General features: G+C 61.1%; 56 protein-coding genes (1 of these 56 only partly in view). 17 read left to right on the plus strand and 39 right to left on the minus strand.

Annotation, left to right across the window (positions count from 1 at the left end):
- The 4 genes from tnpB to EGM97_RS19205 form a co-directional block, all read right to left on the minus strand.
- Window positions 1–104: IS66 family insertion sequence element accessory protein TnpB (gene tnpB / locus EGM97_RS19190; protein WP_477788838.1), on the minus strand; the 104-nt coding region annotated here is incomplete at its 3' end.
- Between the two features lie 53 nt (window positions 105–157).
- The gene (locus EGM97_RS19195; RefSeq protein WP_238964426.1) at window positions 158–457 is read right to left on the minus strand and encodes a hypothetical protein; all 300 of its coding nucleotides are present in this window, start codon (window positions 455–457) and stop codon (window positions 158–160) included.
- A gap of 102 nt (window positions 458–559) precedes the next feature.
- Window positions 560–1483: an Abi family protein gene (locus tag EGM97_RS19200; protein ID WP_238964427.1), complete on the minus strand. Its 924-nt coding sequence runs from the start codon at window positions 1481–1483 to the stop codon at window positions 560–562.
- A 205-nt stretch (window positions 1484–1688) separates the two neighbouring features.
- Window positions 1689–1982, minus strand: coding sequence for a DUF3077 domain-containing protein (locus tag EGM97_RS19205; RefSeq protein WP_238964428.1), 294 nt, complete (start codon window positions 1980–1982; stop codon window positions 1689–1691).
- Window positions 1983–2508: 526 nt separating this feature from the next.
- On the opposite strand from EGM97_RS19205, the gene EGM97_RS19210 reads away from it, so the two are divergent.
- The 3 genes from EGM97_RS19210 (at window position 2509) to EGM97_RS19220 (ending at window position 6439) form a co-directional block, all read left to right on the plus strand.
- A complete protein-coding gene (locus EGM97_RS19210; protein ID WP_238964429.1) occupies window positions 2509–2745 on the plus strand; it encodes a DUF6124 family protein in 237 nt (78 codons plus the stop codon).
- Between the two features lie 615 nt (window positions 2746–3360).
- Complete coding sequence (locus EGM97_RS19215; RefSeq protein WP_238964430.1) at window positions 3361–5400, plus strand: oxidoreductase; 2040 nt, start codon at window positions 3361–3363, stop codon at window positions 5398–5400.
- 130 nt (window positions 5401–5530) lie between these two features.
- Window positions 5531–6439 carry a 1-aminocyclopropane-1-carboxylate deaminase/D-cysteine desulfhydrase gene (locus EGM97_RS19220; RefSeq protein ID WP_238964431.1) on the plus strand — a complete coding sequence of 303 codons (909 nt, stop codon included), beginning with the start codon at window positions 5531–5533 and terminating at the stop codon, window positions 6437–6439.
- Window positions 6440–6446: 7 nt separating this feature from the next.
- Here the strand turns inward: EGM97_RS19220 and EGM97_RS19225 are convergent, their stop codons facing one another.
- A complete protein-coding gene (locus tag EGM97_RS19225; protein WP_238964432.1) occupies window positions 6447–6995 on the minus strand; it encodes a cytochrome b in 549 nt (182 codons plus the stop codon).
- A gap of 147 nt (window positions 6996–7142) precedes the next feature.
- The gene (locus tag EGM97_RS19230) at window positions 7143–8549 is read right to left on the minus strand and encodes a type VI secretion system Vgr family protein (RefSeq protein WP_238964433.1); all 1407 of its coding nucleotides are present in this window, start codon (window positions 8547–8549) and stop codon (window positions 7143–7145) included.
- Window positions 8550–8767: 218 nt separating this feature from the next.
- Between EGM97_RS19230 and EGM97_RS19235 the strand changes: the two genes are divergently transcribed.
- The gene (locus tag EGM97_RS19235) at window positions 8768–9472 is read left to right on the plus strand and encodes a YebC/PmpR family DNA-binding transcriptional regulator (RefSeq protein WP_053154671.1); all 705 of its coding nucleotides are present in this window, start codon (window positions 8768–8770) and stop codon (window positions 9470–9472) included.
- 174 nt (window positions 9473–9646) lie between these two features.
- On the opposite strand, the gene EGM97_RS19240 is transcribed toward EGM97_RS19235, so the two are convergent.
- From EGM97_RS19240 to EGM97_RS19275, 8 genes are all read right to left on the minus strand, one after another.
- On the minus strand, window positions 9647–10981 hold the full coding sequence (locus EGM97_RS19240) for a leucine-rich repeat-containing protein kinase family protein (RefSeq protein WP_238964434.1): 1335 nt from the start codon (window positions 10979–10981) through the stop codon (window positions 9647–9649).
- Between the two features lie 98 nt (window positions 10982–11079).
- Window positions 11080–12126 carry an ABC transporter substrate-binding protein gene (locus EGM97_RS19245; protein ID WP_238964435.1) on the minus strand — a complete coding sequence of 349 codons (1047 nt, stop codon included), beginning with the start codon at window positions 12124–12126 and terminating at the stop codon, window positions 11080–11082.
- 18 nt (window positions 12127–12144) lie between these two features.
- The gene (locus tag EGM97_RS19250) at window positions 12145–13260 is read right to left on the minus strand and encodes an NAD(P)/FAD-dependent oxidoreductase (protein ID WP_238964436.1); all 1116 of its coding nucleotides are present in this window, start codon (window positions 13258–13260) and stop codon (window positions 12145–12147) included.
- Window positions 13257–14612 carry an FAD/NAD(P)-dependent oxidoreductase gene (locus EGM97_RS19255; RefSeq protein ID WP_238964437.1) on the minus strand — a complete coding sequence of 452 codons (1356 nt, stop codon included), beginning with the start codon at window positions 14610–14612 and terminating at the stop codon, window positions 13257–13259. Before EGM97_RS19255 ends, EGM97_RS19250 begins: the two co-directional genes overlap by 4 nt.
- The gene (locus EGM97_RS19260) at window positions 14609–14899 is read right to left on the minus strand and encodes a (2Fe-2S)-binding protein (RefSeq protein WP_238964438.1); all 291 of its coding nucleotides are present in this window, start codon (window positions 14897–14899) and stop codon (window positions 14609–14611) included. The genes EGM97_RS19255 and EGM97_RS19260 overlap by 4 nt, the downstream gene beginning before the upstream one ends.
- A gap of 7 nt (window positions 14900–14906) precedes the next feature.
- Window positions 14907–15701, minus strand: coding sequence for an ABC transporter permease (locus EGM97_RS19265; protein WP_053154653.1), 795 nt, complete (start codon window positions 15699–15701; stop codon window positions 14907–14909).
- A 6-nt stretch (window positions 15702–15707) separates the two neighbouring features.
- On the minus strand, window positions 15708–16577 hold the full coding sequence (locus tag EGM97_RS19270) for an ABC transporter permease (protein WP_238964439.1): 870 nt from the start codon (window positions 16575–16577) through the stop codon (window positions 15708–15710).
- Window positions 16574–17599: an ABC transporter ATP-binding protein gene (locus EGM97_RS19275; protein WP_238964440.1), complete on the minus strand. Its 1026-nt coding sequence runs from the start codon at window positions 17597–17599 to the stop codon at window positions 16574–16576. The genes EGM97_RS19270 and EGM97_RS19275 overlap by 4 nt, the downstream gene beginning before the upstream one ends.
- Before the next feature lie 244 nt (window positions 17600–17843).
- On the opposite strand from EGM97_RS19275, the gene EGM97_RS19280 reads away from it, so the two are divergent.
- Window positions 17844–18680: an IclR family transcriptional regulator gene (locus tag EGM97_RS19280; RefSeq protein WP_238964441.1), complete on the plus strand. Its 837-nt coding sequence runs from the start codon at window positions 17844–17846 to the stop codon at window positions 18678–18680.
- Window positions 18681–18809: 129 nt separating this feature from the next.
- Here the strand turns inward: EGM97_RS19280 and EGM97_RS19285 are convergent, their stop codons facing one another.
- A complete protein-coding gene (locus EGM97_RS19285; RefSeq protein ID WP_238964442.1) occupies window positions 18810–19562 on the minus strand; it encodes an anti-sigma factor family protein in 753 nt (250 codons plus the stop codon).
- On the minus strand, window positions 19559–20065 hold the full coding sequence (locus EGM97_RS19290; protein ID WP_238964443.1) for a sigma-70 family RNA polymerase sigma factor: 507 nt from the start codon (window positions 20063–20065) through the stop codon (window positions 19559–19561). Before EGM97_RS19290 ends, EGM97_RS19285 begins: the two co-directional genes overlap by 4 nt.
- 164 nt (window positions 20066–20229) lie before the next feature.
- On the opposite strand from EGM97_RS19290, the gene EGM97_RS19295 reads away from it, so the two are divergent.
- Together EGM97_RS19295 and EGM97_RS19300 are read left to right on the plus strand one after the other, a co-directional pair.
- Window positions 20230–21312 carry a catalase family peroxidase gene (locus EGM97_RS19295; RefSeq protein WP_238964444.1) on the plus strand — a complete coding sequence of 361 codons (1083 nt, stop codon included), beginning with the start codon at window positions 20230–20232 and terminating at the stop codon, window positions 21310–21312.
- Window positions 21309–21851, plus strand: a complete 543-nt coding sequence (locus EGM97_RS19300) for a cytochrome b (protein ID WP_238964445.1) — start codon at window positions 21309–21311, stop codon at window positions 21849–21851. The genes EGM97_RS19295 and EGM97_RS19300 overlap by 4 nt, the downstream gene beginning before the upstream one ends.
- Window positions 21852–21937: 86 nt before the next feature.
- Here the strand turns inward: EGM97_RS19300 and EGM97_RS19305 are convergent, their stop codons facing one another.
- On the minus strand, window positions 21938–23089 hold the full coding sequence (locus EGM97_RS19305; RefSeq protein WP_238964446.1) for a M14 family metallopeptidase: 1152 nt from the start codon (window positions 23087–23089) through the stop codon (window positions 21938–21940).
- A 486-nt stretch (window positions 23090–23575) separates the two neighbouring features.
- A complete protein-coding gene (locus EGM97_RS19310; RefSeq protein WP_238964447.1) occupies window positions 23576–23920 on the minus strand; it encodes a DUF6124 family protein in 345 nt (114 codons plus the stop codon).
- A 128-nt stretch (window positions 23921–24048) separates the two neighbouring features.
- Between EGM97_RS19310 and EGM97_RS19315 the strand changes: the two genes are divergently transcribed.
- A complete protein-coding gene (locus EGM97_RS19315) occupies window positions 24049–24696 on the plus strand; it encodes a LexA family protein (protein ID WP_238964448.1) in 648 nt (215 codons plus the stop codon).
- 29 nt (window positions 24697–24725) lie between these two features.
- Here EGM97_RS19315 and EGM97_RS19320 read toward each other — a convergent pair whose 3' ends face one another.
- The 4 genes from EGM97_RS19320 to EGM97_RS19335 are packed head-to-tail and all read right to left on the minus strand — an operon-like array spanning window position 24726 to window position 30301.
- Window positions 24726–26675, minus strand: coding sequence for an acetyl/propionyl/methylcrotonyl-CoA carboxylase subunit alpha (locus EGM97_RS19320; protein WP_238964449.1), 1950 nt, complete (start codon window positions 26673–26675; stop codon window positions 24726–24728).
- Window positions 26675–27505: a gamma-carboxygeranoyl-CoA hydratase gene (locus tag EGM97_RS19325; protein WP_238964450.1), complete on the minus strand. Its 831-nt coding sequence runs from the start codon at window positions 27503–27505 to the stop codon at window positions 26675–26677. Before EGM97_RS19325 ends, EGM97_RS19320 begins: the two co-directional genes overlap by 1 nt.
- 13 nt (window positions 27506–27518) lie before the next feature.
- Window positions 27519–29126, minus strand: a complete 1608-nt coding sequence (locus EGM97_RS19330) for a carboxyl transferase domain-containing protein (RefSeq protein ID WP_238964451.1) — start codon at window positions 29124–29126, stop codon at window positions 27519–27521.
- An 11-nt stretch (window positions 29127–29137) separates the two neighbouring features.
- Window positions 29138–30301: an isovaleryl-CoA dehydrogenase gene (locus tag EGM97_RS19335; RefSeq protein ID WP_238964452.1), complete on the minus strand. Its 1164-nt coding sequence runs from the start codon at window positions 30299–30301 to the stop codon at window positions 29138–29140.
- A gap of 216 nt (window positions 30302–30517) precedes the next feature.
- Here EGM97_RS19335 and EGM97_RS19340 point away from each other — a divergent pair, with 216 nt between their 5' ends.
- Entirely contained in the window at window positions 30518–32215 is a 1698-nt protein-coding gene (locus tag EGM97_RS19340) for an AMP-binding protein (RefSeq protein ID WP_238964453.1), read from the plus strand.
- Between the two features lie 645 nt (window positions 32216–32860).
- Here the strand turns inward: EGM97_RS19340 and EGM97_RS19345 are convergent.
- The 3 genes from EGM97_RS19345 to EGM97_RS19355 all read right to left on the minus strand — a co-directional run bounded on the left by EGM97_RS19345 (window position 32861) and on the right by EGM97_RS19355 (window position 35356).
- On the minus strand, window positions 32861–33760 hold the full coding sequence (locus EGM97_RS19345; protein ID WP_238964454.1) for a hydroxymethylglutaryl-CoA lyase: 900 nt from the start codon (window positions 33758–33760) through the stop codon (window positions 32861–32863).
- A 141-nt stretch (window positions 33761–33901) separates the two neighbouring features.
- Window positions 33902–34303, minus strand: a complete 402-nt coding sequence (locus EGM97_RS19350) for a MerR family transcriptional regulator (RefSeq protein ID WP_053154595.1) — start codon at window positions 34301–34303, stop codon at window positions 33902–33904.
- 123 nt (window positions 34304–34426) lie between these two features.
- Complete coding sequence (locus EGM97_RS19355) at window positions 34427–35356, minus strand: LysR family transcriptional regulator (protein WP_238964455.1); 930 nt, start codon at window positions 35354–35356, stop codon at window positions 34427–34429.
- Between the two features lie 174 nt (window positions 35357–35530).
- On the opposite strand from EGM97_RS19355, the gene EGM97_RS19360 reads away from it, so the two are divergent.
- On the plus strand, window positions 35531–36760 hold the full coding sequence (locus EGM97_RS19360) for an acyl-CoA dehydrogenase (RefSeq protein WP_238964456.1): 1230 nt from the start codon (window positions 35531–35533) through the stop codon (window positions 36758–36760).
- A 153-nt stretch (window positions 36761–36913) separates the two neighbouring features.
- On the opposite strand, the gene EGM97_RS19365 is transcribed toward EGM97_RS19360, so the two are convergent.
- From EGM97_RS19365 to EGM97_RS19415, 11 genes are all read right to left on the minus strand, one after another.
- Window positions 36914–37783, minus strand: coding sequence for an isocitrate lyase/PEP mutase family protein (locus EGM97_RS19365; RefSeq protein ID WP_238964457.1), 870 nt, complete (start codon window positions 37781–37783; stop codon window positions 36914–36916).
- A 183-nt stretch (window positions 37784–37966) separates the two neighbouring features.
- Window positions 37967–38149 carry a hypothetical protein gene (locus EGM97_RS19370; RefSeq protein ID WP_238964458.1) on the minus strand — a complete coding sequence of 61 codons (183 nt, stop codon included), beginning with the start codon at window positions 38147–38149 and terminating at the stop codon, window positions 37967–37969.
- Between the two features lie 15 nt (window positions 38150–38164).
- Window positions 38165–38824, minus strand: a complete 660-nt coding sequence (locus EGM97_RS19375; protein ID WP_238964459.1) for a transposase — start codon at window positions 38822–38824, stop codon at window positions 38165–38167.
- Window positions 38821–39594, minus strand: coding sequence for a hypothetical protein (locus EGM97_RS19380; protein WP_238964460.1), 774 nt, complete (start codon window positions 39592–39594; stop codon window positions 38821–38823). Before EGM97_RS19380 ends, EGM97_RS19375 begins: the two co-directional genes overlap by 4 nt.
- Before the next feature lie 257 nt (window positions 39595–39851).
- Window positions 39852–40886 (minus strand): arginine N-succinyltransferase, encoded by a 1035-nt coding sequence (gene astA, locus EGM97_RS19385; protein WP_238964461.1) that lies wholly within the window; start codon window positions 40884–40886, stop codon window positions 39852–39854.
- Between the two features lie 61 nt (window positions 40887–40947).
- Window positions 40948–41964 carry an arginine N-succinyltransferase gene (locus tag EGM97_RS19390; RefSeq protein WP_238964462.1) on the minus strand — a complete coding sequence of 339 codons (1017 nt, stop codon included), beginning with the start codon at window positions 41962–41964 and terminating at the stop codon, window positions 40948–40950.
- 126 nt (window positions 41965–42090) lie between these two features.
- Entirely contained in the window at window positions 42091–43440 is a 1350-nt protein-coding gene (locus EGM97_RS19395; protein WP_238964463.1) for an APC family permease, read from the minus strand.
- Between the two features lie 56 nt (window positions 43441–43496).
- Window positions 43497–44249, minus strand: a complete 753-nt coding sequence (locus EGM97_RS19400; RefSeq protein ID WP_238964464.1) for an N-formylglutamate amidohydrolase — start codon at window positions 44247–44249, stop codon at window positions 43497–43499.
- Complete coding sequence (locus EGM97_RS19405; protein ID WP_238964465.1) at window positions 44233–45585, minus strand: type I glutamate--ammonia ligase; 1353 nt, start codon at window positions 45583–45585, stop codon at window positions 44233–44235. The genes EGM97_RS19400 and EGM97_RS19405 overlap by 17 nt, the downstream gene beginning before the upstream one ends.
- Window positions 45582–46226: a cysteine hydrolase family protein gene (locus EGM97_RS19410; protein WP_238964466.1), complete on the minus strand. Its 645-nt coding sequence runs from the start codon at window positions 46224–46226 to the stop codon at window positions 45582–45584. The genes EGM97_RS19405 and EGM97_RS19410 overlap by 4 nt, the downstream gene beginning before the upstream one ends.
- A 2-nt stretch (window positions 46227–46228) precedes the next feature.
- Window positions 46229–47086 carry a MurR/RpiR family transcriptional regulator gene (locus EGM97_RS19415; protein WP_238964467.1) on the minus strand — a complete coding sequence of 286 codons (858 nt, stop codon included), beginning with the start codon at window positions 47084–47086 and terminating at the stop codon, window positions 46229–46231.
- Window positions 47087–47385: 299 nt separating this feature from the next.
- Here EGM97_RS19415 and EGM97_RS19420 point away from each other — a divergent pair, with 299 nt between their 5' ends.
- Both EGM97_RS19420 and cobF read left to right on the plus strand, forming a co-directional pair.
- Complete coding sequence (locus EGM97_RS19420) at window positions 47386–47964, plus strand: histidine phosphatase family protein (RefSeq protein ID WP_238964468.1); 579 nt, start codon at window positions 47386–47388, stop codon at window positions 47962–47964.
- Window positions 47961–48716 carry a precorrin-6A synthase (deacetylating) gene (gene cobF, locus EGM97_RS19425; protein WP_238964469.1) on the plus strand — a complete coding sequence of 252 codons (756 nt, stop codon included), beginning with the start codon at window positions 47961–47963 and terminating at the stop codon, window positions 48714–48716. The genes EGM97_RS19420 and cobF overlap by 4 nt, the downstream gene beginning before the upstream one ends.
- Window positions 48717–48720: 4 nt before the next feature.
- Here the strand turns inward: cobF and ftrA are convergent, their stop codons facing one another.
- The gene (gene ftrA / locus EGM97_RS19430; RefSeq protein ID WP_238964470.1) at window positions 48721–49695 is read right to left on the minus strand and encodes a transcriptional regulator FtrA; all 975 of its coding nucleotides are present in this window, start codon (window positions 49693–49695) and stop codon (window positions 48721–48723) included.
- 101 nt (window positions 49696–49796) lie between these two features.
- Here ftrA and EGM97_RS19435 point away from each other — a divergent pair, with 101 nt between their 5' ends.
- The 4 genes from EGM97_RS19435 to EGM97_RS19450 all read left to right on the plus strand — a co-directional run bounded on the left by EGM97_RS19435 (window position 49797) and on the right by EGM97_RS19450 (window position 53272).
- Window positions 49797–50231 carry a rhodanese-like domain-containing protein gene (locus EGM97_RS19435; protein ID WP_238964471.1) on the plus strand — a complete coding sequence of 145 codons (435 nt, stop codon included), beginning with the start codon at window positions 49797–49799 and terminating at the stop codon, window positions 50229–50231.
- A gap of 264 nt (window positions 50232–50495) precedes the next feature.
- Window positions 50496–51275, plus strand: a complete 780-nt coding sequence (locus EGM97_RS19440; protein ID WP_238964472.1) for an ABC transporter substrate-binding protein — start codon at window positions 50496–50498, stop codon at window positions 51273–51275.
- Window positions 51276–51378: 103 nt separating this feature from the next.
- Entirely contained in the window at window positions 51379–52491 is a 1113-nt protein-coding gene (locus tag EGM97_RS19445) for a succinylglutamate desuccinylase/aspartoacylase family protein (RefSeq protein WP_238964473.1), read from the plus strand.
- Between the two features lie 64 nt (window positions 52492–52555).
- The gene (locus EGM97_RS19450; protein WP_238964474.1) at window positions 52556–53272 is read left to right on the plus strand and encodes an alpha/beta hydrolase; all 717 of its coding nucleotides are present in this window, start codon (window positions 52556–52558) and stop codon (window positions 53270–53272) included.
- A 154-nt stretch (window positions 53273–53426) separates the two neighbouring features.
- On the opposite strand, the gene EGM97_RS19455 is transcribed toward EGM97_RS19450, so the two are convergent.
- Window positions 53427–54029 (minus strand): DcrB/PsbP domain-containing protein, encoded by a 603-nt coding sequence (locus tag EGM97_RS19455; protein ID WP_238964475.1) that lies wholly within the window; start codon window positions 54027–54029, stop codon window positions 53427–53429.
- 87 nt (window positions 54030–54116) lie between these two features.
- Window positions 54117–54401, minus strand: a complete 285-nt coding sequence (locus EGM97_RS19460; RefSeq protein WP_238964476.1) for a hypothetical protein — start codon at window positions 54399–54401, stop codon at window positions 54117–54119.
- Window positions 54402–54560: 159 nt separating this feature from the next.
- Here EGM97_RS19460 and selD point away from each other — a divergent pair, with 159 nt between their 5' ends.
- Window positions 54561–55209, plus strand: the 5' portion of a protein-coding gene (gene selD / locus EGM97_RS19465) for a selenide, water dikinase SelD (RefSeq protein WP_238964477.1). Its footprint extends 386 nt past the window's final position; 649 of the gene's 1035 nt are visible here — the first part of the coding sequence; it begins with the start codon at window positions 54561–54563; the stop codon falls past the right edge of the window.

Consider the following 55209-nt stretch of genomic DNA (forward strand, 5'->3'; position numbering starts at 1 on the left):
CCGACTACCAGTGCCTGTAGCTGCTCAGGATTGAGTTCCATCTGGTCACCATGACGATTGCTCGGCCAGGAAAACTTCCCTTGATGCAGACGACGTGCCGCCAACCAAATGTACTGGGCACCGTATTGGCGAACGCAGATGCCGGCGATGTAGATCGTCAGCGGTGAGCAACATCGCAGAGTGCGTCAGCCACCGGCTTTGAGAGGATCTGCTTACCGTTCTTCCAGTTGATCATCACTTGAAGCCCGCTCGGGTCGATGTTGATCACTGCTGCGTGGTTGGTGTTGACCAGGGCGCGCATGCTGCGCTCTAACTGGACTCGCCGGTTGCATGGTTTGCGCTTACTCAAACTGACCGCGACGGAAGCTGGATCCGCGGAAATGAGCGTGAGCAAATTTTTCAGGCACTGCTGCCGTACATGCAAATCTATGATCGGCAGTTGCTCATCGAGCGACATAGTCGCTACCTGTAATCACCCGCGCAGGTGTCAGCCTGCGCTTTTCCCTAAGCCCCCAAGCACAGTCGGTTCCAAACAACCGTCCTCACGGCATAAGGATGGTCATATCCCGAACAGCCCCCGAGGGAACCCGGTTTCATCAGAAAAGCCCAACGCCGCCAAGGGGCAGCCAGGTAAGGTGGGTTTAGCGTCGATAACGTCGGCCACCTGATGGATCCATTTCGAGTTGACGCCGATGTTTTTGATCAGATACCAGAGTACCGCGATCAGACCATAAAGACGGCTCGTCGCATTCGAGTCCAGGCCGAGCCTCTGAAAGTAGGGGTCGTTTGGCACGGTGGGTACAGGATTGGCTGAAACCTGGTTCCAGATGCGGCTATGGTGCGCACACCGGTTGCGCAGGGTGCTGATCTCCTGGAGCCATTCTTTAAGAATTCTTGCATTAGTGAGACCGAACCGTTTGCAGATTCTGTTCCGATGGCTGTCTTTGAGTATCTCGTAGTACTTCGATGCTATTCCAAAGTCCCATGCTTCGACGATCACCCAAAAGGGCATTGCTTTACGCTGCTGTCGATGCCACTCGATGCTATCCTCGCGGCTACGAGCTATTTGCTCTTCTTGACGCTTTGACCAGTCGTTCCAAATGTTGCGTGACTTACCCTGTTTGGTCGTGAAGGTCCTGGTTTGCGAAGGATTGATGTAGCGGATGTCCTGATAGGCCAGTGGGTCGTGATAACCCACCTCGTGAGCAATTGTCGAGCGTAAGTGCACCTCAACGCGCTCAATGGCATCAAGCATCAGTTGGCGCAATTTTTTGTCGAACAGATAGAGTTCAATAACGGAATCGAAATGAGTGCCAGGGATAAACGCGTTTTGACGTCGTGGTTTTTTACCTGTGCCGCATAGCACCACGTCGCCCTTGGCATTACGAAGAAATTCACGGCACGGATACCAGAATCCGCTCAAGCGGTAGTAGCCAATCTGACTGAGTTTACGTTCGGCGCGCGGTACGTCGAGGATCTGCATACCACGGCTGGTGAGCAGAGCGCATAGATCTCTGTAGGATCGAAACGGCTTTGGCGGAGCTAATGGCTGCGACATCCTTTGTCCAGAAAAAAGAAGGCCCAAACATAATGCTGGACTGAGCCAGCACCAGAGGTTCGGGCGCTATTGGGTTAATTATCTGCGCTCATCACCGCGCAGTCAACGCGGCGTGTGTTCCTGTAGACCGTCATGGTTTCACCCCATACAGGTCCAGCCCGGGTTTGGGCGTAACGGCCATTACCACGTCATCAATGACCGCCTTGCCCATCACCGTGAAATAATGCGCAGCCCAGGCGTGTCGGTCGGTATTGCGTATGAACGCTGCGTCTTCGGCAAACGCCTTCGCCAGAAATAGCAGGTCTGACGCCATTGCCAGTGCCTCGTAGACGGGTACGCCAGCGCTGACATGAAACAGCGGATGACCTGAGCAAGAGACGAAGGGCGTCAGGCCGATGGTCTTTTCTTCCGTGTGTTCAGTCATTGATCACCTCCAATGATGGAGGTGCAGTGAGATTCAGATTCTGAATCGAGGGGATCGGAGGACGAGAATCTGTATGGGGTGACTGTTCGCATTGTCTAGCTCCTTGACCGTTAGGAACTGCCACTTCTCGTTACCAAGCGAATGGGTGGCAGCTGCGCGCAGGTTGGTAAACCGGGAGTCAAGGAAACCGGCACGCCCGAGAGCGTCCCACGCACAGCCGCCATAACAATGTTGCAGGCGTAACGAACTCGCCATTGAGAATGGCGCTGTTGCGTAACTCATCGGGTTACCAATCCCGGTCGCTGAATTTGCAGCGACCTGAAGAAAATATCCCGGTGAAGAGCTGGCCATCAAGGGAGCTACGATTAAAAAAACACCGTAAAAGGCACCTCCTACGCAACTATTGGAGTTTGCCTACAACCCCGGAAAAGGTCATCCATTTTATCCGGCGGGTCGAGTCCTCCAGCCATACACACCCAGTAACCCCGAGCCCTAGTCCCGAGGCTACGTCACCTCCGATCGGGCGATGGATTTCTATCTGAAACCGAAAGGAACCGACGCCAAAACCGACCGGCCACCGGGCCAGCTCTTCACCGTCATCGACGGCATCGACACTGAAAGTCTGCTCGCCAACCTCAGCGAAAGCCTCGCCTCGGTCAACGCAATGATGCAGTGTCCTTTTACCCACTGCACACGTCACCCACGACGGGCTATCTTCACGGCATGCGGCTCATCGAACTCAACGACTGCACCCGCAGAATAAGCTCATCCATGTTGCCCACGAGCGTTGAACCGCTACGCGCTACAAGCTCGTCTGACCTGCGTGCAGTAGCTGTAGTGGTCAAAATAATCAGAACCCGCTTCGGCGGGTTTTTTAATGTTTGGAGAAAACTCATGTCCGGTAAGTCACTTGACACCCCAGCGCTGACTTTGGCTGCAAAGATCGGGGCTCTCACTGGGGCACTTTACAAGGAGAGTCGGGACGCAAAAAAGCGAAGCGAAGAAAGTTGGAAAGCCTTTCAATAGTCTGGCAAAAAGTGTCGGTACAGCAATTGGCAGCATTCCAGCTGTTCTACGGCGCTGGTTGTACACTCGGCGAGCGTGGCCAAAGAGATCGCAAACCAGTCCGCCCTGGCGGGGTTGAAGGCCGCCCCGCAACGCCGATGTTCGCGATTTGCAAACCTTCACACTCGTCTCTGCGCACGGCCCCTCGCTCCCACCGCGAGACTGGTAGAAAAGCCCTGCACATTTGGATCATTAACTTGTCAGTTATGGTCATTGAGCGGTCGCCCCCGGCCTTTTAGGCTGTTGGGCATGACTGACGGAGGCCGCAGAGCTTTCGCATTTTTTCCGTGATTTGCTCGTTGTGGAGTGACCAATGACCGCCTCTCATTACCCGCACCTGCTGGCCCCGTTGGATCTGGGTTTCACCACGCTGCGCAACCGCACCCTGATGGGGTCGATGCACACGGGCCTTGAGGAGAAGCCTGGCGGCTTCGAGCGCATGGCGGCGTATTTTGCCGAGCGTGCCCGGGGCGGCGTGGGGCTGATGGTCACCGGCGGGATTGCGCCGAACGACGAGGGCGGGGTCTATTCCGGCGCAGCCAAGCTGACCACGGAGGAAGAGGCGCTCAAGCACAACATCGTGACCCGGGCCGTGCACGAGGCCGGAGGCAAGATCTGCATGCAGATCCTCCATGCCGGACGTTATGCCTACAGCCCCAGGCAGGTGGCGCCAAGCGCGATCCAGGCGCCGATCAACCCGTTCAAGCCCAAGGAGCTGGACGAAGCGGGCATCGAGAAGCAGATCAGCGACTTCGTCACTTGTTCGGTATTGGCCCGCCAGGCGGAATACGACGGTGTCGAGATCATGGGCTCGGAAGGTTATTTCATTAACCAGTTCCTCGCGGCCCACACCAACCATCGCACCGACCGTTGGGGCGGCAGCTATGAAAACCGCATGCGCCTGCCCGTGGAGATCGTGCGCCGGGTGCGCGAAGCGGTTGGTCCGGATTTCATCATTATCTTTCGCTTGTCGATGCTGGATCTGGTGGAAGGCGGCAGTACCTGGGAAGAGATCGTCCAATTGGCCAAGGCCATCGAGCAGGCCGGGGCGACGATCATCAACACCGGTATCGGCTGGCATGAAGCAAGGATCCCGACCATCGCCACCAAGGTTCCGCGTGCAGCGTTCAGCAAGGTCACGGCCAAGCTGCGCGGCTCGGTGAGCATTCCGCTGATCACCACCAACCGCATCAATACGCCGGAAGTCGCCGAGCGGATCCTGGCCGAAGGTGACGCCGACATGGTGTCCATGGCTCGGCCGTTCCTGGCGGACCCGGAGTTCGTCAACAAGGCAGCCGCCGGGCGGGCAGATGAGATCAATACCTGCATCGGCTGCAACCAGGCCTGCCTCGACCATACCTTCGGCGGCAAGCTGACCAGTTGCCTGGTGAACCCACGGGCGTGTCATGAAACCGAGCTCAACTACCTGCCGGTGACCCAGGTGAAGAAAATCGCCGTGGTCGGTGCCGGCCCGGCCGGGCTGTCTGCCGCGACCGTGGCGGCCGAGCGCGGTCATCAGGTGACGCTGTTCGATTCGGCCAGTGAGATCGGTGGGCAGTTCAATATCGCCAAGCGGGTGCCGGGCAAGGAAGAGTTCTACGAGACGTTGCGCTACTTTAACCGCAAACTGCAGACCACCAACGTCGAAGTGTGCCTCAACACCCGTGTGGATGTGGCGCAACTGGTGGCAGGGGGTTACGACGAGATCATTCTCGCCACCGGTATCGCGCCACGGGTTCCGGCGATTCCGGGGGTGGAACATGCCAAGGTCCTGAGCTATCTGGACGTGATCCTGGAGCGCAAGCCGGTGGGCCGCACTGTTGCGGTGATCGGGGCGGGCGGTATCGGCTTTGACGTGTCGGAGTTCCTGGTTCACCAGGGCGTTGCCACCAGTCAGGATCGCGAAGCCTTCTGGAAAGAGTGGGGGATCGACACCCGACTGGAGGCGCGTGGCGGTGTGGCCGGGGTCAAGGCCGAGCCCCATGCGCCGGCGCGTCAGGTATTTCTGTTGCAGCGCAAGACTTCCAAGGTCGGTGATGGGCTGGGCAAGACCACTGGCTGGATTCACCGCACGGGGCTGAAGAACAAACAGGTGCAGATGCTCAACAGCGTTCAGTACCTGAAGATCGACGACGAAGGCCTGCATGTCCGCATCGGCGAAACCGGCGAGCCGCAGGTATTGGCGGTGGACAACATCGTGATCTGCGCCGGCCAGGATCCGCTGCGTGAACTCCAGGAAGGCCTGGAAGCGGCGGGCCAGACCGTCCACCTTATTGGCGGCGCCGACGTAGCGGCGGAGCTGGATGCCAAGCGGGCGATCAACCAGGGTTCGCGGTTGGCGGCGCAGTTGTAAGGTCAGACTTTTCACCGATTCTTGTGGGAGCGGGCGAGCCCGTTCCCACAAATGCAGTTGGGGGCCTGGATCCTGCGGTCACCGCGACCAAACTGATAAGATGCGGCTTCTTCCCGCAAGGCTTGTCGCAATGCTCCTTCCTGCCCTCGACTGGCACCCGCAACCCAAACTCGAACCGCTTCCTCTGGACTGGCTCAGCCGTGCTGGTGTCGAGGTTGCGGTGTTGCGCCTGGACCGGATCGATCCGCTGATCAGCGGCAACAAATGGTTCAAGTTGCGCCATCATCTGCGTATCGCGCATGAGGCTGGAGCCGGCGGGCTCATGAGCCTGGGCGGTGCTTATTCCAATCATCTGCATGCCCTGGCTGCGGCGGGCAAGCGTTTCGGGTTCCCAACGGTCGGGCTGTTGCGAGGACATCCTCGGGAGACGCCGACCGTACTCGACCTGCAAGCATTCGGCATGACCCTGCACTGGTTGGGTTACGGTGGATACAGAGAGCGGCACGCTGCGGATTTCTGGCGACCCTGGCAGGTGCGCTATCCGCATTTGCATCCAGTGCCCGAGGGTGGTTCGGGGTTACCCGGCGCGCAAGGTTGCATGGCCTGGGTGGCCAGCGCCCGTGCACAGCTGGCGGCCTTGGGATGGGCGGATTATCACGGCTGGTGGTTGCCCTGCGGCACGGGAACGTCGTTAGCGGGGTTGGTGCTGGCGGAAGCGGGGGAGCGACCGGTCCATGGCGTACTCGCGGTGCCCGAGGATCACGGTGTGGCGTCGCAGGTCGCAAGCATCCTGCGGGAAGCCGGCCTTGCCAATCCGCGTTATAACCTGCTCGACGGCAGTCGTGACGGGTTCGCCCGGATCGACGCCGAGCTCAGCGCTTTCATCAGGGCGACCGATACCATCGAGTTGGAGCCGCTGTACACCGGCAAGGCGCTGATGATGCTCAAGGCGCGGGTCGAAGCCGGGCAGTTCGCACCCGGCACCCGCCTGATTTTCGTCCATACCGGCGGCATGCAAGGCCGCCGGGGATTCGAGTGACGGGCTGTCAGCCGCGTTTGGGCATCATGCGCAGCAGCGTGTTATCGCGCACCACGTAGTGGTGATACAACCCCGCCAGGGCATGCAGGCCGATCAGCCAATAGCCGAGGGTGCCACCCAGTACGTGCCAGCTCTCGAGCCGCTTGGCGAAATCCTTGTCCTGGTCGACGAGCAATGGCAGGTCGAATCCATAGAACATCACTTGATGCCCTTCAGCGCTGGTGATAAGCCAACCCAGCAGTGGCATGGCGATCATGAACAGGTACAGCGCCCAGTGCATCAGGCGCGCCAGAACGGTCTGCCAGGCAGGCGATGCCGGAAATATCGCCGGTGCCTTGCCTATGCTGCGGGCGAACAGGCGTAGCCAGACCAGCAGGAACACCGTCAGGCCCAGCATGAAATGCGCTTCCTTGATCAGCGTTCGACCGCCACTGCCCTTGGGAAAAATTCCGCGTAATTCGATGCAGGCATAAACCACCGCCAGCAGCACCAGCATCAGCCAGTGCAGGGCGACCGTGACGGTACTGTATCGGCTCTCGGAGCTTTTCCAGGGCATTGCAATATCTCCAACTGTCAGGGTAGAGCACCGTCTTGAGCGGCGTTGTATCTACTGTAAGCCCGTTTCGCTGGGTTTGCTTGTGCCAGATCAGGTTTGCCGGCTCGGCGCAGGTGGGATCCTGAGCGAGCCAGCCCCTTCGTCGTGTCAGGCTGTGGTGTCGGGAGGGTTCAAGAGCCAGTCGAACAGTAGCCTTGCGTCCCGGTTGCCTGGCGCGGGTTTACGTGGCGCGACGACTTGGCCACTGCCGGTGTCGATGGCGCCAGGACATAGCACTGGCCGGTCGGGGTCGCCATCGAGGAAGCTCACCAGCACTTCGCTGCCGGCTATCAGGGGACTGTTGCCATTGGACATCGGACGCGACACGGGCAGGGCGACGCCTTCCTGGTCCGGGCTCCACAGGCTGACCTGGATCCGCCCACGCTCGTCGGGCGTGGCTGGCTGGCTCGGCGCGCCGAGTACGTAGGCAATGTGATAACCGGGAACGCAGGGCTTGGGGTGGTCCAGGGCAGGCCTGAACACCGTAGACCAGGGAATGGCCGAGAAACGGCTTCGGTAGTCCCGAACCGGCGGTGAGAACGATGGATTCGCCTCGAGAATGGATGGTTGCTGCCCGCGATGCTCGACCTCGGTAACAAGCCATTGATCGTTGAAGGTGGAAATCGCGTGCCCTGTGATTTGCACAACCTGACCGCTGCGCAGGACGGGCAGGGCTGTGTGGCCGCGGACTTCCCGTTGTCGGCAGCGCAACCGCTCCAGGTTCCGGCGCCCGACCTGGCGGGCATGAGCCTGCGCTGGATTGCCCCGCGCTGGCTCGCGATCGGCATCGTTGAAGGCATGATTCGCCGCGCTGGCGGTGGCGTGGGTCGTTGCCCGGTCGCTGAAGCGGGGAGGCAGGAAGGGCGTTGAGTGCTGGTAATGCTGGTAGAGCCGCTCGATCGCCGGTTGGCGGTTGGCGTCGGCACGCAGGGAAAGTTCGCCCGGTCGCGTGGGAAAGCTTTTCGGATCCTCTGCGAATACCAAGACATGACCGTAAGGCGTCTGTTCGAAGTGGTAATGAATGCCTTCTTCCTCGCACAGCCGTTGCAGCAACTCCAGGTCGCTTTCCTCGTACTGGATGCAGAACGGACGACACGGGTAATGCCCATGAGGCAATTCGAAGCGGTAACTGTGGGTGGGTAGTGCGTGGTCTTCCAGCAGGCATTGGAGGATCTGGACGACACTGAGCCGCTGGAAAACCCGTCGTTGCGGGCCCTGTTCCAGCAGCTGCAGAAAAGGAACCAGTGTCAGGCGATAGCCGATACGGTGCGGGGCATGGGCGCTGAGGCTGACGTCGTACACGATTCCGTGCACACCCGTCGTGCGGTCCATGCACAGGAATGCCGGTTGCCCCAGTAATGCGTCGGGGCTGATGGGGGGCGCCAGGCCGATCAGTTCGAGGTCGAAGCGATACGGCTGGTTGAGCGCTTCCCGACCGCTGAACCGCAGCACTTGCAGGCGCAAGTCGCTTTGCGTGAGCGTCAGGCTGAAGGGGCTTTCCATGTCATTGCGCATTGCAGTGCTTACTTGAGAAGAGAAAGCCACGAGAGTACGAAACCATTGGGCAAAACGGGTGAGGCGAGTCGCTATTTCAGAAACCCCCTACAACGCGTTGCGAAAATGTCGATTTTCCAGGGTGCATTTTTTGGTCGATCAGTCGGTTTAGGCCGTATAAACTTGCGCCACAGCGTCGGCCAGCAGATGTCTCGGCGCGTCAGACAAGAGAGTGAGTAATGGGCGCACAGTGGAAGGTTAAACACAAAGAAGCGGCTGCCAACGCCAAGGGCAAGATCTTCGGCAAACTGGTGAAGGAAATCAGCATTGCCGCACGAAACGGCGCTGATGTTGCCACCAACGCGCACCTGCGGCTGGTAGTCGAGCAGGCCAAGAAGGCTTCCATGCCCCGCGAGACCCTGGAGCGTGCCATCAAGAAAGGCTCCGGACAGCTCGGCGAAACCGTGCAATACCACCGCGTCACCTACGAAGGTTTCGCGCCTCACCAGGTGCCGCTGATCGTCGAGTGCGTGACCGACAACATCAACCGCACCGTGGCCGAGATCCGCGTTGCGTTCCGCAAGGGCCAGTTGGGCGCTTCGGGTTCGGTGTCGTGGGACTTCAACCATGTGGGCATGATCGAGGCCACGCCGGACAGCCCTGACGCCGATCCGGAAATGGCCGCCATCGAAGCGGGCGCCCAGGATTTCGAGCCGGGCGAAGAGGGCGCGACCCTGTTCATTACCGATCCTACCGATCTCGACGCCGTGCAGAAGGCCCTGCCGGAGCAGGGCTTCACGGTGCTGTCCGCCAAGCTGGGCTACCAGCCGAAGAACCCGGTCAGCGGTCTGTCCGACGAGCAGATGGCTGAAGTCGAAGCGTTCCTGGAAGGTCTCGACAACCACGATGACGTGCAGGATATGTTCGTCGGGTTGGCCGGTTAAAACAAAAGTCAGTTCCTGTGTTCCTGGAACACACTCCCCCTGTGGCGAGGGGATTTATCCCCGCTGGGGCGCGAAGCGGCCCTGAACCCCGACTTGTGGTGCGTCAGGCGGTTTGCATGGGGCTGCTTCGCAGCCCAACGGGGATAAATCCCCTCGCCACCAGGATGGGTGAGCTCAGTGGGTATGGGAGTGACCAATATGCTTGAGTTCGCTTAGCAAGCCCTCAATCTCATCGAACCCCGGCCGAGCCAGCACTTGCGGCTGACAGCAGCGCGCCTGCAACTCCCTCAGCGTTCCAGGCTCCACAAAACCGGGTTCGACGCGCTCCAGCAATTCCCCCAGCAGAATTCCATACGCCCGTACTTCGATACGTTGCAGTGCCCTGGTCTGTACGCTGTCCGAAGTGGTATGGAATGACGCTGCGCCGAAATCCCCCAGCAGGCAATCGCCCTGGTCATTGAACAGAATGTTGTGTCCGTACAGATCACCATGGGTGATGCCTTGGCGATGCAGATGCGCCGCCACCGAGGCGATGCCGTGGGCGATGCGCAACGCTACGGGCAGACCCAGGCGCAGTTCATCGGCATACACGTCACGGGTGCAGGATTCCAGGCTCGGCAGTCCGGCCAGGTTGCGATAACGGGGTTCGACCAGCGCCATGACCAGCCCGGCCTGCTCCTCGGGATGCCCGACGATCTGGCCCAACACCTCGATCAGGTTCGGATGCCGGCCCGCCGTGATGCAGGCATGCATTTCATGCAGCGGTGAGCCATCACTGGTCATCTCGCCCTTGTAGAGCTTCACCGCAACGTTCCGGGCCGCCTGGCCCGGGGGCTGCCATTGCGCCTGATGAATCACCCCCGAGGCGCCTTCGCCCAGCCGTTGCTGCATCGTCAACTGTGACCAATCGATGGGCGTCGTGCTGTTCGGTGCGGCGGCTTCGGCCTGGGTTTCCAGCGGGTTCCCGGCGTAGGCCAGCCAACTGAGGCTGGGCAGGTCAAGCAGCCATTGCGGCAGTTCGGTCAGTCGATTGGCGGCGATGCGCAGCAGCTCAAGTCGGTGGCATTGGGCCAGGCTCTCCGGCAATTGCTGCAGGCGGTTGCCGGCCAGCATCAGTTTTTGCAGATAAGGGCGATGACCCAGTTCGTCCGGTAGCTGGCTGATGCGATTGTCCGTGAGGATCAGCCAGCGCAGCAGCGGCGGCAGGGCCGCGCCCGTCACCCGTTCGATGCGGTTGGCCTTGAAGCCGACCATGGTCAAGGCGGCGCAGCGCCCCAGGCATTCGGGCAGTTCGGTGAAACGGTTGTCCGAGCAGAACAGGATGCGTAGCCGGCTCAACCGATACAGGTCGTCGGGTAGCGTATCGAGCTGATTGCCACTGAGGTCGAGGATTTCGAGGGAGTCCGCCAGATCGAAGATTTCCCGAGGGAACTGCGTCAGGCCGCAGGCCAGTTTCAACCGGGTAGTGCCCGATAATTGGCCGGCGCGAAGTGCGTCTAGGGTGTCCATGGTGGGGGTCACTGTCATCAAGTGAAGTCTGATGCCAGCTAGTTTGTTACAAAACCCTGTGGCGAGGTGATAATTCCCTCGCCACAGGGCTAACCCGGTTAGCGCTCGATACTGCGGTTCCACCGTGCGTTCCATGCCGGGCGCTGTTCATTGACCTGGTCCCAGTCCACGGCAATCGCTGTGGTGAGGTATTGCTTCATCGCTTCGACCTGGCCACGGGTCTTGTCGGTGGTCGGGGTGTTGGGGTTGGATGGGATCTGGTCGCCTTCTTCCAGGGCAATGGCCTGGGCCTCTGGGGTCAACAGGAACGCGGCGAGTTTCTGCGCCAGTTCAGGCTCGGTGTTGCGGGCGATGGCGCATTCGGCAACGTTGAGCACCACGGCGCCTTCCTTCGGTTGCGCGTACTCCACCGGCATGCCCTTGAGTTTCAGCGCGGTGACCTGGGTCGGTGTCAGCGGAAACAACGCCGCTTCGTCGGTTTGCAGCATTTCCGAGATCTTCGCCGAGCTGGGGATGTATTCCAGCACGTTGCGTCCGACGGTGTCCGGCCAGGCCTTGAAGCCCGGTTCGACGTTGGTCTCGTTGCCCCCCTGGATCCGGTTGAACATCAGGAAGCCATGCAGGCCGAATGTGGACGAGGCCATCGACTGGAACACCAGTTTGTCCTTGAAGCGCGGGTCGGCCATGTCCATCCACGAGGTGGGTGCGCTCCAGCCTTTTTCCTTGAACAGCCGCGTGTTGTAGGCCAGTCCGGTCACGCCGAGGCTGACCGCGACGGCCTCGTCCTTGATGCGACCCTTGGCCGGAATCTGCGCCAGAGTCGGGTTGTCCTGAAGCTTGTCGCACAGCCCCATGGCGATGGCGCGGTACATGATGCCGTCATCCAGGAACATGACGTGCATCTGCGGGTTGTCCTTGCTGGCCTGGACTTTGGCCAGGATGTCGGCGGAGGTGCCGGGCACGATCACCACTTTTACGTTGTTGGCTTTCTCGAAGGCCGGCAAAACCTTGTCGGCGTAGAGCCGCTCCATGGTCCCACCGTTCATGCCCAGGTAAAGCGTCGGCTCGGCGTGTGCCTGGCCGATGCCGAGCAAGACGCTCAAGCAGGAAAAACCCAGAAGTGCAGTGCGTTTGACGTTATTCATTGGCGCGACCTTCCTCTATCAAGCAACGGAGATGGAGTGAAACCGGGTGATGGAAAACGCATCCAGCGGCGTGTTCGAGGCGCCGCAGCAGATGATTTCGGTGAGTGCCTGGCCCACCGCAGGGCCGATCTGGAAGCCGGCGCCGGCGAAGCCGAACGCGTGCAACAGACCGGGTTGGGTGCCGCTGTGGCCGATCACCGGCTGGCGATCAGGCAGGTAGCCTTCGGTGCCGCTCCAGGTACGAATCGCCTGGGCGCCCTCCAGAAATGGATAGAGCTCGACCGCCTGGCGCAGAATCTCGAGCACGGCGTTCTGGCCGGGACGGGCGCGTGCTTCGTCCAGCGCGAAACCCTGGCCGCCCCCCAGCACGCAATTGCCGCGAGCGACCTGGCGGGAGTAGATTCCGCCGCCTTCCACGCCGGTACTGGCATCCATCACCAATGGCAGCGGTTCGGTGACCAGCATGGCCGGGTGGCCGGCATACAGCGGCACGGTTTCGCCGAATTGCGCGGCAAAATGGCTGGCCCAGGCGCCGGCGCAATTCAGCAGCCAGGGCGCGCGAAACGTCAGGCCGGTTTCGGTACGCACGACAAAGCGCTGACCATCGTGTTCAACGGTGCTCACGGGGCATTGTTCGTGGACCTGGGCACCGTGCCTGCGAGCGGCCTGAGCGAATGCCGGGGACACCAGGCGTGGGTTGGCGTGGCCGTCATCCGGGCACAGCGAAGCCCCCACCGCGACGGCGCCCACCCAGGGGAAACGGGTGTGCAGCTCGTCGTGATCCAGTAGTTGCAGGTCGAGGCCGAAGCCCTGGCTGCTGGCGGCATAGTCCTGCAGCGCTCGCAGGTCATCGGCGCTGCGGGCCAGTTTCAGATGACCGCTGCGCTGATATTCGCCGTCGATGCCGATCAGTTGTGGCAACTGGCTCCAGATTTCATGGGCCCGCTGCGACAGTGGCAGTTGAGACAAGGGCCGTCCCTGGCGCCGCACGCCGCCATAGTTCACGCCGCTGGAGTGAGAGCCGCAGAAATCCCGCTCCAACAGCGCTACCCGGCGCCCGGCCTTGCTCAGGAATAACGCCGCTGAAGCACCGACAATGCCGCCGCCGATGATCACCACGTCCACTTCGATCATGGCTCGACCTCCAGGCCAAAGGGCAGGGGCTTGACCGGTGCCTGGGCTCGCAAGCGACCGATCCCGCAGACCGGGCGTGCGCTTTCGCGGGCAATGATTTCCGCGGCTGCTGCGCCGCACATTCTGCCCTGGCAACGCCCCATGCCGACCCGGCAATGGGCCTTGACCCGGTTGATCTCCCAATGGCCTTCGTTCACCACCCGGCGGATGTCGCCGACGCTGACTTCTTCGCAGCGGCAGATCACCAGATCGTCAGTGGTGTCGCCGGCCCAATGTTTCGGAAAGGTGAAGGCCTGCTCCAGGCCCTGGCGGAAACGACCGATGCGTTGCAGGGAGCGCTCAAGCTGAGCGCAACGTTCGGGGTCGACGCGGTATCCGAGGTCTGCGAGCAAGGCCAGGGCGGCCCGCTCGCCGGCCTTTTCCGCTGCATCGGCGCCCATGATCCCGGCGCCGTCGCCCGCCAGGTAGACGCCGGGCACACTGCTGCGACCGGCGGCGTCCCGCCGGGGCAGCCAGGCCCGGTTGAGGGGCTGCCAGGTGAATTCGCAGCCCAGCAGGTCGGCCAGTTGGGTTTCGCTGCGCAAACCATGGGCGAAGGCCACCGCATCGCAATCGAGAAAGTGCTCGCCTTTCGCGTTGCGCCATTTCAGCCCATGCACCCGGCGCTCGCCTTCGATCCGCGACAGGTTCGCGCCTTGATGCACGGCGATGCCGCGAGCGGCCAGCCAGCCTCGGTAGTAGAGGCCCTTGGCGAGCGTGGCCGGTTGCGCCAGCAGGCCGGGCAGTGCGCGGACCTGGGCACTCAGCGGGGCACTGTCGAGCACCGCGACCACATCGGCGCCGGCCTTGGCATATTGATACGCCACCAGATACATCAGGGGGCCGCTGCCGGCGAAAACCACTCGTTCGCCGATGGCGCAGCCCTGGTACTTCAGGGCAATCTGCGCCGCGCCCAGGCTGTACACCCCCGGCAAAGTCCAACCCGGCACAGGCAGGATCCGGTCGGTGGCGCCCGTCGCGACGATGACTGCGGCGTACTCGAGCCGGGCGGCACGCCCCTGATGCAAGGTATCCAGCAAGCCAGCCTCGGCATTCCACACCAGGGTGTCGGGACGGTAGTCGAGTTGTCCGCGCAGTGCATCGGCGGTCTGGTGGAGGGCAGTGGCCTTGTGCGCTTCGAAGCCATACAGGCGGGTCGGTGAGCGTTTGAAGTTGGCCGGTTGGCGCCGATAGATCTGCCCACCGGCGCGGGCGGCTTCATCCAGTAGCACGGGAAACACGCCGTGGGCGACCAGGGTCTCGGCAGCACGGATCCCGGCCGGGCCGGCACCGATGATGGCGATCGGTTTCATACCTGCCGCCCCGGCTCGCGAGTGATCTGCTGCCCGGCTTCCAGGAAGGTCGAGCAGGCGCGTACGCGGCGGCCGTCGCCCAGGCGGACCCAGCAATCCTGGCACGCGCCCATCAGGCAGAAACCGGCCCGGGGTTCGGCGCTGAAATCGCTGCCGCGCAGGTGTTCCTCGCAGGTCAGCACCGCGGTCAGCAAGGTGTCCCCCAGCAGGCCGGTAACCGGTGTGCCGTCGAGGGTAAAGTCGAGCACCGGGCGGTCGCCTTCGGCCAGTCGTTTCAGCAGAGCCATGGCGCCCTCATTGTTTGCCTACCAGGACCCGATCCAGGCCATAGACCCGGTCGAGCAGAATCATGGTCAGCGCCGTCAGGGCAATGACCAGCGCCGACACCGCGGCCATCATCGGATCGATGGATTCGGTGGCGTAGACGTACATGCGCACCGGCAGGGTCTGCGTGGCCGGTGACGTGACAAAGATCGACAGCGTGACTTCATCGAAGCTGTTGATGAACGCCAGCAGCCAGCCCCCGGCTACCCCCGGCAGGATCATCGGCAGGGTGATCTGCCGGAACAGCGTGAAGCGCCCGGCTCCCAGCGATTGCGCGGCCTGTTCGGCGCTGCGGTCCAGGCCGATGGCCGAAGCCAGCACCAGGCGCAGCACGTAGGGTGTAATGACCAGCACATGGGCGAAGATCAGCCAGGTGAAGTTGCCGTTGACGCCCATCAGCGCGAACAGCCGCAACAACGCCACGCCCAGCACCAGGTGAGGGATGATGATCGGCGAGAGGAACAGGCCGTTGAAGAAATCCCGACCCGGGAATTCGAGGCGCGTGATGGCCAGCGCCGCCGGCACCGCGATCAACGTCGCCAGCGAGGCCGCGCAGAACGCCAGGGCCAGGCTGTTGTAGAACGCATCGACGAAGTCCGCGCGCTCGAACACGGCACGGAACCAGCGCAGGGAGAAATCCGTGGTCGGCAGACTCAGGGTGTTTTCCGGCGTGAAGGCGACGAGGCAGACCACCACCAGCGGCGCCAGCATGAACACCACCACCAGGGCATGGAACAACAGGGCGAACGGACCGTTCCTGGACATCATCAATTACCCCAGTGACTTCTTGTAGCGGCCTTCGATCATGCGGTTCCACGACAGCATGATCAGCAGATTGAGCAGCAGCAACGCGATGGCAATGGCCGCGCCCATGGGCCAGTTGAGTTCCGACAGGTACTGGTCGTAGATCAGCGTGGCGACCATTTTCAGGCGACGTCCGCCCAGCAGGCCGGGGATGGCGAAGGAGCTGGCGGCCAGGCCGAACACGATCAGGGTGCCGGACAGCACGCCGGGCATGATCTGCGGCAACACGACCTTGCGGATCACCGTGAACTGACTGGCACCGAGGGACAGCGCGGCCTGTTCGGCGGCCGGGTCGAGTTTTTGCAACGAGGTCCAGACCGGAATGATCATGAACGGCAGCATCACATGGACCAGGGCGATGACCACCGCGAACGACGTGTAGAGCAGCTTCATCGGCGCGCCGCCAAAGGCCTGCAGGGTTTGGTTGACCAGACCGTCTGCACCCAGTAACAGGCTCCAGCCGAAGGCGCGCACCACCACTGAAATCAGCAGCGGGGTCAGGATCAGGATCAGGAAAATCGAGCGCCACGGTGCCCCCATGCGACTGAGGATGTAGGCCTCGGGCACGCCGATCAGCACGCACAGCAACGTGGTCAGGGCGCTGATCCAGAAGGTGCGCAGAAAGATCTCGTAGAAATACGGATCGCCCAACAGGCTGATGTAGTGATCGAAGGTGTAGGCGCCGCTGTCGATGCCCGAGCCATAGTCGAAGACGTTGAACGACAGCACCAGCGTCAGGCCCAGCGGGATGACCAGCAAGCCCAGGTAAAGCGCCAGGGCCGGTGCGGACATCAGGTAGCCTGGGCGGCCCCGGCGCAGTTTATCCAGCCATTTCATGCCGGTACCTCGTCCACGCTCAGCACCCGCAGCAGGGCCGGGTCCCAGTCCAGGCCTACAGCCGTGCCTTCGGTCAGGGGGGCGGAGCCGTCGTTGCGGCGTACGACACAGAGCTCGCCCAGATCGGTGGACACGCCGTACAGCCACTGGCTGCCGAGGAAGAAACGGCTGACGAGGGTGCCTTGCAGGCGCCCGGTACCGGCGGGGCACAGGTCGATTTTTTCCGGCCGCAGACTCAGGGTCAGGTCGCCCGTGCCTGGGCTGCAAGCCTGGACGACGCCCGCGCTGTCACGTTCGCCCGGCAGCAGGTTGGCTTTGCCGACGAAGCCGGAGATGAACTCCGTGCGGGGGTGTTCGTAGAGGGTGTATGGCGCGTCGATCTGGGTGATGCGCCCGGCCTGCATCACCACGACCCGGTCACTGATGGACAACGCTTCGGACTGGTCGTGGGTGACCATCAACGTGGTAATGCCAACTTCCCGCTGGATGCGGCGGATTTCGAATTGCATCTCTTCGCGCAGGTTGGCGTCCAGATTGGACAGCGGTTCGTCGAGCAACAACACCGGTGGCTCGATCACCAACGCCCGGGCCAGTGCCACACGTTGGCGCTGGCCGCCGGAGAGTTCCCGTGGGTAGCGCTCGGCGTGCCGGTCCAGGCGCACCAGTTTCAACACCCGATCCACCCGAGGTTGCAGCTCGGCGTTGGGCACTTTGCGCATGCGCAGGCCGAAGGCCACATTGTCCCGGACGGACATATGGGGAAACAGCGCGTAGCTCTGGAACACCACGCCCAGGCCGCGACTGGCAGGCTTGGCGTGGGTGATGTCCCGGCCATCGAGCAGGATGCGACCGCTGCTGACTTCGACGAAGCCGGCGATCATTTGCAGGGTGGTGGTTTTGCCGCAGCCGGAAGGGCCCAGCAGCGAGACGAATTCGCCTTTTTCCACCGAAAGGTTGGTGGCGACCACGGCGTCGATGTCGCCGTAGCGTTTGCTCAAGTCTTGAAGTTGCACGAAAGCCATGACGCGCTCCACCTGAGATTGTTATGCGTCGCCAGCCGGCGCGCTTTTTTGTATGGGCAGATACGAAAGGATGTTGCGGGGTGCGTTGGCGCTCGACCTCGGGTCGGCTGCCGCTGTTGTTCGAATCGCCCCTGTATGGACGCAGAGTAGGACGAAGACTAGGATGGGCTCAATGGACTATTTCACTGAAGCGATGATTATTTTCAGTTTTATTCGGTGAGCAAATTTTTATACGAGAAAGTTGATGAAAGATTCCATTGATCGGAATGATGATAAGGGCGAAGTGGGCGTCGGTGCGGTATCCAGGCTGTTTGCCGTGTTGCGCACCCTGGGGGACACCGCCGAGGGCGGCGAGCGGGTAACGCAACTGGCCCAGCGCATCGGTCTTTCCCAGCCGACCACCCATCGTATGTTGCGCAGTTTGATGGACGAGGGCATGGTCGAGCAGGATGCGCGCAGCAAGCGTTATCGCCTGAGCCTGGACTTCTTCGCCCTGGCCGCCCGCGCCGGCAACACCGGTAACCTGCGCGAACTGGCGCGGCCGGCCATGTTGCGGCTGTCGGCCTCACTCGGGGACTCGTTGTTCCTGCTGGCCCGCAGTGGTTTTGATGCGATCTGCCTGGACCGTAGCGAAGGGCCTTTCCCGATCCGCACCTTCACCGGTGACATTGGTGGCCGGGTGGCGTTGGGTGTGGGCCAGGGCAGCCTGGCGATCCTGGCGTTCCTGCCGGAAGAAGAGCGCGACACCGTCATTACCTACAACCTGCCGCGGCTCAAGGATTTTCATCTGTACGACGAGGTCTTCCTGCGTTCGGAAGTCGAGAACGTCCGCACCCTGGGTTACGCCGGACGCAATACGGGCGTGTTGCAGGGGATGGCGGGAGTGGCCGTGCCGATCCTCGACCGCGAAGGCCGGGCCGTAGCGGCCTTGAGCGTGGCCACGATCAGCGATCGGCTGGGGCCGGATCGCCTGCCGACCGTGGTGGAAATGCTCAAGCGCGAGGCGAACCTGATCGGGCCACGGATCAACCCGTTCGATCCGGTGTTGCGCCGGCCGTCGCAGGTGTTCGGGCAGGGGTGAGTACATCAAACATCCGCAGATCCCTTGTGGGAGCGGGCTTGCTCGCGAATGCGGTGGTGAAGTCAACATTGATGTTGAATGTCAGGTCGCTTTCGCGAGCAAGCCCGCTCCCACAGGCATCTGTGGTGGTCAGAAGTTCAGTGTCTGCCTGAGCTTCTGCGCCGCCGGCAGGTCGCTGGGAATGACCATCGCATAGTTGTAGCCCGGTCCGGACCAGTACTCGGCCTGCAACTCGCCGTCGCGACGACTGCCCCGGGGCAGCAGGAAATTCCTGGGGCCCGGAGGTCGTACATAAAAGCTGATCTTCTGGCCGCTCGGGTCCTGATAGACCACCATGGCCGCCGCCCCTTGCTCGGTGCTGAGCAACCGTCCACTGACCGGTTTGAAACCCGCGCCCGACAAATCCGGCAGCCGATTGATCTGGTTGAAGTAGCGGTCGAGCCAATCCTGCATGCTGTGTTCATCGCCGGTCTGGTAGTCGGCCGGCAGGATGCCTTGCTGGGCAAATAGACGGTAGGCCTGCATGGCATCCGCCATGGGAGCCGCAGCGCTGAGAAGCGTCATTTCCCGGGCATGCCAGCCACCGAGCCCGCCCACGCTGACGGCCAGCAACAAGACAGCCGCACTGGCCAGATAACGGCGGGCACGGTGCTTCAGGCGCAGGCGAATCATGGCTGGATCGAGGTCCGGATTCGCCGGTTGCTGCAGGGCTCCGCTCAAGGCTGTGCGCAAGCGCTGCGCATCCTGCTGCCAGGCCCGGACCTTGGCGGCGACTTCGGGGTGATTGGCGAGGTACGTGTCCACCAGGTGCTGGTCGGCTTCGCTCAGTTGTCGATCGATGTAGGCGTGCAGGTCGTTTTCGCTGGGGGGCATGCTGATCATTTGAGTATCCGCAGGGCAGGGCGGGTGATTTCGCCTTCGCTGAGTTGGCGCAAGGCTTGGCGGGCGCGGGACAGGCGCGACATCACGGTGCCGGTCGGCACGTCGAGAATGTCCGCGACTTGCTGGTAGCTCAAGCCTTCCACCGACACCCACAGCAGCAGGGCGCGTTGCTCGGTGGTGAGCTGATCGAACGCCTGGAGCGACGATTGGGCGATCACGCTGCGCTCGGCCGAAGGCTGGGTGTCGTCGCGACCGGTGAAAAACTCCAGCATGCGCGCATAACGCCGGGAGCGGCGATGAGCGTCGAGGAATTGCCGATAAAGAATGGAAAACAACCAGGCGCGCAAATCGCCCTCGGGACGTTTGTCCTTCCATTTCGACAGCGCTCGTTCCAGGCAAGTCTGCACCAGGTCGTCGGCGTTGCTGGGGTTATGCGTCAGCGACACGGCAAAGCGCCGTAGCCGGGGGATGAGCACGCGCAACTGGTCATCGAGTTCGTTCATGGGAGGCTTCTGTGAGGCAGTCAGTGCACCGAGACTGGAGAGACGACCCGCGAACAAGATTATTCCAGAGCAGGAAAAATAAATACGAGGCGTGGGAATAAACCTGTCGTGCCTTCGTCTGACGGGTCCTTTCCTTAAATGGCCTTGGGCCTTGGAGCTTCGTCATGGTTGACCCTTCCGCTTCACCGAGCCGGCCGCCGTTGAGCCCCGCAGCCCTGGCGCTGCGCCTGAGCGGCATTGCCGTCATTGTGGCCGCGCTGGGCGGGGCGTTTGCCTACGTCAACGGCTCTCTTGACCCCCAGCGACTGACGCCCAATGCGCTGGTCAATGTGCTGGAAAAGAACAACGGTGTTCACCCCGGCTTTCGACGCAACCATTCAAAAGGGGTCTGCGTTGCCGGTTATTTCGAAAGCAGCGGTGAGGCACGAGCCTATTCCCGCGCCCAGGTGTTCACGGAGTCGCGCACGCCGGTAGTCGGGCGTTTCGCCTTGCCCAGTGGGAATCCTTACGCACCGGACGGCAGCGTGCCGATCCGCAGTCTTGCGCTGCGTTTCACCCAGGCCAACGGCCAACAATGGCGTACCGGCATGAACAGCATGCCGGTGTTCCCGGTGGGTACGCCTGAGGCGTTTTACCAGTTCCAACAGGCTCAGTTGCCCGACCCGGCCACGGGTAAACCCAATCCGGCGGCGGTGCCGGCTTTTTTTGCCGCGCATCCGGAAGCCATGCCGTTCCTGCAATGGATCAAGACGGCCAGGCCGTCGGCCAGTTATGCCACTGAAACCTATAACGGTATCAACGCGTTTTATCTGGTCAATCAGGCAGGGCAACGCCAGGCGGTGCGCTGGGGCGTGGTGCCCTTGAGCCAGGATGCGGCGGATGCAACGCCACCCCAGGGGGCCGACTTCCTCGAACAGGATCTGGCCAAGCGCCTCGCTGCCGGACCGTTGCGCTGGCGGTTGAACATCACTTTGGCCAACCCAGGGGATCCAGTAAACGACGCCAGCAAGGTTTGGCCCGCCGATCGCAAGGTGCTCAATGCCGGCACGCTGGTACTGGAACGCACCCAGGCGCAGGACAACGGTGAATGCCGCGACATCAACTACGACCCGCTGATCCTGCCCAGCGGTATCGAAGGTTCCGAAGACCCGCTGCTGGTCGCACGGTCCGCCGCCTATGCCAGTTCCTACTTGCGGCGTACCAGTGAAGTGAACCCATTGCCCGCCAACCAGGAGTCCCGCCCATGAACGCCCCCCATCACTTCGCGCCGCTGGCCCGGTTGCTCCACTGGCTGATGGCCCTGATGATCATCGCCATGCTGTTCATTGGCGCGGGCATGGTGGCTTCGGTGTCCGAGCGTCATGAGTGGCTGCTGCAACTGCACAAGCCTTTGGGTGTGGCGATCCTGCTGTTGGTGATCGTGCGCCTGGTGGTGCGGTTCACGACTCGGCAGCCGCCGCTTCCAGCCGATCTGCCGGGCTGGCAGGCGTTGGCGGCCAAAGCGTCGCATGTCCTGCTGTACGCCTTGATGCTGGTGTTGCCGTTGTTGGGTTGGGGAATGATTTCAGCGGCCGGGGACCCGGTGATGCTCAGCGACTCGCTGCAACTGCCTTCGATTCTACCGGCGGACGCACCGACCTTCGCGCTGCTGCGCAAGGCCCACGGTTACCTGGCGTATCTGCTGTTCCTGACCGTGCTGGTGCATCTGACGGCGGCGCTGTTTCACGGTTGGGTAAGACGGGATGAGGTGTTGGACAGTATGTTGCGGGGTAGAGATCGGACTTGAGATAGCTGAAGATTTTGTGGCGAGGGATTTATTCCCGCTGGGTTGCCCAGCAACCCAACCCCCTCGCCACAAGGCGTGTGCTTGCCTCAGCGCAACTCGTCGACCATGTCCGCCATGGTACTCAACACGTCCTTGCCCAGTTGCATCGAGCGCTTGCCGGACCAGCCTGTGTGCGGGTTCGGGTGGTCGTTGTGGTCTTTGAAAGGCATTTCCAGGGTCAGGGAAAGGCAGTCGTATTTCTGACCGACCGCATTACAGGCCAGTGTCATGTTGGCCTGGCCCGGTTCGTCCCGGGTGTAGCCATAGGTGGTCTGGAAGTCTTTGGTCTGGTGTTTGAGGTGGCTGCGGAAGCGTTCTTCGAGTTTCGCAATGCGCGGTGTGTAGCCCGGATTGCCTTCGCAGCCGGCCGTGAATACGTGGGGAATTTCCTCGTCGCCATGGACGTCCAGAAACAGATCGACGCCGTACTTTTCCATTTGCTGTTGTACGAAAAGTACCTCGGGGCTGATTTCCTGGCTGGCGTTCTGCCACGCGCGGTTGAGGTCCTGGCCCATGGCATTGGTGCGCAGGTGGCCATGGAACGCACCGTCCGGGTTCATGTTCGGTACCAGGTACAGGTCGGCCTTGGCCAACAGACGGTTCAGTTGGGCGTCGTCCTTGTCCTGGAGGCGTTCGATCACGCCTTCCATGAACCACTCGGCCATGTGCTCGCCAGGATGCTGCTGGGCGATGATCCAGATCTTGCGTTGGCCTTCTGCACCGCTGCCTTTGCGCAGCAATTGAATGTCGCGCCCTTCGGCGCTTTTACCGATGGCCAGGCGTTCGGTTCCGGCCTTGTGTTGTGCCTGCTCGATCAGCCAGTCGTGCCGGCCACGGCTGTAGGGTTCGAAATAGGCGAACCAGGCGTGAGGCTGTTCGGCTTCGAGGTGGAAACGCAGGGCATCGCCTTCGAACTGAGTAGGGATGCGGAACCAGTTGACGTGATCGTAGGATGCGACGGTCTGATAACCCGTCCACGCCTTGTTGTAGGACGATTGACTGGCATTGAGCAGTCTGAAGGAATATTCCTGACCAACGTGAAGACCGCTGGCCTTGAAGTGGAACCATTGGAAATGGGCGCTGCGGGTGTCGGGTCTGATTTTCAGCAACGACTGCAACGGGTTGCTGATGTCCACGACCTCGATGTTGCCGCTGTCGAAATTGGCAGTGATATCAAAAGAGGATTTAGCCACGGTCACGATTCCCGAAAAGGATTTTTATGGCCGTTACTTTACACGCTGGAAAAGAAAAATCGGGACGATTTGCATCATGCGTGAAGGGGGCGTCCTCCCTGGACGCAAAAGCAGCTTAGAGAGTCTGCAATTGATTCTCAAGTGCTGCCTGTCGATAGTTTTCACCGCGATGGAAGGTGATGTTTGTCAACGGGTTTTCATTTGCTATCATCGCCGCCATCCAATCAGCCACATCCAAAAGACTTCATTAGCCTGAAGCCATAAGCCGAAAATCGGCAAAAAAAAAGACCCGGCAAAAGCCGGGTCAAAAACCGTGATTAGCCTGATGAGGAGATATTCCAGAAGTCCGACCTAAGGTCTTCTGGTCTATCGACTGATCTCGCGACCAGCTGATGCAATAATAATCATTATCATTTGCAAGTCAAATGATTTTATTGCGTTCATTGGAAAAATTTTTCCTGCCGGTCGTGTTCGCAACGCCACTCCCAATGGCTACGCCTGACGGGCAGGGTAGCTATCCAGCGACCGGTCAAGCATCGCCTTGACCAGATCGATCATGTGCACCACTGAAAATGCCAGGTCACGGCTCGAACCCTCCAGCCGATTGGCTGACTCGTGGGCGGTGGCGGCTGCGCAGCGCAGCAGGTCGCACGCGTGAACCAGGGCTTCTTCTCCGCTGATGTTGCGGTTCACGTCGAAAAAACGGTGCTCTTGAGTCTCTGAAACACCCGGTTTCAAGTAGTAATCCAGGGCCCGCTGGGCGGCCGGGCAATCCTGTAGCGAAGGGAAGGCGCTGTCGAAAGAGCTGATAGGCTCGTTTTTGTTGGCTGTGTCCATGGTATCGAGGTTCTCCGTGAGGGGCTTGGATCCTCGGTTCAGGATAGTACCAATCGTAATTGTGACGGCGATTTAAATACTACAATATGTGTTTTGATGGTGAGGATCATCCACGTATCGTGCCGCTCATGGATAAATGGATAGAGTTGGTCAAGGCCAAGATGAAGGAGCTGCGCGTCACGCAAGTGGTGCTCGCAGAACGTTTGGGAATGTCTCAGGGCGGGGTCGGCCATTGGCTGACCAAGCGCCGGCAACCCAGTGTCGAAGACATGAACCGGGTCCTGCAGGAATTGGGCATGGAGTTCCTCGAAGTGGCGATGGTGATCCGCGAGCCGGACACATCGACCGAAGAGGGCATGGCCCTGGCGCAAAAGTACAACCCGTACTTCCGCTACCCGGTGAGCGACTGGCAGGAGGTTGGCGCCGTCCGCGAAGGTGGTCCTGGTGATTACGGCCAGGCACGCTTCGAGCTGACGGACTACCACGCGCAAGGAGACGCGTTCTGGCTGGTCGTGGTGGGGGATGCGATGACGGCCCCGACCGGGTTGAGCATCCCCGAGGGGATGTCGATCCTGGTGGACCCGGCCATCGAGGCGGTGCCCGGCAAGCTGGTGGTTGCCCAGTTACCGGGTTGCAGCGATGCGACCTTTCGCAAACTGATCGAAGAAAGCGGGCAGCTTTACCTGGTCCCGCTCAATCCGACTTACCCGAAAAACCTGTACACCGAGCAGTGCCACATCATCGGTGTCGTCGTGCAAGCCACTATCCGGTTCTGATCATATCGGCCCCTGGGACGGGCCGATATCTACTCCTCGAACGCCACCAGCGTACTGCCTTCGCTGACCATTTCGCCTTCCTGGCAATACAACGTTTTGATCACGCCGTCCTTGGGCGCGCGGATGCTGTGTTCCATCTTCATGGCTTCCAGCACCACCAGTTGAGTACCTGCTTCCACTGCCTGGCCGGGACTCACCAGCACCCTGACGATGCTGCCGTTCATGGGCGCGCTCAGGCCCCCCTGGTGGCTATGGCTGGCTTCGGCGGCGGCCAGCGGATCGTACAGGTCGACGCGGTGCAGATCGCCGTTCCATTGCAGATACAGGCTATCGCCCTGGCGGATGACGCGATGGCAGCGGCGCAGGCCGTGATGCTCGATGATCAGTTGCTCACCACGCAGCTCCGCAGCCGCAGCCTGGAGGTCCAGTGTCACGGCTCGGTCCTGGCCGTCGCAGCTCAAATGCAGGGTGGTTTCCCCTGGCAGGCCCAGGCGCAGTCCGGTGGGTTGGGACCAGGGCGAGCCGGTATCGTCGGATCGCTGGCGTGGCGTCAGGCTCAAGGCGAACCCTTGGGCTGCGGCGAACCAGAATGCGTCGTCCAGTTCACCAGATTCCGGCAGCAATTGCGTCTGGTGACGTGGGATAAATCCGGTGTCCAGTTCGGCCGCCGCGAAGGCCGGATGAGCCAGGATGCGCCGCAGGAAGCCGATATTGGTTTTCAAGCCCCCGATGGCAAATTCGTCGAGCATGCTCAACAACCGCAACCGTGCCTGTTCACGGTCTTCACCCCAGGCGATCAGTTTGCCGAGCATCGGGTCGTAGAAAGGTGAAATTTCGTCGCCTTCCTCCACTCCGCTGTCGACGCGGCGACCGGGGCCTGCCTGGGATTCACGGTACAAGGCCAGCCGCCCCGTAGCGGGCAGAAAGTCATGGGCCGGATCTTCGGCATACAGCCGCACTTCGATGGCGTGGCCTAGCAGGGGGACCTGCTCCTGGGTGATGGGCAGCGGCTCCCCCTGGGCGACGCGGATCTGCCAGGCGACCAGGTCCAGGCCGGTGATGGCTTCGGTGACCGGGTGCTCGACCTGCAACCGGGTGTTCATTTCCATGAAGAAAAACTCGCCTCGCGAATCCAGCAGGAATTCCACCGTGCCGGCGCCGACGTAGCCGATCGCCTGGGCTGCACGCACGGCGGCTTCGCCCATCGCCTTGCGCAATTGCGGGGTCAGGCCGGGGGCGGGGGCTTCTTCCACCACCTTCTGATGACGGCGCTGGATCGAACAGTCCCGTTCGTTGAGGTACAGGCAGTTGCCATGCCGATCGGCAAATACCTGGATTTCCACATGACGCGGCTTGAGCAGGTACTTTTCCACCAGCATCCGTGAGTCGCCGAACGACGATTGCGCTTCACGTTGCGCCGAGGCGAGGGCTTCGGCCAACTGGCTGACGTCTTCGACGACTTTCATGCCTTTGCCGCCACCACCGGCCGTGGCCTTGAGCAGGACCGGGTAGCCGATGCGCTCGGCCGCATCACGAAAGGTATCCAGGTCCTGGGCTTCGGCATGGTAACCGGGCACCAGGGGCACCCCGGCGGTTTCCATCAGGGCCTTGGCCGCGGATTTACTGCCCATGGCGTCGATGGCCGACGCCGGCGGGCCGAGAAAGATCAGCCCGGCGTTTTCAATCGCCCTGGCAAACCCGGCATTCTCTGAAAGAAAGCCGTAGCCCGGATGAATAGCCTGGGCGCCGCTGGCGTGGGCCGCTGCAATCAGTTTGTCGATCTGCAGGTAGCTGTCGGCGGCCTTACTGCCGCCCAGGTCGATGCGTATATCGGCTTCGCGGCTGTGGCGCGCGTCGCGGTCGATGGCGCTGTGCACCGCCACGGTGGTCAGACCCATGGCCTTGGCGGTACGCATCACGCGGCAGGCGATTTCACCGCGATTGGCCACCAGCAATGTGGTGAGGACAGGGGCGGTCATCAACGCGACTCCTTATGTTTCGACGCGGCAGGGGGCGTATCGGCTTGCCAGTTCGGCGCCCGTTTTTGCAGGAAGGCCCGCAGGCCTTCCTGGCCCTCGGGACTGACACGGATGCGAGCAATGGCATTTTCCGTATACCGCCGCAACGCCGGGGTAAGGGCACCGCTGCCGACTTCGCGCAGCAGTTCCTTGCTGGCGCGCATGGCCGCCGGGCTGTTGAGCAGCAGGTTGTCGATCCATCGTTCGACTTGGGCCTCCAGCGTCTCGGGCGGGTAGCTTTCCGACAATAAACCGAGTTCTTTCGCACGCTGGCCGCTGAAACGCTCTGCGGTAAGGGCATAACGACGGGCTGCCCGTTCGCCGATGGCCTGTACCACAAACGGACTGATGACCGCCGGGGCCAGGCCAATGCGCACTTCCGACAGGCAAAATTGCGCATCATCGGCGCCAATAGCCATGTCGCAGGCGCTGATCAACCCCAGGGCGCCGCCGAACGCCGCACCCTGGACGACCGCCAGCGTAGGAATTTTCAGCTTGGCCAGGTTGTACATCAACTCCGCCAATTCCCGGGCATCGTCGAGGTTGGTGTGGTAGTCGAGTTCGGCCGACTGTTGCATCCAGGCCAGGTCGGCGCCGGCGCTGAAATGTTTGCCACGTCCCCGGATCAACAGGAAACGCAGGTTCGGATCACTGCCGATATGGTCGAGGGCAAGGATCAGCTCGCGGATCATTTCGGCGTTGAACGCGTTGTTTTTCGACTCGCGACTCAGCCACAGGGTGGCGACGCCGCGTGGGTCGGTGAGCAGTTCGAGGGTGTTGAAGTTATCCATGGACATTTCCCGGTTACATCCGGAACACGCCGAAGCGGCTCGGTTCAATGGGGGCGTTAAGTGACGCGGACAGGGCCAGGCCCAGTACGTCGCGGGTCTGGGCCGGATCGATGACGCCGTCGTCCCACAATCTGGCGCTGGAATAGTAGGGATGACCCTGTTCTTCGTACTGGTCGAGGATCGGTTGCTTGATCTCGGCTTCCTGCTCGGCGCTGAACGGGTGACCGCTGCGTTCGGCCTGCTCGCGCTTGACCTGCACCAGCACCCCGGCGGCCTGCTCGGCCCCCATCACGCCAATGCGTGCGTTCGGCCACATCCACAAGAAGCGGGGATCATAGGCCCGCCCGCACATGCCATAGTTACCCGCACCAAAACTGCCACCGATGATGACGGTGAATTTAGGCACCTGGGCGCATGCCACCGCAGTGACCAATTTCGCGCCGTGCTTGGCAATGCCACCGGCCTCGTATTTTTGCCCCACCATGAACCCAGTGATGTTCTGCAGGAACAGTAGCGGGATGCCGCGCTGGCAGGCGAGCTCGATGAAGTGCGCGCCTTTTTGCGCCGCCTCGGCAAACAGGATGCCGTTGTTGGCGAGAATCGCCACCGGGTAGCCGTGCAGATGGGCAAAGCCGCACACCAGTGTGGTTCCGAACAGCGCCTTGAACTCGTCGAACACCGAACCGTCTACGAGGCGCGCAATGACTTCCCGCACGTCGAAAGGTTGTTTGGCATCGGCCGGCACCACGCCGTACAGCTCGTCGGCCGAATACAGCGGGGCGATCGGCGTGCGGGCCTGCACGTCACCGAGTTTGCGCCAGTTGAGATTGGCGATGCTGCGGCGGGCCAACGCCAGGGCGTGCTCGTCGTTGTCGGCGTAATGGTCGGCCACGCCGGAAGTCCTGCAATGCACATCGGCACCACCCAGGTCCTCGGCGCTGACCACTTCACCGGTGGCGGCTTTGACCAACGGCGGGCCGGCCAGAAAGATGGTGGCCTGCTGGCGAACCATGATCGCTTCGTCGGCCATCGCCGGTACATACGCGCCACCGGCGGTGCACGAGCCCATGACCACCGCAAGCTGCGGGATACCCTGGGCGCTCATGTTGGCCTGGTTGAAGAAAATCCTTCCGAAGTGCTCGCGGTCCGGAAAGACTTCGTCCTGACGGGGCAGGTTGGCGCCACCGGAGTCCACCAGGTAAATGCAGGGCAGGCGATTCTGCTGGGCGATGGCCTGGGCCCGCAGGTGTTTCTTCACCGTCAGTGGGTAGTAGGAACCGCCTTTGACCGTCGCATCGTTGGCGACAATCATGCACTCGACGCCTTCCACGCGACCGATCCCGGCGATGACGCCGGCGGCAGGGACGTCTTCGCCATAAACCTGATGGGCGGCCAGCGGGCTGATCTCCAGAAAGGGCGAGCCCGGATCCAGCAGCCGGTTGATGCGTTCGCGAGGCAGCAGCTTGCCCCGTGAGGTATGGCGTTCCTGGGCCTTGGCGCCACCCCCTTGCCGGATTTGACCGAGCAAGGTGCGCAGGGCCTCGACCTGGCCGAGCATGGCATCGCGGTTGGCGATGAACTCCGGCGAGCGGGGGTTGAGCTGAGTGTGCAGCGTGGCCATGGTCAGCTCCGTTAGCGGGTTTCGTTGAACAGTTCGCGGCCGATCAGCATCCGACGAATCTCACTGGTGCCCGCGCCGATTTCGTACAGCTTGGCGTCACGCAGCAGTCGTCCGGCGGGGAATTCATTGATATAGCCGTTGCCCCCCAGGATCTGGATGGCATTGAGGGCCATTTGCGTGGCGCGTTCGGCGGTGTAGAGAATCACCCCGGCGGCGTCCTTGCGGGTGGTCTCGCCGCGCTCGCAGGCCTGGGACACCGCGTAAAGGTAGGCGCGGCTGGCATTGAGTTGGGTGTACATGTCGGCCACCTTGCCCTGGATCAGCTGGAACTCGCCGATGCTCTGGCCGAACTGCTTGCGGTCATGGATGTAGGGGACGATGAGGTCCATGCAGGCCTGCATGATCCCGGTGGGGCCGCCGGACAGCACCACGCGTTCGTAGTCGAGGCCGCTCATCAGGACCTTTACGCCTCCGTTGAGCACACCGAGGATGTTTTCTTCCGGCACTTCGACGTCATCGAAAAACAGTTCGCAGGTGTTGGAGCCGCGCATGCCGAGCTTGTCGAACTTGTTGCTGCGGCTGAAGCCTTTCCAGTCGCGCTCGACGATGAATGCGGTGATGCCGTGGGGACCCTTTTCCAGGTCGGTCTTGGCGTAGATCACGTAAGTGTTGGCGTCGGGGCCGTTGGTGATCCAGGTCTTGCTGCCATTGAGCACATAACGGTCACCGCGCTTATCGGCCCGCAACTTCATGGACACCACGTCGGAGCCTGCGTTGGGCTCGCTCATGGCCAGGGCGCCGACATGTTCGCCGCTGATCAGCTTTGGCAGGTATTTGGCTTTCTGTTCGTGATTGCCGTTGCGGTTGATCTGGTTGACACACAGATTGGAGTGGGCGCCATAGGAGAGGGCGACCGAGGCCGAACCACGACTGATTTCTTCCATCGCCACCACATGGGCGAGATAGCCCAGCCCGGCGCCGCCGTACTCTTCCGGCACGGTAATGCCCAACAGGCCCATATCGCCGAATTTGCGCCACATGTCGGCAGGGAACAGGTTGTCACTGTCGATCTGAGCCGCGCGAGGGGCCAGTTCGGCCTGGACGAAGGCTTGCACCTGATCGCGCAACATGTCGATGGTTTCGCCGAGGGCAAAATTCAGGGATGGGTAGCTCATGGGACACCTTTGGCTTTTTTGTGGGTGCGGAGGAGCGATGGGATGGCTCTCACCTTTACGTTAACGTAAGCCTGCGATGGGTGACTGTCAATCGCCCTTTACGTTAACGTCAACTTGAGCGAGAGTAAGAACGCTGCATCAGCTTTCCTGTGACGAGGGAGCCTGTGTGCATACGGTTCACCGATACACCCACTAATAAAGACAAGAGGGAGCATCATGGATCAACCCGGTTCGCATTCGCAGCTCAGCTATACGCGAGGTCTGCAGGCCAAGGACCTGCTGGCGCAAACCATCGGCGAGGCTTTCGATCAGACCGTGCAGCGGTATCCCGATGGCGAGGCGCTGGTGGTTCGTCATCAATCGTTGCGCTACACCTGGCGACAATTGGCCGAAGCTGTCGACCTGCACGCTCGGGCCTTTCTGGCGCTGGGTTTGCAAGCTGGCGACCGCCTCGGTGTATGGGCACCCAATTGCGCCCAGTGGTGCATCAGCCAGTTCGCCAGTGCGAAGATCGGCGTCATCCTCGTCAACATCAACCCGGCCTATCGCACCTCCGAACTGGAGTATGTGCTCAAGCAGTCCGGGTGCCAGTGGCTGGTGTGCGCAGGGGCGTTCAAGACTTCCGATTATCACGCCATGTTGCAATCCCTTGCGCCGGAACTGGCGCAGCAGTCGATCGGTCATCTGGATAGCGAGCGTTTGCCGGACCTGCGAGGCGTGATCAGCCTTGATCTACAACCGCCGCCAGGCTTTTTGCCCTGGTCGCAACTGGCGGCGTTCGGCATGGCGGTATCGCCCGCACAACTGGCTGAACGCGAGGCCAGCCTGCACATCGATCAGCCGGTCAACATTCAATACACCTCAGGTACCACTGGCTTCCCCAAGGGCGCGACCCTCAGTCACCACAACATTCTCAACAACGGTTACATGGTGGGTGAAAGTCTCGGCCTGACGGCCAACGATCGGCTGGTGATCCCGGTACCGCTCTACCACTGTTTCGGCATGGTGATGGGCAACCTGGGCTGCATGACCCACGGCAGCACCATGATCTATCCCAACGACGCTTTCGATCCGTTGCTGACCCTGACCACCGTGGCCGAGGAAAAAGCCACTGCGCTTTATGGTGTGCCGACGATGTTCATTGCCATGTTGGACCACCCTGAGCGACGCCAACTGGACCTGTCCAGCCTGCGCACGGGGATCATGGCCGGCGCGACGTGCCCGATCGAAGTGATGCGGCGGGTTATCAGCGAGATGCACATGGCCGAGGTGCAGATCGCCTACGGCATGACGGAAACCAGTCCGGTGTCATTGCAGACCGGTCCTTCAGATGAATTGGAATTGCGCGTCACCACTGTCGGCCGTACCCAGCCGCAGCTGGAAAGCAAGATTATCGACGAGGCCGGCGAAGTCGTCCCACGGGGGACCATCGGCGAGCTGTGTACCCGCGGCTACAGCGTGATGCTCGGATACTGGAACAATCCCAAAGGCACCGCCGAGGCCATCGATCCGGACGGCTGGATGCACACCGGCGACCTGGCGACCATGGATGAGCAGGGTTATGTCTGCATCGTCGGACGCAACAAGGACATGATTATCCGCGGTGGCGAGAATATTTATCCTCGTGAACTGGAGGAGTTCTTCTTTACCCATCCGGCGGTGGCTGACGTGCAAGTGATCGGCATCCCCTGCTCGCGTTATGGCGAAGAGATCGTCGCCTGGATCAAGTTCCACCCCGGCCACAGTGCCACGGAACAGGAACTGCAGGCCTGGTGCAAGGAGCGCATTGCCCATTTCAAGACACCGCGTTACTTCAAGTTCGTCGAGGCGTTTCCGATGACTGTGACCGGCAAGATCCAGAAATTCCGCATGCGGGAAATCAGCATTGAGGAACTGTGCGATAGGGAAGGCTGAGGCTGGCCTGTGGGAGCGGGCTTGCTCGCGAAAGCGGTGTGTCAGTCAGCATCATTCTTAACTGACACGCCGCCTTCGCGAGCAAGCCCGCTCCCACAAGGAAACCCAAACACCAGACAGCACAAAGGGGAGCCGAAGCTCCCCTTTAATTTTGTCGTCGCGTGCTCTTTTTATTATTGAGGGGCGGCCTGTTGTTGTTTTTGGCAGCCGTGACCCTTTACCGCTGTTTCGGGCGATCCCCATCCGGGATCAAGAGCAAACGTATTTTTTTGAGCGCTGATCTGCTTTTTCGCTTCGCGATCCAACCGATTCGGGTACTACCTGACGGTAGTCTTATTCTTCTCTGCCCGGTTGCGGGTTGCTCCTGGAAGCACCCTGAAAAGCACATCTTCTCCAAAAAAATCTGTTAGCTGCGTCTCTGCCGTGTTGTTTTTGTTATGTCAGAGTCGTTTCGTCTTGTTTTTATTGGTTTGCTACTTTTTTATTCTTGTTATGCCAGAGAGAAAGCAGGTGCCGTGCCAACTTTTAAAAATCCTTTAAAATCAACGAGTTGATTTTTTCTGGCGCCGTCGAGAGCACGGCAGATCTGACAAATTGTTTCCGTGTTACTCGTTTCGCCGTCGTTACAAACGAGGCAGGTAACACTCACGGCGCGCTGCGTGCCTTGGCGACCCGTGAACCGGTCGGGCGACCCAGCACGTCACAGATCTGTCGGCCGGCGAGAATCAACGCGTCCAGGTCGACCCCGGTTTCAATGCCCAAGCCGTTGAGCAAGTACAGTACGTCTTCGGTGGCAACGTTACCGCTGGCGCCCTTGGCGTAGGGGCAGCCGCCGAGCCCGGCGATGGAGCTGTCGAACACGGCGATGCCTTCCAGCAGGCTGGCATACACGTTGGCCATGGCTTGACCGTAGGTGTCATGGAAATGCCCGGCGAGCTTGCTACGCGGCACTTGTTCGCCAACCACCTCGAACATTCGGCGGGTGGAGCCTGCGGTGCCTGTGCCGATGGTGTCGCCCAGGGACACTTCGTAGCAGCCCATCGCATACAACTCGCGGGCCACCCAGGCGACCTGCTCAGGCTTGACCGCGCCTTCGTACGGGCAGCCCAGCACGCAGGACACATACCCCCGTACGCTGACGCCGTTCTGCTTCGCAGCCTCCATGATCGGTGCGAAGCGTTCCAGGCTTTCCTTGATGGAGCAGTTGATATTGCGCTGGGAAAACGCTTCGGACGCGGCGGCGAATACCGCCACCTCCGTGACGCCGGCCGCCAGTGCATCCTCGAAACCCCGCAGGTTCGGTGCCAGGGCGCCGTAGGTGACGCCTGGCTTGCGCTGGATTTGTGCAAACACGTCGGCGGAGCCGGCCATTTGTGGTACCCATTTGGGCGAGACAAAGCTGCCCACCTCGATGTAACCCAGACCAGCGGCGCTCAGGGCATCCACCAGGCGAACTTTGTCGGCGACGCTGATGGGTTGGGCTTCGTTCTGCAAGCCGTCGCGGGGGCCGACTTCGATCAGGCGTACAAAGGAGGGGAGGGACATGGAGATTGACCTGTAGTGGTGGGGCTCATCAGGTCCAGTATGGGAGCGGGCTTGCTCGCGAAAACGGTGTGTCAATCGACAGATGAGTCGAAATAAATCCGCGTTCGCGAGCAAGCCCGCTCCCACAATGGATCCGTATCGTTACTGGACGGTTTTTTCACCCTTGAGCGTCTGCTCCAGCGCCTGGATGCAGCGTTCTTCGGCGGTGTCGAGTTCAAGCTTCATCTGCTCGATGTCGAGCAATTGCTGTTCGAGTTGTTCCCGGCGCTCGGCAATCTTCGCCAGCATGCTGTGCAGCTGTTTCTGGTTGCCGCTGGAAGGGTCGTAGAGTTCGATCAGTTCGCGGCATTCGGCCAGGGAAAAACCAATACGCTTGCCTCGCAGGATGAGTTTCAGACTGACCTTGTCCCGCGGCGAATAGATGCGTTCCTGCCCACGTCGTTCGGGACTCAGCAGGCCTTGTTCTTCATAGAAGCGAATGGCCCGGGTAGTGATGTCCAGTTCGCGGGCAAGGTCGGAAATGCTGTAGGTCTGGCTGCTCATGGAAGCGCTCGAAACGGAAGGGGCTGGCGCTAAGCTAATGGCAGGTTGACGTTCACGTCAAGCAAAGCGCTCTGGAACTTAGGGACACAAAACCTGTGGGAGCGTTCCCACAGGTTTAGTCGCCTAGGCCGTCTCCAGCTTCCTCTCGTGCGCTGTCACCTGCTGGCACAGCTCGATCATCTGCTCGCGCATCCAGCGGTTGGCCGGGTCCTGGTCGGTGCTTTCATGCCAGTAGAGATGGGTTTCCACCGGCGGCACATCGTTGACCGGCAACAGGAAGGCATGCAAATCGTGACGGCGCGCAAAGCGTTCAGGCACGGTCATGACCATGTCAGTCTGTTGTAACACCTGGGAGGCCATCAGGTAGTGCTGGGAGCGCAGGGCAATCTTGCGCTGGATGCCCATCTTGCCGAGGGCGAGGTCGACATAGCCCAACCCGTTGCGCCGGCTGGAAATATGAACGTGGGTCTGGGCCAGGTAGTCATCGAGGCTGAGCTTTTCCTTGCCCGCCAGCGGATGCCCCTTGCGCATGGCGCACACATAGCGATCTTCCATCAGCTTGACGTGACGCACTTGCGGGTCGGTATTGAGCGGCGCGTCCACGGCAAAATCGAGGCGGCCAGCGGCAAGTTCCTTGGTGGTTTCGCGACGCTTGGACAGAAAACTCTCGATGGCCACGGTGGGCGCCAGTCGGCGCAGGCGCTGGAACAGCGGTGGCAGGATCACGCCCTCGGTGAGGTCGGTCATGCTGATCCGGTAGGTCTTGACCGCCTGGAGCGGGTTGAAGATCCGGCTTTCCTGCACTGATACCCGCAGCAGCGACAAGGCATTGCGCACCGGGCCGATGATGTTCTGGGCCATGGGCGTGGGGACCATGCCCTGGGCAGTGCGTACGAACAGCGGATCGTTGAACGTCTCGCGCAGGCGCGCCAGCGCATTGGATACCGCTGGCTGGGTGATGCCGACGATCTGCCCGGCGCGGGTCAGGTTGGCTTCGGTGTAGATCGCATCGAAGACAATAAAAAGGTTGAGGTCGACCTTGCTCAGATTCATGCGCTGCACTCTTGTTCTTGGACTGTTGTGAGGTGCCAGGTGGCGATGCGAATCAGTGAAACATATATCGGTGATGAATGTTAATACACGCCGAGAATAGGTTAGGTAAATTTTCGTAGCTGAACTAGGATCGATTTCATGACCTAAAACAACCTCTGCCAAGAAGGTGCTCTCATGGATTTCGCGTATTCCCCCAAGGTTCAGGAACTGCGTGAACGCGTCACGGCGTTCATGGACGCCTACGTCTACCCGGCCGAAGCGGTATTCGAACGGCAAGTGGCCGAAGGCGACCGCTGGCAGCCCACGGCCATCATGGAGGAGCTCAAGGCCAAGGCAAAAGCCGAGGGGCTCTGGAACCTGTTCCTGCCTGAGTCCGAGCTGGGCGCCGGCCTGACTAACCTGGAATACGCGCCACTGGCAGAGATCATGGGGCGCTCCTTGCTGGGCCCGGAGCCGTTCAACTGCTCGGCACCGGACACCGGCAACATGGAGGTGCTGGTGCGTTACGCCAATGAAGAACAGAAACAACGCTGGCTGGAGCCGTTGCTGCGTGGCGAGATTCGTTCGGCCTTCGCCATGACCGAACCGGACGTGGCCTCTTCGGACGCCACCAACATGGCTGCCCGTGCCGAGCGCGACGGCGACCAGTGGGTGATCAATGGCAAGAAGTGGTGGACCTCCGGCGCCTGCGACCCGCGTTGCAAGATCCTGATCTTCATGGGGCTGAGCAACCCTGATGCGCCGCGCCATGCCCAGCATTCGATGATTCTGGTACCGGTGGACACCCCCGGGGTAAAAATCGTACGACCGCTGCCGGTGTTCGGTTACGACGATGCGCCTCACGGCCACGCTGAAGTGCTGTTCGACAACGTGCGGGTGCCGTACGAGAACGTGCTGCTGGGTGAAGGACGTGGTTTTGAAATTGCCCAGGGGCGCCTTGGCCCGGGCCGGATTCACCACTGCATGCGTTCTATCGGCATGGCCGAGCGAGCATTGGAATTGATGTGCAAACGTGCGGTGAGTCGCACCGCTTTTGGCAAACCGTTGGCGCGGCTGGGCGGTAACGTCGACAAGATCGCCGATTCGCGGATGGAAATCGACATGGCGCGGCTGTTGACCTTAAAAGCGGCCTACATGATGGACACCGTCGGCAACAAAGTGGCCAGGAGCGAAATTGCCCAGATCAAGGTCGTGGCGCCCAACGTGGCCTTGAAAGTCATCGACCGCGCGATCCAGATTCATGGTGGCGCCGGGGTTTCCAACGATTTCCCGTTGGCCTACATGTACGCGATGCAACGCACCCTGCGCCTGGCCGACGGCCCGGATGAAGTCCACCGCGCCGCCATCGGCAAGTTCGAGATCGGTAAGTACGTGCCCAAGGAAATGCTGCGCAGCGGGCGCTGAAATATCATTTCATCCTGGTGACGCCATCGCGAGCAGGCTCGCTCCCACAAGGATATAGCGGCGGTCGTCAATTTTTGCATCCGCCATGGAACCCTGTGGGAGCGAGCCTGCTCGCGATGCGTCCTTGGGTCCACCACCGGGCCGAAGCTCAGGTCACTCCTTGACGCTCATGTACGCCTCGGCCCAGCGGATGTATTCCTCGGGCTGGGTGTAGGTGTGGGTCAGTTCCGTGGCGCTGAGGTCCGAAGCCTGGGTGAAGATCTGCCGTTGTTCGCGAAGGCTGTCATAGGTGGCCTTGATGGCCGCGAAATAGGCACCGTGACCGTCGATGGTGACCCGCACACCCAATTCAGCGAGGCGCTTGTCGTCACGCAGGAGCGGGTTGCCGTAGGTGACGAGCATCAACGGCACGTTCAGGTTCTCGCTGATTTTCTCCAGGTGTTCGAAGTCCTGCACGCCCACCATGCAAATCCCGTCAGCCCCGGCCCGCTCATACTGCTGGGTGCGGCTGATGATTTCCTGGACCGGCAGGATCCCGGCATTGGTGCGGGCGATAATTGCCATTTCCGGATCGACCCGGGCTTCCAGCGCTGCACGAATCTTGCCGACGCCTTCCGCGACGCTGATCAAGTCGGTGGATTTGCGCCCGAATTGTGCCGGCAGCAGCGTGTCTTCAATGGTCAGCGCCGCGACGCCGGCACGTTCGAGTTCGATGATCGTGCGCATCACGTTAAGGGCGTTGCCATAGCCATGGTCGGCGTCGGCGATCACCGGTAACTGGGCGACACGGCCGATACGGGTGGCCTGTTCGGCGAATTCGCTCAGGGTGATCAGCGCAAAGTCCGGCGCGCCCAACACTTGCAACGATGCAACCGAGCCGCCCAGGATACCCACTTCAAACCCCAGGTCGGCGGCGATGCGCGCCGACATTGGGTCAAACACCGAAGCGGTGTGGTAGCAGGTCTGGGAAGCCAGCAGTTGGCGGAAGTTACGGCGTAAATCTTGATGGGAAAGCCTGGACATATGAGTTCCACCAATGGAATGGAAGGGCTTGAGCAAAAGTGTCAACGCCGAAAGTACCAAAGGCTATCACGTGGCTACCACCCAGATGATGACGAATGTGCATGGGCTATGTTGGCGGCGCATCGAAAGGCCGCGGACCTGAGGTCGGCGGCCTGGGTCATGCACCCTTCATTCCCGGGCTATTCAGCCTTGGGCCGGAACGCTCCAGATTTGCTTGATCTCATGAATATTTCCGACATTGAAACGTGTCGGGAAGCCGGGAATGGTGCAATAGATTTCGTTGCTCAATTGGGTTGCGGTATCGATTACATTGGCTCCCGCTCGCAGCAAAGGGGCTTCGTCCCAGTTGTTCATCAGCGTGTTCATGTTTCTTCCTTTTGGTTATTGGGCAGCGTAAGGCTGTCCGGGATTGAGCAATGACAGCGTCTGTGTAAATAACGCCGTTTCTTGCGCGGCAATGCCGGGGTAAAGCGGCATGTAGTGCTCGTCGAAACACCAGGCTTCGTCGACCTTTATTGATGTCTCAGGGTGAATGAGCAGACTCAGTGATGCGGACATCGACTGAGGGGCAACTTGTTTGTGGATCGCTGTCAATGCCGGCATGTACAAGACTTTGCCAGGTGCGAGTTTGATGATTCGTTCTTTGCCTAGTCGGGGTGTCTTGCCTGTTTGCAGAGGCAGGTCGTCGAGTATTTCGCGTATGACAGTGGTGTAACCATCACCGCTATAGCCCACGGCATACATTTCAAAGTCATGGCTGTGGTTCAGGTCGTAAATGAATGTCTCGCTTTCATCGTAAGTATCAACCGGCGACCAGAAACCCATGCGAAGGGTGAATAGATCATTGCTGTACAAGACAAAAGCATAAATGTTGTAAAGGCTGTTATGCGTAGCAAAACCATCCTGCTGGATCGTGGCATGGAGGTGGTCGCTCAATAAGGAGCGGTTTGTTGCCAGTTGCCGGAGGTCTTCGATGATGTGGGTTTTGTCACGCTGCAGATCATAGGTGCTCAGGCGTGCGACAAATGTTTCCAACTTCATGCGGCCATCTCCAACGGGCCCAACAGTTGATCCAGTCGCGAGCTCTGGTGTTTTTTCAATAGTGGGATGTAGCCCGATGCATGCTGTGGCGCGGCCTGATAAAGCAGCTGGAAGGCCTTCCACGCCACGGCGGGGTGATAGTGATAGATCAGCTCCTCGGCGACGGTGGCTACTTTGGGATCCCGAATCGTTTCCAGCAGCTCCAGGCTCACGAGGTACCGGGCGGCACTTTCATCGTGAGGAAGCCAGGCGACTTTTTTCAGCGAGGTGCGATCAAACACGCCGATGTCCGAACTTTTGTTCAACAGGTTGATCCTGCCTGCCAGTCCGGTTGAAGCCCGGTGCACTTGGCCATAGTCGAAAACTGTTCGACTGCCCTCGATGACCAGTGGCTTGTTCGGGCTGACAGTAACGAGATCGGTTTTTTCAAGTTCGTTATCGTGACGTGCATATCGCTGAACTTCGAATGGCTGATCAAGGGCGAATAAAATACTTTTGCCCGGTACCGAGAACAGGTGCGGGGAGGGCCTGTTATGGGTGATGGTCGTGAGGGTGATATTGCCAATCCCTGTGCAATGCAACGTCAGGGTATTTGTGTGGGGGTTGACCATGCGCATAATGGTTGCGCGTCGGGATTGTGCGGTGGCAAGTGTCTCGTTGTTGCACAGAGTAGTAACCAGTTCATTGATTTCCGTTGCCATGTTTAATGTTTTTATTCTTTTCATAATGTCTTCCAGTGGCAATGGATTGGAAATCAGATTCTTGATCATGAGCGCTTTTCGTTGCGGTGAGTGGGTGTTGGGAAGTATGGATTTTGAGTGGGGGAGTGGCAATTATGGAATTGTCGATAAGTATTGCCGGTGAACTAAGTGCTTATCGATCCGTCATGCAATTCAGTATTTTTTCGATGTATAGAACATGTCCCCTCATGTTGCCGAGGGGATCGAAAAGAGTCGGGTGAGGGGGGGGATGGCAAGCAGGCAAGCGTGGTCAGGCCGCTGCTTTGGATAAGGTATTTGTATGCGGCCTACGCCGCTACGGCCTGCCGGGCCTGACTGAGCAGCGGCACCGCCCGTACGGTGTCACCGGGTTGCATTTGCAGCCGCTTGGCGGTGAGTCGATCGACGAGCAGGCTATGACCGTGCAGGTGGGCTCGTGCGCTGGTAACGCGGCAGTGCGCCAGGCGACGGTTGTGGATCAGCCACACCGGCGCCTGTTCATCCGGCGCGCCAATGGCCAGGGCCAGTGATTGGCTGTCGCGTACGGCGCGGATCTTCGAGACCGATGCTTCGATCACCGGGCCGCCGTCGAAAATATCGATATAACCCTTATGGCTGAAGCCCTCGGCACCCAGGATCTTCAGAGCCGGCTCGGTGTTCGGGTGGGCGCGGCCGATCACGGCCTGGGCCTGTTCGGTGAGCAGGCAGGTGTACAGCGGCTGGCGCGGCATCAGTTCGGCAATGAAGGATTTGTTGCCCATGCCGGACAACTGATCGGCGTAGCTGAAGTCCTTCTTGAAAAAGTGCCGGCCCAGGCTGTCCCAGAACGGTGAGCAACCCTGCTCGTCGGCGTGACCCCGCAGTTCGGCAATCAGTTTTTCGCCGAACAGTTGGGAGAACTCCGCGACGAACAACAGCCGCGCCAGGGACAGCAGGCGCCCGTTATGGCCGTGACGCTGGGCCGGATGCAGGAACAACGAGCAGACTTCCGATTGCCCGGTCATCTCGTTGTTGAGGAACAGGGTTGGGATCTGACGCTGTATTCCCAGCTCCGGCGCGGAGCTGACGGTGACCCCGACCCGGTAGTTGTACCATGGCTCCCGCAGCCCGACCGCACCGGTCAGGGCACTGATACCGACCACCTGCCGATCATCGTCCTCGAGCACGAACAGGTAATCGGCGTCGGCGCGTTCGACTTGCCCGGCAAAAGTGCGCTGGGCCCAGCGCACACGGTGGGCCAGACGCTCTTCGTTGGCCGGCAGGCTGGTGAAGCCTGGGCCTGCACAACGCGCGAGTTCCAACAGCGCGGGCAGGTCGGTGATGGCGACCGGGCGGACAATCATGATGCAGCTCCTTGATCCTGTCGGCCTTGAGGTTCTGGCAGGGCACGACTTTCCGCGACATTCATAAGCCGACCACCCGGATCCGCTCGCCTTCGGTGATCGCCAGCGCCGTGAGCATGTCAGGCGTCAGGGCCACGGGGCCCTCGGCGTTGACGTCCAGTTCGGCCACGATGGCCCGATAATCTCCAAGGCCGTCGTTACTGACCAGATAACGGCCCCGGGCGTCGATCTGCGAGCCTTTGCAAGCCTGGGCCATACGACTCTGGGCGATGGAGCGGATGCACGGGACACGGGCATGCAATGTGGGTCCGCCATCGAATAAATCCACGTAGCTGTTGGTTTCGAAGCCCTCGCGTTCCAGGATGTCGAAGGCTTCCTGCCCATCTGGATGCACCCGGCCGATGCATGCCTGGGCCTCGGGCGACAACATCGGCACGTAGATCGGGTACTGGGGCATCAACTCGGCGAGAAAGGTGCGACTTTGCAGGCCGCACAGGCGTTCGGCTTCGGCGTAGGGCAGGGCGAAGAAATGCTGGCCGATGGCATCCCAGAACGGTGATTGGCCGTCATCGCTGCTGTAGCCGACGATTTCAGTGATGACCGATTCGGCAAAGCGTTGCGGGTGTGCGGCGATGAACATCAGCCGGGCTCGGGACAGCAGTTCCGATTCCGGCGTGCGTACCCGCTCGGCGTCGATGTGAAAACCGCGCAGCAGCGTCTGGCCATTGAGGTCCTGGCACACCGATAACGCCGGTACGCCATGTTGGATGTTCAGTTCCCGAGATGAGCTGGAAAACGGACGGTTACGCAAGCTATAGAACGGTTCGTTGCAACCGGTTCGGGCGAGAATCTCCGAACAGCCCACCAGGCGGCCGCAAGCCAGGTCCTGTAGGACGAACAGGTAGTTCTCCCCGCCCGGGGTTTGCACATCGGCCTCGAACGAGGCGCACGAGTCGAGAATTTTCTCCCGCAGGCGCTCGGTGTCGTCTGGAAGCGAAGTGACACCCACCAGGCTGTCGCGGGCCAGTTGCTGCAGTTGCGGCAAATCGCTCAATTGAACTGGACGTAAGGCCAGCATGGATTGCACTCCTGTTCCAGAGCCCGGTGGCCGCACCGGGCGTGACGATCACTGTCGATGTCCACGCGTTGTAACCGTTGTGTTTTACCAAGGCAGTGCCGGGCAGCCGGCAGCCACCGTTTGATCTCAATGACCCGCTGGGTCGGGCAGGGCCGTGCCGGCGGCGAATTTATTGAGCACGCACAGATAGACGATGCCCGCTGCGACCCAGATCAGGCCGAGCTTTTGCGCGTCCACGCCCATGTTGTACAGAATGGCTGCGACGATGCCGAAGCCGATCAAAGGGCAGACCAGGTGACGGATCACTTGCCCGGACCGCTGGCGGCGCCAGTAATGATTGATCACCGTGATATGCAACAGCATGAAGCCGCTCAGTGCGCCAAAGTTGACCAGGGAGGTCAGGGTGTCCACGGCATTGATGAACAGATAGCAGATCAGCAATGACAGTACGGCGACCAGGTAAATGCTCACATACGGGGTGTTGTGTTTCGAATGGACCTTGGCGAGCACCTTGGGCAACTTGCCGTCCCGGGCCATGCCGAACAGCAGGCGCGACACCGCCGCTTGAGAGGTGATCGCCACGGCCACGCCCCAGGACAAGGCGGTGGCAACCGCGGTCAGGGTCGCCAGCCAGCTGCCGGCCGCCAGTTCGGCGATTTCATAGAAGGCGGTATCGGCGGATTTGAAACCCATGCCGGCCGCCAGGTCGGTGGCGATCCAGGTTTGCACCACGAAGATCGCGCCCATCACCAACAGGGTCAGCATCGATGCCTTGCCGACGCTGCGCCCCGGATCACCCTTGATCTCTTCGGCCAGGGTGGAAATGGCATCGAATCCCAGGAACGACAGCACGGCGATCGACACGGCTTGCATCAGCAGGGCGAAGTTGAAGTGATCCGGGCTGTACAGCGGCGCCAGTGTCAGTTGGCCGTTGCCGGCGCCACCGTGCAGGGCGTTCCAGGCGTAAAACAGGAAAATGCCCAGCACCGCCAGTTGCGCCAGCAGGAAGATGATATTCATGCGCGCGGTGAAGGTGATGCCCCGCAGGTTGACGAAGGTTGCGCTCACCAGGAAGGCGAGGATGAAGCCGACCTTGGGAATCTCCGGGTAAAGATGATTCAACGCCATGGCGGCGTAGACATAGAGCAGCGGCGGGATCAGCAGGTAGTCCAGCAGCATCAGCCAACCGGCGATGAAGCCTACGTGCGGATTGAGGCCCCGCTGTGCGTAGGAATAGACGGAACCGGCTACCGGAAATGCCCGGGCCATGCTGCCATAGCTCAGCGCAGTGAACAGCATCGCCACCATGCCGATGATGTACGCCAGCGGCACCATGCCCGGCGCCTCGGCATTCACGTAGCCATACACGCCGAACGGTGCGATGGGGATCATGAAAATCATCCCGTAGATCACCAGGTCCGTCAGCGACAGGCTGCGCTTCAATTCCTGTTTGTAGCCAAATGCCTCGATGCTCACAAGCCGTTCTCCTTTTCAGCCGATCATTGATTTCGTTTTGCCTTGTCGCGGGCTTTCTACAGCAACGGCGCCAGGTAATCGCACCAGGTTCGTACCGCTTCGGGGCTGCGCAACAGATCATTGCGCACTTCGATCAACACCGAATCCAGGCCGCGGCCATCGCCGTGCACCGGGACTGTCATGTCGCTCAAAGGGTTGATCCGGTAGGGCTGGTTGCCCGCCACACGCAGCGAGTGCCGGCTCAGCCCGTCGACGATACGCTGGGCGTAATCCACCGCTTCGGCGAACAGCACACCGGCCTCCAGGGCGCGGGGCTGGCCATAGAACACCGGCGTGAAACTGTGGATGCCCACCACCCGCACTGGCCGCTGGTCGGCCAGGCGCTGGTCGATCAGCGACCGCAGGCGGTCATGGAACGGGTGGAACAGACACTGCTGCCTATAAGCACGAGTGGCCTCGTCCAGGGACTGGTTACCCGGTATCTGATAAATCTCGCTCTGGGCCGGGATGCTGTCCGGCACATGGAGCGGGCGGTTCAAGTCGATCAGCAACCGTGAGTAGTTGGCCGCCATCAAGGTTGCGCCCAGCGTCTCGGACAGGCGCTCGGCCAGGTCCAGGGCACCGATGTCCCAGGCGATGTGTTCATGGGACGCCGTTTCGTCCAGGCCCAGGTCATTCAGGGCGGCGGGGATGAAACGGCTGGCATGTTCGCACACCAGTATCAGAGGATGCCCGGCGTTCTCCCGGATCAACCGGTAGGCGGGTTCGGTATAGAGACCCGACTCGGCACACTCAATAGATTCGCGCATAGTGCTCACAACGCTCGGCAGGTGATAGCGCCTGGGTCAAGGCCAGCTCCTCGGCCTTCAAGGCGAAGTAGGTGTCGACCAGCGGGCCGGGCAAGGCTTCCAGCAGTGCCCCGCTATGACGCAAGCAGTCCAGCGCCTGGGTGAGTGTGGTCGGCAGGGCGATAATGCCACGAGCCTCCCGTTGTGCCTTGGTCAAATCGTCGGGTATTTCGTCGGTGACAGCGTTGAGCGCGAGGCGCTGTTCGATGCCCAGGCGCCCGGCAATCAGCAATGCAGCCATGGCCAGGTGCGGCGAGGCGGTGGCGTCCATCGCGCGGAACTCCAGGTTGTACTGGTTCGCCACCGGTTTTGCGCCCAAGCTTACGGTCGGGCAGATACGCAATGCCGCCTCGCGGTTGCGCTGTCCCAGGCAAGCGTAGGACGCACTCCAGTGATGGGGTTGCAGGCGTTCATAGGACACCGGTGTCGGCGCGGTCAGCGCGCACAGGGCCGGCAGATAATGCAGCACACCGGCGGCCCAATGCCGACCGACGCTGGAGAGACCGTTGACGCTCGTGGCGTCGTGGAGCACCGGGTCGCCGCTCAGGTCCTGCAGGCTCAGGTGCAGGTGTACGCCATTGCACACGGCATTCTCCGAGGTCTTGGGGGCAAAGCTCACCGCCAGGTCCATTTGCCGGGCAATTTCGCGGGTGATTTCCCGCACGTTCACTGCACGGTCGGCGGCAGCGACACCCAGGGCGGGGCGGCAGGTGATTTCGTACTGGTGCTTGCCGTATTCGGGCAGGAACATCTCCGGTTCGACACCACCGGCTCGCAATGCGCTGAGTAGCCATCCGGCGAACCCCGCCTGCTGGCGCTGGGCTTGCAGACTGAAGGCCAGACGATCGGGTTGAGCCTGGGGGGCCTGGAGGCTGAATTCATGCTCGAAGGCGGCAAAGACCTGCAAGCCCAGCTCGGCGCGGTAGCGCTCCACTTCGTCCTGCAGCAGTGTGCGTGGGCACGTGCTCCACGGGCGCCCGTCGGTTTCCCGCACATCGCAATGGATGAAATCCAGGACCGGGGCCTGGGCGTCGGGGCCATTGGTGATTGTTACGCGGCTGGACAGGTCCGGGATCAGCCGCAGATCGCCATAAGCGCCCCAGGGATTGACCGAGGCAATGATGTCCTGAGGTGTCAGGGCGCTGTTGGCCGGCACCCAGCCGCAACCGGCGGTGACGTAATGAGGCAGTTCATCGCTGGGAAACGAACGGCCGCGGGTCACCCCGATCAGATCGGTACTGACCAGCGTGGTGACGGGCAGCGGTGCCAGCAGCGTAGCGCCTTCGAGTCGGCTCACGGCAGCATCTCCTGCAAGCGGCCGAGTACGGTGTCGGTATCGGTGATCCAGCAATAGCCCTTAATTGCGTTCAGGCAGGCCAGGTGGCGTTGTTCGGTGTAGGTGGCGCAGGCGTCGTCCACCAGGGTGACCAGGTAGCCACGGTCGGCGGCGTCGCGCACGGCCATGTCGACGCATTGGTCCGTGACGATGCCGGCGACGATCAGGTGCCGGGTCTCCAGGTTGCGCAATACATAGTCGATGTTGGTGGAGTTGAACACGCCCGAGGACGTCTTGGGCAAGACGATTTCATTCTCCAGCGGTGCCAGCTCGGCAATGATCTGCGCCTGGGGGCTGCCCTTGGGCAGGTGCATGTCCGACAATTTGTGGTCCAGGGAGCGGTCGCGGCCATCGGCGGTGAGGCTTTCGATGTGGGTGTGCAACACGTTCTGCCGGACGGCTCGTAATCCCGCCAGCAGGCGCTGCTGGTTGGGAATCACCAGGTCGCGGGCACGACGGATGAAATAGTCGGCCTCGGGGGCGTCCAGGTGGGCGTCGAATTGCGGTTCCAGCCAGGCGCGTTGCATGTCCACCAGCAGCAAGGCGGTGTGGTCGCGGGTGAAGGGCAGGTCCCTGGGGGAGCGGTGGGGGAGCGAGAACATCCTTATTTTTCCTCCAGCAGATGCGTGTTGAACTCTGTGCGCAAGGCGTCGATGCCTTCCAGGCGTTCGGCCAGCTCCGGGCATTGCAGGGTCAGGCAGGCGATCAGCGCCTCGACCTGGGCCAGGGCCGGGACCAGACTGTCGAACGCCGAGACCGACGATTCCACCGGTGCACTGATGATCAGGTCGGCCAGTTCGCGCAAGGGCGATGTGTAGATATCGCTGAACAACACGACCCTGGCGTGGCGCTCCTTGGCCGCATTGGCTACGCGCAAGGCTTGGGCCTGGTAGCGACGATAATCGAAGATCAGTACCACGTCCTGGCGCTGCACGTCGAACAGCCGGTCGGGCAATTGGGCGTTGTCCTCGAGGGCAAAACAGCCAGCGCGAAGCAGGCGCAGGTGGTTGAGCAGATACTGGGCGAGGAAACTGCTGAAGCGTCCGCCGAAGCAATGCACTTGATGCCGGTTGTCGAGAAGCCACTGCACCAGAATGCGCACATCTTCGGGCTGGGTCAGGGCCTGGGTTTCCAGGAGCGTCTGATGGCTGGCGGCCAGGTACTGGCTCCAGGTATCGCCCTGTTGCAGTTTGGCGCGGGGTTGCAGCAGTGTCCGGGGAGAACGCAGTCGATGATCCATGTCGACCAGTAGCGCATCCTGGAACTCGGCATAGCCACCGAACCCGAGTTTTTTCACCAGCCGCACGATGGTCGGGTCGCTCACGCCGGCATGGTCGGCCAGGCGCGACATCGGCCCCAGGCCGTTGCGTGGATAGTGATCGAGCAGAGCACGCACGACCTTGCGTTCCGACGGTGTCAAATCCAGACCGGGGTCGGTAATCAGGTCTCTAAGGGGGGGCATCCGTGCTCCTTGCCTGGATGGGTGTTGGATTTCTTTCATAACTCCTGAAAAGAGTATTTATGTAGCGGGTACTACATGTCCAGCGCTTTTTACGTTCCGTTTAAAATGCTCGAAAATGGTGCGAAACCCCTGTAGGACGGGGACTTGGTCGACCGGCATTTGTGTGTCAGCCAACGCTCCTTTTCATGTAAGAGATAACGTCACTTTGTCGCAGATATTTGATTTCATATAAGGTGTTGTACAAGAAACTGCCCCAGCATGGCCGTCCCTTTAATCCCTCCGGTTGCGTAGAGCCCTGTGTGCAAGCCACTCGTCTGACCCTGCTATGCCATGCCCGTACCGTCGCCCAGAAAGTGGCGCGTTTTGCCTTGGACGAACCGGTGGATACCGATTGGCTGTCCAGGCGCCCGGACGTTGGCCATGGCTTTGGCAATGTCCGGCAATTGCTTTGTGGTCCAGAGCTACGCACTCGCCAGACGGCGGCGCTGTACGGCGAAACCTTCCGGGTGGAGCACGCCCTGGCCGATTGTGATTTGGGGCAGTGGCGCGGTTTGTCTATCGACGAACTGCTCAAGGCCGAACCGCAGCGCTTGCAAGCCTGGCTGGACGATCCCGATGCAGCGCCCCATGGCGGCGAGTCCATCACCCGATTGTGTCGCCGTGTCGGAGACTGGCTGGCCAGCCTGGAAAACACCCCGGGAGATGTACTGGCTGTTACCCATCCGTTCGTGATCAGGGCGGCCCTGGTGAATGTCCTGCACTGTCCGGCGACCACCTTCAATCGCATCGACGTCGAACCGCTGTCCGCACTGGAGTTGCGGTTCAACGGCGTGTGGCGATTGCGCACCCTGGGGCCTGACGTGGAGCCAAACCCATGAAGAGATTGTTGGTCATCGGCATCGGTGCCGGCGATCCGGATCACCTGACGATGCAGGCCGTGAAAGCCTTGAACCGGGTGGATGTGTTCTTTCTCATGGACAAAGGGCCTGCCAAGCATGCCCTGGTGGATTTGCGGCGTGCAATCTGCGAGCGCTACATCGTCGATCACACCTACCGTTTCATCGAGGCTGAAAGCCCCGAGCGCCAACACGGCGACCTGGACTACACCCGCAGTGTCGAGGCACTGAACCGTGCCAAGCAGGCGACGTTCGAAAGGCTGATCGATGAAGAACTGTCTGATGGGCAGTGTGGCGGTTTCCTGGTGTGGGGCGATCCATCGTTGTATGACAGCACCGTGCGCATCCTCCAGGCGATTCTTGATTCGGGGCGCTGTGCCTTCGAATTCGAAGTGATCCCTGGCATCAGCAGTGTCCAGGCCCTCGCGGCCCGGCACAAGGTGCCGTTGAACGGCATTGGCGGTGCGCTGGAAATCACCACGGGACGCCGGTTGGCGAAGGCGCAGGTGGGGGACGGGGCCAGCGTGGTGGTGATGCTCGACGCGCAGGATGCGTACCGCCAGGTGAGCGACCCCGACACGCACATCTACTGGGGCGCCTATGTCGGTACGCCGGATGAAATCCTCATCGCGGGCCGGTTGGGGGAGGTGGCCGATGATATCGAACGTACCCGCAAGGCCGCGCGGCAGGCTAACGGCTGGATCATGGACACCTATTTGTTGCGTAAACCTTGAAGGTTCAGCGGGCCCGCCTCACACCCCGTCCAAACCGCTCCCGATACACCGACGGCGCCAACCCCACCACGCTTCGAAAAGCCACGCGAAAGCTTTCCACCGAGCGGTAGCCGCACAACTGGGCGATGTTGTCGGTGGTGTCTTCGCTGCTTTCCAGCAACTCGCGGGCCCGCGCCAGGCGCTCATGTTGCAACCAGGCCTTGGGTGACTGGCCGCAGGCCTGGGTGAAATGGCGCAGGAAAGTACGTTCGCTCATGGCGGCCTGACTGGCCAGTTCGCGTACGCCGAGGGGTTCATGGAGGCGTTCGCGGGCCCATTGCATCACGCGTGACAGATCACCACGGGGCGTGCGGCTGACCGGCGATGGAATGAATTGCGCCTGGCCGCCCGTGCGTTGCGGTGACATGACCAGCCGACGGGCCACCGCGTTGGCGACCTGGGCGCCGAAGTCCCGCGCCACCAGATGCAGGCAGGCATCGATGCCCGCCGCGCTGCCGGCCGAGGTGATGACCTGGCCGGAATCCACATACAGGACGTCCGGATCCACCAGGATGGCGGGAAAGTTCTCGGCCAGTTCATCGGTGTAGCGCCAATGGGTGGTGGCGCCCAACCCGTCGAGCAGGCCGGCAGCCGCCAGCACGAACGCCCCGGAGCAGATCGACAGCAGGCGCGCCCCTCGGGCGTGGGCGTTGCGCAGTGCGTCGAGCAAGGCCTCGGAAGGTGCTTCGCTGCGACTGCGCCAACCGGGGATCACGATCGTCCGGGCTGTCTCCAGCAGTTCCATCCCGCCATCGGTCAGGATCTGGAAACCACCCATGGCACGCATCGGGCCGTCATCGACCGCGACGATACGATGTTCATACCAGGGGAAATCGAATTCCGGTCGGGCCAGGCCGAATATCTCGACGGCGACGCCGAATTCGAACGTGCACAAGCCATCGTAGGCGAGGACGGCGACAAGGCCGGGGGAGGGCTGCATATGGCGGAAAATTCCCACAGAGTGTCTTACGGGCCACTGTAGCGGTTAGTATCAGACGGATAAAGTCTGCCTACGCCCTCATCCTCCATGGAGTACACCTGATGACCAGTCTGGTTAGTGAAGTACCGGCTGCCCCGTCCGACGTCGCCCTGCAGCACTTCAGCCGTCGTCTGACGTTCGAAACGGATTGTTCCGACGTCCATGCCAGCCAGCAGGCCGGGCAGGTCGATTTTGTTCTTCTGGACGTGCGCGGGCCGCTGGCGTATGAGCGAGGGCACGTGCCGGGGGCGGTCAACCTGCCAACCCGGTCGATTACCGCCCAGGCACTGTCGGTGTATCCGCCAGATACATTGTTCGTGGTCTATTGCGCAGGTCCGCACTGCAACGGCGCGAACAAGGCGGCGGTCCGTTTGGCGACCCTGGGTTACCCGGTCAAGGAAATGATCGGTGGCATCATGGGCTGGCTGGACGAAGGCTTTCGCCTGACCGGCTCGGTGGAGCGGGTGACGGATACGGCGATCGGCTGCGACTGCTGAGCCTTTTCTCTGTTTGACAGCCTTCGGTGGCAGGGGCCTCGCTCCCTTGCCACCACAGGTCCGTCAGGTCTTTCGTAAATCCGTAAGTCTGCGGACGAATCCGGGGCTTTCTGTAATTATTTGTCGCTTCAACATAATTTCCCGCCTGAGCACCCCTCTAGACTGCCGGCCACTTCGGTTTCGCCGACCTGGTGCTGCACCCCGGCAAGCCGTCGAATCTGCCCGATCCGTCAAAGAATAAAATCAGCGCACGCAGGAGAGTTCATGAAGAAGCTAGCAATGTTCGGTGCCCTGGCACTGTCCGTGTTGTCTCTGTCGGCCGTAGCCGAAGACGCCAAACCGATCCGCCTCGGGATCGAAGCCGGTTACCCACCCTTTTCGATGAAGACGGCCGACGGCAAGCTGGCCGGCTTCGACGTCGATATCGGTGATGCGTTGTGTGAGCAGATGAAGGTCAAGTGCATCTGGGTCGAACAGGAATTCGACGGCCTGATTCCGGCGCTGAAAGTGAAGAAAATCGATGCGATCCTGTCGTCCATGACCATCACCGACGATCGCAAGAAAAACGTCGATTTCACCATCAAGTACTACCACACCCCGGCGCGCTTCGTGATGAAGGAAGGCTCCGCGGTCAAGGATCCGCTGACCGAGCTCAAGGGCAAGAAAGTCGGCGTGCTGCGTGCCAGTACCCATGATCGTTTCGCCACCGAGGTGCTGGTGCCGGCGGGCATCGACCTGGTGCGCTACGGCTCCCAGCAGGAAGCCAACCTGGACATGGTCGCCGGCCGTCTCGACGCCATGCTGGCCGACTCGGTCAACCTCGATGAAGGTTTCCTGAAGACCGACGCCGGCAAAGGCTTCGCCTTCGTAGGCCCGACCTACGAAGATGCGAAGTATTTCGGTGGCGGCGCCGGCATTGCCGTGCGCAAGGGCGATACGGCCCTGGCCGAGAAATTCAATGCCGCCATCACCGAAATCCGCGCCAACGGCACGTACAAGAAGGTGCAGGACAAGTACTTCGCCTTCGACGTCTACGGGCATTAATCCCGCGGACGCCAAGGTGGCCCTCCGTTGACGCGGTCGGCCACCTTTTTCATGGGCGATTGTTTTACCCTGCGTCCTGAGCGCTTTCGTATTTGGAGATTTCATGCAACGCATCGACCATACCCTGCCATGGAGCCACCTGGGCACCGAGCGCCGGCTCAGTGTGTTTCGTTACGGCCACGGTCCACGCAAGGCCTACATTCAGGCCAGCCTGCACGCGGATGAATTGCCTGGCATGCGGACGGCCTGGGAGTTGAAACAGCGGCTCAACGAACTGGAAGCCCAGGGCCTGCTCAAGGGCGTGGTTGAGTTGGTGCCGGTGGCCAACCCCATCGGGCTGGACCAGCATCTGCAAAGCGCCCACATGGGGCGTTTCGAGCTGGGCAGCGGCAAGAATTTCAACCGCTCCTTTGTGGAGCTCAGCGCCCCGGTGGCGCAACGCATCGGCGACCGGCTGGCGGACGACCCGGCTGCCAATATCACCCTTATCCGCCAGACCATGACGCAGGTACTGGACGAACTGCCGGCACCCCCTTCGCAACTCGAAGCGCTGCATCGCCTGCTGCTGCGACACGCCTGCGATGCCGACATTACATTGGACCTGCACTGCGATTTCGAGGCGGTCATCCATTTGTACGCCTTGCCGCAACACTGGCCGCAATGGCGCTCCCTGGCGGCGCGGTTGAAGGCCGGCGTGGCACTGCTGTGCGAGGACTCGGGCGGCAGTTCATTCGATGAGTCCTGTTCATCGCCCTGGCTGCGACTGGCCAAGGCGTTTCCCGAGGCCGCGATCCCGCTGGCCAACCTGGCAACCACGCTGGAGTTGGGAAGCATGGGCGACACCCGAGTGGACCAGGCCCAGGCCAATTGCGAAGCCATTCTGGGGTTCCTCGCCGAGCAGGGTTTCATCGGCGGCGACTGGCCGGTGGCGCCTGCGCCCTGTTGTGAAGGGTTTCCGTTCGAAGGCACGCAATACCTGTTCGCACCGCACCATGGCGTGGTGAGCTTTCTGCGTGAGGCCGGTGAGTGGGTGGAGCGGGATGATCCGGTGTTCGAAGTGGTCGATCCGTTGAATGATCGGGTCACCACGGTACGGGCCGGCACTGCCGGTGTGTTGTTTGCCCTGGACCGCGGACGCTACACCCAGCCGGGTATCTGGCAGGCGAAAGTGGCCGGACCTGAACCGATTCGCAGCGGGAAATTGATCAACGACTGATAACTGCGGTCTACCTCACCGCACGGATATTGCCGTGCGGCTATCGAATGATGGAGGAAGATGGATGCTCAGAGCCCTTGCGCTGTTTCTGCTGCTGGTGTCTGCCGGGGCGCAGGCCCAACCCGCACTGCACACGGACCTGCCGCTCAACTACCTGGCGGACGCCGATGAGCAGGCGAGAGACCGGCCACTGGTGATTTTCCTGCACGGCTCCGGCAGCAACGAACAGGACTTGTTCGAGCTCAGGGAGGCGTTGCCCGAGCACTACAACTATCTCTCGGTGCGAGCGCCAAAAGTCATGGAGCCGGGCCATTACCAGTGGTTTGCAAAAAAGGGCGAGGGGGCTTATGACGGCGACACCTCGGACTTGAAAGCCAGCGGCCAGCTACTGCTGGATTTCATCGAAAAGGCGCGGGCCAAATACCCGACCGACGCCGGTAAGGTGTTTCTGGTGGGCTTCAGCCAGGGGGCGATGATGAGTTATGAAGTGGCCCTGCGACACCCCGATGCCGTCGGTGGCATCGCCGCGATGGGCGGGCGGGTCCTGTCCGCGCTGCGGGCCGAACTGACCCCCGACGAGTCGCGCCGGGCGCTGGCCGTGTTCATCGGCCACGGCACGGCTGACCCGATCATCCCCTACCATGACGGCACCGAGGCCAATACATTCCTGAAAACCCTGGCCCTGGAACCTGAATTCCATGCCTACCCGGGTGTTGGTCACAGCATTAGCGCCCTGGAGGTGAAGGATCTGCGGGCCTGGCTGGAACGGCTCAATCCCTGAATGAATGACGGTGGTACAGTCAACATCGTCGCCAACTGCCCCACCGCTATCGCGAGCAGGCTCGCTCCCACACAGGGTGCGGGTGACCACTGAATGTGTATTCACCACCGTCCCATTGTGGGAGCGAGCCTGCTCGCGATGGACGCGACGCGGTTCATTTGCCGGACGACGATTTTCCACCGGCTATCTGCTTCACCAATGCCTCATGACCTTCCTTGTCACTGGCCCTGGAAATGATCTGCACCACCGCCATGCGCGTGCCGGAGGCACCCAGCAGCGTGGTGTCGAGCGTCGGTCCGCCGCCCTGGGTGGCGCGGGTATCGAGCTGACGCAAACCCAGGCCGGTACTTTTCAGGGTCAGGCTTTTTTCACTCAGGATCCTGGCATCCGGCAAGGCTTGGGTTCGTTGGGCTGCGTAGTCAGCCATGGTTGCGTCAAGAAACGCACCGTCGTCGTCCTTCACGTTCGCGCCGTTGATAATGGTGTTTTCAGCAGTGATCACCACGGTTTTGCGGGTGGCGTTGCTGTACATCGTGCCGGACGCCCCCGCTGTGCCTTGGGCCGCCTCACCAGCAGGCAGCGGGGTGACAGTGAAGCCCTTTGGCAGGGTGAAGGTAAACTTCCCGCCCAGCATCGAGACTTTCCGGGCCGGCAAATCACCGTCGGTTTTGGGTTGGGCCGAATGGGCAGGCACCATGACCAGGCCTGCGATAGCCGTCAGAAACAGCGCGGCGGTGTGTTTACTCAGCAATGACATCGAAACTCTTCCCGTGAGGCGCGTGAAGCGCCAATCATCCCACGGGCAATCACCCGGCTCCAGCAGTGTCCGGCAGGCTTGAGTACCTCAGTCCGGTTCTACGTCCAGTTGCAGAGTGTCGTCGGCCAGGCGCTCAATGCGTCGGACAATGCCACTGATCTTCCGGCCTTCGGCCCTGAACACGACGATCTGGGCTTTTTCCAGATCCTCGGGCAGTGGTGGCTGCACGCGCAGCGCGAACCATGGCGGCTCATCGTCGTCGAGGCGCATGATGTGGAAGTGGCATTCGACGCTTTTGGTTTCTCGACCGAACAAGGTATCGAGACCGTAGTCAAGGTGTGTGCCGTGGTCGGTTGCAGGGGGCAGGGACATCGCAATCTCCTGGCTGAATGCGCGACTGATGTTCAAGTGATTCTCAGCGTGAAGGAAAATTCCCTTTGGTAAGGTCCAAGGGCTGCGCCATCGGTGCAAGCGCTGAAGCATCGGCGTTACTGCTAGAATCGCCCACCTTGACTTACGAGAGGTATGCCCATGAGCGAGCCTATTCGCCTCACCCAGTACAGCCACGGCGCCGGTTGCGGTTGCAAGATTTCACCCCAGGTACTGGAAGTGATTCTGGCCGGCAGCGGCGCGCAGAATCTTGATCCCAGGCTGTGGGTCGGTAACGCCTCCCGGGACGATGCTGCGGTATACGCCATCGATGAGGAGCGCGGGGTGGTGTCGACCACTGACTTTTTCATGCCGATCGTCGACGATCCGTTCGATTTCGGTCGTATCGCCGCCACCAATGCCATCAGCGACATCTACGCGATGGGCGGCGATCCGTTGATGGCGATTGCGATTCTCGGCTGGCCCGTCAACGTACTGGCTCCGGAAATCGCCCGGGAGGTGATTCGCGGTGGTCGGTCGGTGTGTGATGAAGCAGGCATACCACTGGCGGGCGGTCATTCGATTGACGCCCCCGAGCCGATTTTCGGCCTTGCCGTCACGGGGCTGGTGAGCAAGCGGCACATGAAGCGCAACGACACCGCCACCGCCGGCTGCCTTCTTTACCTGACCAAGCCCCTGGGCATCGGCATCCTGACCACGGCGGAAAAGAAGGGCAAGCTGCGCACCGCCGACGTGGGACTGGCCCGTGATTGGATGTGTACCCTCAATAAACCCGGCAGCCGCTTCGGCA

The sequence above is a fragment of the Pseudomonas sp. AF32 genome, assembly GCF_022342325.2.
Classification (GTDB): Bacteria; Pseudomonadota; Gammaproteobacteria; order Pseudomonadales; family Pseudomonadaceae; genus Aquipseudomonas; species Aquipseudomonas uvaldensis.

What these genes read in the sequence shown, in the direction of transcription:
- EGM97_RS19290 (WP_238964443.1), bottom strand. Translation starts at nt 20,065, where the DNA reads ATGAACGAACTCGATGACCAGTTGCGCGTGCTCATCCCCCGGCTACGG.
- EGM97_RS19310 (WP_238964447.1), bottom strand. Translation starts at nt 23,920, where the DNA reads ATGGACACAGCCAACAAAAACGAGCCTATCAGCTCTTTCGACAGCGCC.
- EGM97_RS19330 (WP_238964451.1), bottom strand. Translation starts at nt 29,126, where the DNA reads ATGGCCACGCTGCACACTCAGCTCAACCCCCGCTCGCCGGAGTTCATC.
- EGM97_RS19210 (WP_238964429.1), top strand. Translation starts at nt 2,509, where the DNA reads ATGGATTTCTATCTGAAACCGAAAGGAACCGACGCCAAAACCGACCGG.
- EGM97_RS19370 (WP_238964458.1), bottom strand. Translation starts at nt 38,149, where the DNA reads ATGAACACGCTGATGAACAACTGGGACGAAGCCCCTTTGCTGCGAGCG.
- EGM97_RS19440 (WP_238964472.1), top strand. Translation starts at nt 50,496, where the DNA reads ATGAAGAAGCTAGCAATGTTCGGTGCCCTGGCACTGTCCGTGTTGTCT.
- EGM97_RS19215 (WP_238964430.1), top strand. Translation starts at nt 3,361, where the DNA reads ATGACCGCCTCTCATTACCCGCACCTGCTGGCCCCGTTGGATCTGGGT.
- EGM97_RS19390 (WP_238964462.1), bottom strand. Translation starts at nt 41,964, where the DNA reads ATGCTGGCCTTACGTCCAGTTCAATTGAGCGATTTGCCGCAACTGCAG.
- EGM97_RS19325 (WP_238964450.1), bottom strand. Translation starts at nt 27,505, where the DNA reads ATGGATAACTTCAACACCCTCGAACTGCTCACCGACCCACGCGGCGTC.
- EGM97_RS19380 (WP_238964460.1), bottom strand. Translation starts at nt 39,594, where the DNA reads ATGATCAAGAATCTGATTTCCAATCCATTGCCACTGGAAGACATTATG.
- EGM97_RS19355 (WP_238964455.1), bottom strand. Translation starts at nt 35,356, where the DNA reads ATGAATCTGAGCAAGGTCGACCTCAACCTTTTTATTGTCTTCGATGCG.
- EGM97_RS19345 (WP_238964454.1), bottom strand. Translation starts at nt 33,760, where the DNA reads ATGTCCCTCCCCTCCTTTGTACGCCTGATCGAAGTCGGCCCCCGCGAC.
- EGM97_RS19415 (WP_238964467.1), bottom strand. Translation starts at nt 47,086, where the DNA reads ATGCCCCCCCTTAGAGACCTGATTACCGACCCCGGTCTGGATTTGACA.
- EGM97_RS19450 (WP_238964474.1), top strand. Translation starts at nt 52,556, where the DNA reads ATGCTCAGAGCCCTTGCGCTGTTTCTGCTGCTGGTGTCTGCCGGGGCG.
- EGM97_RS19240 (WP_238964434.1), bottom strand. Translation starts at nt 10,981, where the DNA reads ATGGACACCCTAGACGCACTTCGCGCCGGCCAATTATCGGGCACTACC.
- EGM97_RS19200 (WP_238964427.1), bottom strand. Translation starts at nt 1,483, where the DNA reads ATGCAGATCCTCGACGTACCGCGCGCCGAACGTAAACTCAGTCAGATT.
- EGM97_RS19250 (WP_238964436.1), bottom strand. Translation starts at nt 13,260, where the DNA reads ATGATCGAAGTGGACGTGGTGATCATCGGCGGCGGCATTGTCGGTGCT.
- EGM97_RS19230 (WP_238964433.1), bottom strand. Translation starts at nt 8,549, where the DNA reads ATGCGCAATGACATGGAAAGCCCCTTCAGCCTGACGCTCACGCAAAGC.
- EGM97_RS19195 (WP_238964426.1), bottom strand. Translation starts at nt 457, where the DNA reads ATGTCGCTCGATGAGCAACTGCCGATCATAGATTTGCATGTACGGCAG.
- EGM97_RS19285 (WP_238964442.1), bottom strand. Translation starts at nt 19,562, where the DNA reads ATGATCAGCATGCCCCCCAGCGAAAACGACCTGCACGCCTACATCGAT.
- EGM97_RS19265 (WP_053154653.1), bottom strand. Translation starts at nt 15,701, where the DNA reads ATGTCCAGGAACGGTCCGTTCGCCCTGTTGTTCCATGCCCTGGTGGTG.
- EGM97_RS19295 (WP_238964444.1), top strand. Translation starts at nt 20,230, where the DNA reads ATGGTTGACCCTTCCGCTTCACCGAGCCGGCCGCCGTTGAGCCCCGCA.
- EGM97_RS19375 (WP_238964459.1), bottom strand. Translation starts at nt 38,824, where the DNA reads ATGAAGTTGGAAACATTTGTCGCACGCCTGAGCACCTATGATCTGCAG.
- EGM97_RS19350 (WP_053154595.1), bottom strand. Translation starts at nt 34,303, where the DNA reads ATGAGCAGCCAGACCTACAGCATTTCCGACCTTGCCCGCGAACTGGAC.
- EGM97_RS19400 (WP_238964464.1), bottom strand. Translation starts at nt 44,249, where the DNA reads ATGCGCGAATCTATTGAGTGTGCCGAGTCGGGTCTCTATACCGAACCC.
- EGM97_RS19260 (WP_238964438.1), bottom strand. Translation starts at nt 14,899, where the DNA reads ATGGCTCTGCTGAAACGACTGGCCGAAGGCGACCGCCCGGTGCTCGAC.
- EGM97_RS19270 (WP_238964439.1), bottom strand. Translation starts at nt 16,577, where the DNA reads ATGAAATGGCTGGATAAACTGCGCCGGGGCCGCCCAGGCTACCTGATG.
- EGM97_RS19280 (WP_238964441.1), top strand. Translation starts at nt 17,844, where the DNA reads ATGAAAGATTCCATTGATCGGAATGATGATAAGGGCGAAGTGGGCGTC.
- EGM97_RS19225 (WP_238964432.1), bottom strand. Translation starts at nt 6,995, where the DNA reads ATGCCCTGGAAAAGCTCCGAGAGCCGATACAGTACCGTCACGGTCGCC.
- EGM97_RS19220 (WP_238964431.1), top strand. Translation starts at nt 5,531, where the DNA reads ATGCTCCTTCCTGCCCTCGACTGGCACCCGCAACCCAAACTCGAACCG.
- EGM97_RS19335 (WP_238964452.1), bottom strand. Translation starts at nt 30,301, where the DNA reads ATGAGCTACCCATCCCTGAATTTTGCCCTCGGCGAAACCATCGACATG.
- EGM97_RS19245 (WP_238964435.1), bottom strand. Translation starts at nt 12,126, where the DNA reads ATGAATAACGTCAAACGCACTGCACTTCTGGGTTTTTCCTGCTTGAGC.
- EGM97_RS19410 (WP_238964466.1), bottom strand. Translation starts at nt 46,226, where the DNA reads ATGTTCTCGCTCCCCCACCGCTCCCCCAGGGACCTGCCCTTCACCCGC.
- EGM97_RS19235 (WP_053154671.1), top strand. Translation starts at nt 8,768, where the DNA reads ATGGGCGCACAGTGGAAGGTTAAACACAAAGAAGCGGCTGCCAACGCC.
- EGM97_RS19300 (WP_238964445.1), top strand. Translation starts at nt 21,309, where the DNA reads ATGAACGCCCCCCATCACTTCGCGCCGCTGGCCCGGTTGCTCCACTGG.
- EGM97_RS19460 (WP_238964476.1), bottom strand. Translation starts at nt 54,401, where the DNA reads ATGTCCCTGCCCCCTGCAACCGACCACGGCACACACCTTGACTACGGT.
- ftrA (WP_238964470.1), bottom strand. Translation starts at nt 49,695, where the DNA reads ATGCAGCCCTCCCCCGGCCTTGTCGCCGTCCTCGCCTACGATGGCTTG.
- EGM97_RS19315 (WP_238964448.1), top strand. Translation starts at nt 24,049, where the DNA reads ATGGATAAATGGATAGAGTTGGTCAAGGCCAAGATGAAGGAGCTGCGC.
- EGM97_RS19275 (WP_238964440.1), bottom strand. Translation starts at nt 17,599, where the DNA reads ATGGCTTTCGTGCAACTTCAAGACTTGAGCAAACGCTACGGCGACATC.
- EGM97_RS19445 (WP_238964473.1), top strand. Translation starts at nt 51,379, where the DNA reads ATGCAACGCATCGACCATACCCTGCCATGGAGCCACCTGGGCACCGAG.
- EGM97_RS19435 (WP_238964471.1), top strand. Translation starts at nt 49,797, where the DNA reads ATGACCAGTCTGGTTAGTGAAGTACCGGCTGCCCCGTCCGACGTCGCC.
- cobF (WP_238964469.1), top strand. Translation starts at nt 47,961, where the DNA reads ATGAAGAGATTGTTGGTCATCGGCATCGGTGCCGGCGATCCGGATCAC.
- EGM97_RS19340 (WP_238964453.1), top strand. Translation starts at nt 30,518, where the DNA reads ATGGATCAACCCGGTTCGCATTCGCAGCTCAGCTATACGCGAGGTCTG.
- EGM97_RS19255 (WP_238964437.1), bottom strand. Translation starts at nt 14,612, where the DNA reads ATGAAACCGATCGCCATCATCGGTGCCGGCCCGGCCGGGATCCGTGCT.
- EGM97_RS19360 (WP_238964456.1), top strand. Translation starts at nt 35,531, where the DNA reads ATGGATTTCGCGTATTCCCCCAAGGTTCAGGAACTGCGTGAACGCGTC.
- EGM97_RS19365 (WP_238964457.1), bottom strand. Translation starts at nt 37,783, where the DNA reads ATGTCCAGGCTTTCCCATCAAGATTTACGCCGTAACTTCCGCCAACTG.
- astA (WP_238964461.1), bottom strand. Translation starts at nt 40,886, where the DNA reads ATGATTGTCCGCCCGGTCGCCATCACCGACCTGCCCGCGCTGTTGGAA.
- EGM97_RS19455 (WP_238964475.1), bottom strand. Translation starts at nt 54,029, where the DNA reads ATGTCATTGCTGAGTAAACACACCGCCGCGCTGTTTCTGACGGCTATC.
- EGM97_RS19320 (WP_238964449.1), bottom strand. Translation starts at nt 26,675, where the DNA reads ATGACCGCCCCTGTCCTCACCACATTGCTGGTGGCCAATCGCGGTGAA.
- EGM97_RS19205 (WP_238964428.1), bottom strand. Translation starts at nt 1,982, where the DNA reads ATGACTGAACACACGGAAGAAAAGACCATCGGCCTGACGCCCTTCGTC.